Below are 57671 nucleotides of genomic sequence, written 5' to 3'. Positions count from 1 at the left end.
ACTGGTAACCAAATTGGTTTCAACATTAATACCTCGCGCGGTTCTGAGCGTATTAGTGTGTCATACACTGACCCTTACTTTACGCCAGACGGTGTATCGCAAGGTAGCAGTATCTTCTACAGTAACTATGATGCGAGTAAATTCAGCCTAATCGACTATAAATCGAAGAGTTATGGTATTGGTACTAACATCGGTTTCCCAATCGATGCAGTAAACCGTATTAACTTTGGTGTTCGTTGGGTGCAAGAAGAGTTATCTGATATTGCAGAATACGAGCAAACACGTGTAATTCGTGAAACTTTCTTAGATCCAGATAACCCAGATGCGGGCTTCGACTTTACTAAGTACGAGTTAAGTGCAGGTTGGTCGCGTGTAACTGTTAACCGTGGTTTATTCCCAACAGCAGGTTCACGTCAGTCGCTTAACTTAACAGCGACAACGCCGAACTCAGATTTACAGTACTTTAAGCTAAATTATGACTCGCGTTTTTACTGGCCAATCAGTAATGACCACCGCTGGGTATTCTCAACGCGTGCAGCACTTGGTTATGGTAATGGTTATGGTACAACCAATGGTTATGACCAAACACTGCCGTTCCAAGAGTTCTTCAGAATTACTGAAATGGAACTACGTGGCTTTGACCGAAATACGATTCTTCCACGAGCTGTATCACGTTATCCGCAAAGTATTCCTGGTACACCATTACCTGATGGTACTACAACAGGTAGTATTGGTGGTGCGTCAGAGTTTGACCAACTTCAAACAGCAGGCCGAATTGGTGGTAACGCCAAAGCGGTAGCAGGGATGGAGCTTATTGTTCCAACACCTTTCTTAGATGAAGAAAACACCAGCTCTGTACGTACTAGCTTCTTCGTAGATGCTGCAAACGTATGGGATACAGAGTTTAATATTGACCGTTATCAAAACCTTTCAACAGACGAGCGTGCAAAATTGGATGATTACTCAGATCCGATGCGTTTTAGGGTTTCAACTGGTCTTTCTCTACAATGGATCTCTCCGATGGGTCCAATGCTGATCAGTTTTGCGTATCCATTGCAAAAAGAAGAAGATGACGATACGAAGACCATCAGCTTTAACATTAGTAATACATTCTAAAGGAGTTTTTTCGTGAATAAATCAATTAAATCAACAGCTTTTGCACTACTTGCTACTTTATCTATGGGTCTATCTACTAACGCATTCGCGCACAAAGTAGGTATCGTTGATATGCAAGAAATCTACAAGCAAATCCCACAAATGGCGAAAGTAGAGCAAACTTTAGAAGCTGAATTCTCAGAGCGTCGTCAAGAACTAGAAAAACTTCAAGGTGATATCCGTTTTGAAGCTGAAAAGTTCAAGCGTGAAGCGACAACAATGAGCGACAAGCAAAAAGAAGAATTACGTACTAAGATTCAAGGCATGCAGCAGCAACTTGCTGAAAAAGGTCGTCCTTTAGAGCAAGAAATCAAAATGCGTCAAAACCAAGAACTAGCTAAAGTTCAAAAGCTAATCTTAGATGCAATCGAAGAAGTAGCGAAAGCTGGCAAATTCGATGAAGTTAAAGTTAAAGAAACAACGATTTATGTTAACCCTAAAACTGTCGATGACTTATCAAGCAAAGTTGTTGAAAAAGTAAGTAAGCAATAGAAATCATATATGCAAAACTACACGCTTTCGCAGATAGCGGATCTTCTGGGCGCTGACCTTCAAGGTGACGGCGCCACAGAGATTAAAAAAATATCTACACTTGCAAATGCCCAACATGGGCATATTGCATTTTTGGCGAACAAGAAATATCGCTCGCAATTAGAAGATACTCAAGCAAGTGCGGTGATTTTATCACCGGCAGATGCTGAGTTTTTTTCGGGTAATAAACTCATTGTTGCTAACCCTTATGTTTGTTACGCCAAGCTTGCCCAGCTAATGGATACCACACCGCGTGCAGCTGTGACAGGGATTCACCCAAGTGCAGTCATTCACGATTCAGCCTCTATTGGCGATAATGTCGCGATCGCTGCCAATGTGGTGATTGAAGCGGGCGCTGTTATAGCAAACGATGTGCAGATTGGCCCAGGCTGTTTTATTGGTGAGCACGCAAAAATTGGTCAAGGCACTAAGCTTTGGGCAAATGTAAGCGTTTACCATAAAGTAGAAATTGGTAGCGATTGTTTATTCCAAGCGAACACGGTTGTGGGCAGTGATGGTTTTGGCTATGCCAACGAGCGTGGCGAATGGGTGAAAATACCACAACTTGGCCGAGTAATCATCGGTGATAAGGTTGAGGTAGGGGCGTCTACTACGATTGACCGTGGTGCACTAGACGATACTATCATCCACAGCAATGTAATTATCGATAATCAATGTCAAATAGCGCATAATGTCGAGATCGGTTCGGGTACAGCGGTTGCTGGCTGTTCTGTGTTTGCAGGTAGCACTGTGATCGGTAGGAATTGTCAGATTGGCGGCATGGTAGCAATTAATGGTCACATTAGCGTATGCGATGGTGCTATAATCACCGGCATGAGTATGGTGACTAAGGCAATCACAGAACCTGGAATTTATTCTTCAGGCTTGCCACATCTAACCAACAAAGAATGGCGACGTAGTATTGCCCATATCCGTAACCTTGGCGATATGAAAGACCGCATTAAAGCACTTGAGTCACTGACTAAGTCACTCAATATTGAAGACAAATAAGGATGCTATTTTGGCAAATGAATTAAATAGTCTTGATATCCAGGATATCTTGAGTTTACTTCCGCATCGTTACCCGATGCTACTTGTTGACCGTGTACTTGATTACACGCCAGGCGAGTCGTTACATGCGATTAAAAATGTAACAGTGAACGAACCTATTTTTACGGGTCATTTTCCTAATCAACCTATCTTTCCAGGTGTGTTGATTTTAGAAGCAATGGCTCAAGCAACTGGCTTACTTGGCTTTAAGACAGTTGAAAATCGTAGCGATAACGAACTATATTTATTCGCAGCGATCGACAATGCGCGATTCAAACAGCCGGTATTACCTGGCGATACCATGCATTTGCATGTAGAGTTTGTAAAAGAGCGCCGCAATATATGGAAATTTGCAGCAGAAGCAAAAGTTGACGGCAAAGTAGTGTGTACTGCCGAAATCATGTGTGCGAGAAGAGAGTTTTAATAGTGATCCATCCTACGGCGATAATCGAACCAGGTGCAAAACTTGGAAATAACGTATCAGTTGGCCCTTACAGCTATATCGGTAACGATGTAACTATTGGTGATAACTGTATCATCGAATCTCATGTGGTTGTAAAAGGCCCATCGACGATTGGTTCTGGTAACCATATTTTCCAATTTGCTTCGGTCGGTGAAGCTTGCCAAGACAAAAAGTACGCGAATGAGCCAACGACTCTGATCATTGGTGACAACAACGTGATCCGTGAGTGTGCGACAATTCACCGTGGTACGATTCAAGACCAAGGTGTAACAAAAATTGGTAGCAACAACTTATTTATGGCTTACACACACGTTGCACATGATGCAGTTGTGGGCGATAACGTTATTTTTGCTAACAATGCCTCTGTTGCTGGCCACGTACACGTAGGTGACTGGGTGATCCTTGCAGGTAACTCAGGTGTTCACCAGTTCTGTAAAATTGGTTCACATGCCTTTGTAGGTATGTACTCAGGCGTTAATAAAGATGTACCGCCATTTGTAACTACTATTGGTACGCCGGCTGGCCCTGTAGCAATCAATACTGAAGGCATGAAACGCCGTGGCTTTGAGAGCGATGAAATCATGGCAACACGCCGTGCATATAAAACGCTTTATCGTAAGAGCTTAGGTGTTGAAGAAGCAATCGCTGAGCTACGTGAAGATGCTGCGAAGTACCCAGCTGTTCAGCTGATGATAGACTTCGTGAAAAGCTCTGAGCGCGGAATTATTCGCTAATCATAAGCGAACTTCTATAAAAGCCACCGTAAGGTGGCTTTTTTGTTTTTATACTCATTCGCTTAATTAGGTAAGTTGGTATAGTTCAGGTTTTGCTAAGTCAGTGCTTGTTATCTTCATGGCAAAAAGGAACTAGTAATATGAATAAACTCATCGTCTTTGCATTGTTAAGCTTAATTTTAAGTGGTTGTAGTAGTGCGCCTTCGGTATCTAAAGGAGCAATAGAAAAAGGCAAAGCCAGTTATTACGCTGATAAATATCACGGCCGAACGACAGCAAGTGGTGAAGTGTTTAATCAACAGGCATTGAGCGCGGCTCATCAAACGCTTGGCTTTGGTAGCAGAGTAAAAGTTACTAATATTGCTAACAATAAAAGTGTGATTGTGACTATTAATGACCGCGGCCCATTTATCCGCGGTCGAATTATCGATTTATCAAAAATGGCGTTTTCACAAATTGCCTCAGTAAAGCAAGGTGTGATTGACGTCACCGTTGAGCGGCTCGATTAAAAGCGGGTAATAAGCTCTACGTAGTCGGCTTCATTCGCCACTAATTCAGCATGACTCGCAAAGGCTCTTACTTGTCCTTGCTCTAACCAAATAACCTTATCAACACGACTTAGCATTGCTGGGTCGTGGGTAATGGTCAGCATGGTTTTATCTGCCCATATTCTCTCAACTGTAGTCAGCAAGTTTTGCTTAGTGTGATTATCTAAGCTCTCTGTTGGCTCATCAAGAATGATTAAATTACCTTGCCTTAATAGAGCTTGGGCAATGGCAATACGGCGTGACTGACCATGAGAAAGTTTTCTGCCTGCGGTGCCTAAACGAGTGTTTAGCCCATCTTTTAAGTTACTAAGCCAAGAGCCAAGTTCAGCGTGTTCACAGGCTTCAATAAGCATCTCATCTGTCGCATCAAAAGCTGCATAGCGAAGATTTTCACGTAGCGTGCCATCAAAAATATGATGCTGCTGGGCAACTATCGTTAGCTGCTTAAAGCGTGTTGCAGTGCTTAAGGTTTCAAGTTCAAAGGTGCCTTCTTGCTTGGTGGCGAGCTTTAATGATCCTGATTGCAGCGGCCAAAGACCTGTGAGTAAATTCACAAGGGTGGTTTTGCCACTACCACTGGCACCGACTAGAGCAACTTTACTGCCGGGCGCAATAGCAAAATTGATATTGCTAAGGGCTTTGCTTTTTGCACCCGCGTATTGGTAATTGACCTCGCTTATCTCAAGGCCAAGTCCAGATTGATCCGCTAATTGGTTTGCTAACTGATCGTCTAAGTTGTTTGGTTTTTCGGCTAAGCTGTTGTGTTTATCTTCAAGATCGAACAGTCGCTTTGCGACACTTAAAGTAAGCGGCAATTCAATAAATGCAGTAGGCAGGGTAAGCACGGTTTCAAAGCTTGCTAATACAAATAAAGCGAGCATGGCCAGTTCAACGTTTTTCATGGTCCCCATTGCAACCAGCGGGATTATCATAAATACACTGGCCAGCATGGTGAGTTGGATCACCAAAGTGCTTAAACCATTACTGTTTGCCACGGCTTTGTGGCGATTATAGAGCTGGCTGTTGTATTGTTTACTGAGTGAATCACAATGCGCTAATTGCGCCGCGTGTGCTTGATAGACTGCAAGCTCTCTGGCACCTGATAGTGTATCGGCAAGTTCAGCTCTTAGCTCTGCGGAGAGCTGAGTTTCGGTATCCGCTTGTTGGTGAAGCTTATGGCTTAACAATGCGGGAAGCAGCACGCCAATAATCATCAGCGAAGTAAAGCACACTAATGCAACCTCAACATTATACATAGCCATGAAGGCCATCACGATAGGAATGCTGATCAGAGCGACAATAATCGGCAGCAGTACATTGAGGTAAAACTTATCCAGCGCATCGACATCGTTCTGTAGGCGGTTAAATAAATCGCTACTACGCGTCATTGCTAAGTCAACGTTGTTTAGCTGGCTTAGAGTCCTGAACATGTTTACGCGAATTTCGCTCAGCAATAAGAAGGTGGCGTTATGAGTTATCATCCGCTCACCGTAACGAGATGCTGTGCGCACGATAGCTAAAAAGCGGATCACCCCAGCAGGGGTAAAGTAATTCATTTGCACACCAGCGATTCCCGCCGCTGCCATGGCTGCTAGAAACCAGCCCGAAATTGCAAGCAAGCCCACATTAGCAAGTACCGTTAAGCTTGCTAAAAAAGCCCCTAAAAGCAGCATGCCAGTATGAGGTTTGCACAGTTTTAATAGACGTATAAAGTTATTCATTGGCGTCACCTTGGCTCACCAGTTTAGCAAATAGGCCAGCTTGCTTAGTGAGTTGCTGGTACTGACCAGCTTCAACAATGTGACCTTGTTGCATAACGTAAATATTGTCGGCGTGTTTAACCGTATTTAGTCGGTGAGCAATAACCAGCACTAAATGGTCTTTTGCATAATCGCGGATCGCTTGGTTGATTAAATGCTCGGTTTGGCTGTCTAAGTGAGCGGTAGGCTCATCTAGCATTAGCACAGGGGCATTCTTTAAAAATGCACGGGCAAGGGCTATGCGCTGCTTTTGCCCACCAGAGAGGCCTTCTCCTTGTTCACCTAGCAAGGTATCAAAGCCATCAGGTAAGGCAGTAATAAACTCAAGTGCTCCAGCTTTACTCGCTGCTTCATCGAGTTCTGCTTGGCTTGCATCAGGTTTAGCTAAACGCAGGTTCTCTGCAACGGTCCGATAAAATAACGTGGCGTGTTGTGGGATCCACGCCAGCTTTGCTTGCCAATCAGCTAATGCAGTATCACTCAGTGGTTGCCCGTTAATGCTAATGGCATTGTTGGCTTGATGATGAAAACCCAATAGGCAATCAAACAAGGTACTTTTACCCGAGCCACTTTCACCCACAAAGGCAATTAAGCCTGTGCTTGGCAGGCTTAAGTTGATATCAGTCACCCCTTCGTTTGTTTCTGGGTAGTGAAAGGTAAGTGCATTCAGCTGTATGTCTTTTAGCGGTAACTCAAGTTTAGATGACCCTAAATGTTCATCAGCATCGCTTTGATTGATTATGTCGATCATATCAGCAGCGGCGCTGATCCCTTCGAGTTTTGCATGATAATGAGTGCCCATTTGTCGAAGTGGTAAGTAAAACTCAGGGGCCAGTAGTAACACCACAAATCCAGTGGCAAAATCGAGCGTACCAAAAAACAATCTAAAGCCAATGATCACGGCAACAAGTGCTACACTAATGGTGGCTAAAAACTCAAGGGCGAAAGACGATAAAAAGGCGACTTTCAATACCCCCATAGTAGCACCACGGTAATCATCAGAAATCTGACTGATGCTATTTAGCTCACGCTTGGTTGCATTAAAGAGCTTGAGTTGAGTCAAGCCTTGTAATCGGTCAAAAAAGTAATTGCCAAGTACCGCTAGCTGTTGCCAGCGGTCTTGGTTTAACTGCTCCGCTTTATGGCCCACTAAAATCATAAAAAAGGGGATCAGCGGGGCAGTTAAAAGGAATATGAGGCTTGCTTTGTAATCGGTTGGAAAAATCACCACTAATATCGCTAATGGAATAAGCGCACTGTAAGCCACACTTGGAATGTAGTTGGCGTAATATTGATGCAGTGCTTCAACCCCATTATGTAAGGTGTTAAGTGTTGCGCCATGACCTTTTTGTTCACTGTAGGCTGGCCCAAGTTTGCTGAGCTTTTCTAGCAGTGTATTACGCATCACGTTCTTTATTTTTAACGCGGCGAGGTTACTCACCCGTTCACTTAGCGCAACCAACAACGCGCGAACTATAATTAGCCCTGCCAACGGCCATAATAATGGGCTTACGGCTTGCAAGTTTGCTTGTTCAAACATGACTTGATGAGCCGCGTTTGCAAGAAGGTAACAAGAGGCAATCATTAAAAGGGCGTTGAGTGTGCCCAGACTAATGCTTAATTTAAGAAGTCCTGAAGCGGACTGGCTATACTGCTTTAAAAAAGCGCGCAGCGTTTGCTGCTGCGCGCGATTTGGTCGGGGTTTAGTTGTCATCGGTGTTTTTGAGTCTCGCGTACAGCTCTAGCTCATCATCAGCAATCGAATCTTTATGTTGGTGAAATTCGTACCACATTACGTTGATCACCCCAAGTGTACAGGCTAATAGAACACCTAAAATCCAGGCAAAATACCACATATTTAAATCTCCTTAATAGCTACCGTGCGTGTTGTTTTCAATTTCACTGATGGTTACTTTGCGCCACATCTTCACATAACACCATGTTGTGTAGATAAGAATAAGTGGTACAAAAATAACCGCAGCGATAAACATCACGTTAAGTGTCATATGGCTCGAAACCGCATCCCACATAGTTAAACTAATATTAGGGTTGTTGCTCGAAGGCATTACAAACGGGAACATTGACATACCAGCGGTTAAAATAACGCCTGCAAGCATTAAGCTTGACGCAGCCAATGCCATTGCTGGTTTTTGTAATTTAGATAACACAACTGCCAGTGCCGCCATTACGAATGCTAGGGCAGGGAACAGTATGGTTAATGGCATTTTTGTATAGTTATCAAGCCATGCGCCCGGTGCCTGCGTGACTGTTTTACCAAGCGGGTTTGCAAAGCCTTGAGTATCACCCATGCTAACGATTTTATAACCGTCAATTTGCGATACCCACACACCGGCTAAGGCAAACAACACAATAAACGCCATCAGTGCATATTGACCATATTGTGCTGAGCGTTTAGCGACTTCTGCATCAGTACGAAGTTGTAACCACATACCTGCGTGACCAACCAGCATCAGTACACTTACTAGGCCAACAACAATGGCAAACGGGTTTAATAACGCAAAGAATGAACCTTGATAACTAACACGCAATAGGTCGTCGATATGATAAGGTACACCTAATAATAGGTTACCGAATGCCACACCAAATACCAGAGCCGGAATAAAGCTGCCTGCAAATAGGCCCCAATCCCAGTTATTACGCCAGCGTGGTGATTCTATTTTTGAGCGATAATCAAAACCTAGTGGTCTGAAAAATAACGCAAATAACACTAGCATCATAGCAAAGTAGAAGCCAGAGAAGGCAGCTGCGTATACCATAGGCCAAGCTGCAAACAGTGCGCCCCCAGCGGTAATGAACCAAACTTGGTTACCATCCCAGTGAGCACCAATGGTGTTAATAACAGTACGGCGTTCAACATCGGTTTTACCAACTAAGCGAAGCAAAATTGCCACACCCATGTCCATGCCATCGGTCACAGCAAAGCCAATCAGTAAGACACCAATTAACAGCCACCAAATTAGTTTAAGTGTTTCGTAATCAAAAATCATGACTGAGCTCCTTGGCTTGCAAGTGAATCTGCTTTAGCAAGTTCATGATGATATTTACCAGTATGAAGCGAGCTTGGGCCTTGTTTAATAAAGCGCAGCATCAGCCAACCTTCAACCGCAGCAAGACCTGTATAGAAAACTAAGAAACCAGTAATACTAATTAATAAGTCATTCACCGTGAGTGACGAGGTTGCCAAGAAGGTCGGTAGAATTTCCGAAATTGCCCAAGGTTGACGGCCGTATTCCGCAACAATCCAGCCAAACTCAATAGCAATCCAAGGCAGAGGAATACTCCATACCGCAGCCCATAATAACCAGCGCTTTTGCTCAATAATGCGGTGTGCGTTGTAATAAAACGCGAGAACAAATACGCCAAGCATAATCACACCACAGCCAACCATGATTCTAAATGACCAGAACATAGGGCCGACTTGAGGAAATGAGTCTTTCACTGCTTTTTGAATGTCTTCTTCTGTTGCATCTACCACGTTAGGGGTATAGCGCTTAAGCAGCAAACCGTAGCCAAGGTCTGCTTTTAAAGTATCAAATTTTGCAATGTTTTCTGGGGTGTCTTCACCACCACGAAGTTTTTCTAAATATTCGTATGCAATTATGCCATTACGAATACGCACTTCGTGTTGTTCTTCAAGATCTTTAATGCCCGTTACTTGCTCGTCAATAGAGCGAGTCGCAATGATACCCAGTGCATAGGGGATTTTTACAGCGGCGTGAGTAACTTGCTCTTCAGAGTCAGGAATACCGACTAGCGTAAATGCAGCTGGGGCCTCTTCGGTGTGCCACTCAGCTTCAATGGTTGCGAGTTTTACTTTTTGTACCTCGCCAACTTCGTAGCCAGATTCATCACCAAGTAAAATCACACACAGAATAGACGCTAAACCAAAGCCTGAAGCGACCGAGAATGAGCGCTTAGCAAAAGCAAGGTCGCGACCTTTTAAGATGTACCAGCTACTAATACCAAGTACAAACATAGATGCTGCAACATAACCTGCTGATACGGTGTGAATAAACTTAACTTGTGCAACTGGGTTAAATACCAGTTCAGCAAAGCTAGTCATTTCCATACGCATGGTTTGGTAATTAAATTCAGCACCTACCGGATTTTGCATCCAACCATTGGCAACTAAAATCCATAACGCAGATAAGTTAGTACCTAATGCCATTAAGAAGGTTGCAGCTAGGTGTTGGCGTCGTGTCAGTCGTTCCCAGCCTAAAAAGAACATACCCACAAAGGTTGATTCTAAGAAGAAAGCCATTAAGCCTTCAATCGCCAGTGGTGCGCCAAAAATATCGCCCACATAGTGAGAGTAATAAGACCAGTTAGTACCAAACTCAAACTCCATGGTTAGACCCGTGGCCACACCAATCGCAAAGTTAATACCAAACAACTTACCCCAGAACTTAGTCATATCACGATAAATTTCGCGACCTGTCATCACGTAAACGGATTCCATGATCACCAAAATCCACGTCATACCTAAGGTTAGGGGAACAAATAGGAAGTGAAATAGGGCAGTGATTGCAAATTGCAATCGCGATAGATCCACAAATGTTTCATCTATCATCGTTTAGCTCCTTGTTAGCGGGTGCGGTAGACACGACAAATTATTGGTTATGAAGTTTCAGTAATTATTGAAACTTTGTGAATATTAAACTTGTATTCATTTTAGTCAATAGGAAAATACGAAATAAAGATGAATTAATCCTGTTCATCTTTTCTACAGATTAGAGATAAAGCTCTAAAGTTTCAAATATTTAATCGTTATAAAAAGCCGTTTTGCTATGGCTTATTTTATTCTCTTTTAAGCTCTTTTTAGATAGTAGCTAGTAAACCTGCAGGCTATCCGCGCAAATAGATGCTCAACCAATGAGCAAGTAGGCAGGCTAATTTCGATTTCTAGTATTTATTAACTCTGTGACATTTATCCGACTGCTAAAACACGGTAAACTCGTTTTTATTAGTGCCAAAAGTTGCGAATTATCAACGAATGAAAGAACAAACAAAGCCGTTACGTATTGCCTTGGTGGCAGGTGAGTTATCAGGTGATATTTTAGGTGAAGGGCTAATAAAAGCACTTAAACGCCGTTTTCCAGATGCCATTTTTGAGGGCATTGCTGGCCCGCGTATGCAAGCGGCTGGTTGCAATACATTATTCGATATGGACGAATTATCAGTAATGGGCTTGGTTGAAGTACTTGGTCGATTACCGCGCCTACTTAAAATACGCAAACAACTGGTGCAGCATTTTATCGACAACCCACCAGATGTATTTATTGGCATTGATGCGCCTGACTTTAACTTACGTGTTGAAAAACCGTTAAAAGACGCAGGAATCAAAACGATTCAATATGTTAGCCCGTCAGTGTGGGCGTGGCGTGAAAAACGTATACATAAAATCAGTGCTGCCACTAATTTAGTGCTGGCACTTTTACCGTTCGAGAAAGCCTTTTACGATAAGCACGATGTACCTTGTACGTTTGTGGGCCACACACTGGCTGATGATATTGCTCTTGAGCATGACCAAACCTGAGGCCCGTAATCAGCTTGGCTTAGCACAAACTGACAAAGTGCTTGCATTACTTCCAGGTAGCCGTGGTTCTGAAGTGGGGCTTTTAAGCGAAACCTATATTCAAACGGCGGCGAAATTACAAGCGCAAAATCCTGACCTTAAAATTGTGGTGCCGTTAGTCAATGAAAAACGAAAAGCACAATTTTGTGAGATTTTAGAAAAAACAGCCCCAGATCTAAGACTGCAATTATTGGACGGCCAGTCAAATCTTGCAATGCAAGCTGCTGATGCCATTTTACTTGCCTCAGGTACCGCAACACTTGAAGGTATGCTGTATAAAAAGCCGATGGTTGTGGGCTACAAAATTAAGCCACTCAGTTACTGGATTTTCAAAACGTTATTCACTTTTAATATTAAGTATTTCTCGTTGCCTAATTTATTAGCCGACGAAGAGCTCGTTCCAGAATACTTACAAACTGAGTGTAGTGTTGAAAACTTATCTGCAGCGCTAACACCTATGTTAAATACCGATAACAGCGAACTAAAAGCGCGCTTTTTAGCTATACATAAAGACATTAGATTAAATGCCAATGAACAAGCTGCAGCAGCAGTCGCGGAGTTACTAAATGCAAATTGAACGACCGAATGTTAATTATATTGCTGGTGTAGATGAAGTTGGCCGAGGCCCATTAGTAGGTGATGTTGTTACCGCTGCGGTAATACTTGACCCGAATAACCCCATTGACGGGTTAGCTGATTCTAAAAAGTTATCAGATAAAAAACGCCAATTATTAGCCGCAGAAATAAAAGAAAAAGCCCTGTGCTATGCCATTGGTCGCTGTAGCCCAACTGAGATTGACGAGTTAAACATTTTACACGCTACTATGCTCGCGATGAGCCGCGCAGTTGAAGGCTTAAGTGTAAAACCTGAGTTTGTTTTTATTGATGGTAATCGAGTGCCTAGCCAGTTAACTGTGCCAGCACAGGCGGTTGTAAAAGGCGATAGCCTCGTCGAAGAGATTTCGGCGGCATCTATTTTAGCGAAAGTTGCCCGCGACGAAGAAATGATTGAGCTTGATAAGCGTTATCCTGACTATGGCTTTGCAGGCCATAAAGGCTATCCGACTAAAGCACATTTTGCAGCACTTGAACAATACGGGGCAATTGCAGAGCATCGTAAAAGTTTTAAACCTGTTCAGCGCATTTTGGCGTTAAAAGGAGAGCAACTGTAATGCCTGCGCCGCAATTTGTTCACTTACGTGTTCACTCAGATTTCTCTATGGTGGATGGCCTAGCTAAAACTAAGCCAATTGTCGCTAAAGCAGAAGAGCTGCAAATGCCAGCGCTGGCTATCACCGATCAAATGAACTTGTGTGGTTTAGTACGTTTTTATGGCGCTGCCCATGGTGCCGGTATTAAGCCTATTGTTGGTGCTGATTTTTGGCTAAGAAGCCCTGAATTTGAAGATGAACCTAGCCGAATTACTATTTTAGCGAAAGATAACGAAGGCTATAAAAACCTCACTTTATTGATCTCTAAAGCATACCAACGAGGGCATTTATTTCATCGCCCAGTGGTTGACCGTGAATGGCTGGTGGAGCACAAAAGCGGGTTGATTTTATTATCAGGCGCAAAAGATGGCGATTTAGGTAAAGCATTATTAAAAGGCAACCCAGCTCTTATCGAGTCTGTGGTAAGCTTTTATAAACAACATTTTAGCGATCATTACTACATTGAGCTTATTCGTACCGAACGTGCTTTAGAAGAAGACTATTTGCACTTAGCTGTTGAGCTTGCTGCAAAAGAGCAGTTGCCTGTGGTGGCAACGAACGAAGTGGTGTTTTTAAAACCAGAGAACTTTGAAGCTCATGAAATCCGAGTGGCAATCCATGATGGTTACACCTTGGATGACAAACGTAGACCAAAACGGTTTTCTGAGCAGCAATACCTTAAAACAGCTGATCAAATGGCTGAGCTATTCAGCGATATTCCCGAAGCTTTAGAAAACACCGTTGAAATTGCTAAGCGCTGTAATGTGACCGTGCAGCTCGGAACTTACTTCTTACCAGATTACCCAACCGGTTCGCTGAAAATTGAAGACTTCTTGGTGAAGGTCTCTGAAGATGGTCTTGAAGAGCGTTTACAGTTTTTATTCCCCGATGAGCAAGAGCGTAAAGAAAAACGTGGTGAGTATGATGAGCGTCTGAAAATAGAGCTCGACGTAATCAACCAAATGGGTTTCCCGGGTTACTTCTTGATCGTAATGGAGTTCATTCAGTGGAGTAAGGATAACAATATTCCGGTAGGTCCAGGGCGTGGTTCGGGTGCGGGTTCATTGGTTGCTTACGCACTAAAAATTACCGACCTCGATCCACTCGAATTTGACTTACTATTCGAACGTTTCTTGAACCCTGAACGTATTTCAATGCCCGATTTCGACGTCGATTTCTGTATGGATAGGCGTGATGAGGTAATTGATCACGTAGCAGCGCTTTATGGCCGTGACGCGGTATCTCAGATCATCACCTTTGGTACCATGGCTGCAAAAGCGGTTATCCGTGACGTAGGCCGTGTACTTGGTCACCCTTACGGCTTTGTTGATCGTATTTCTAAACTAGTACCGGGCGATCCGGGCATGACCTTGGCTAAAGCGTTTGATGTTGAGCCGCGTTTACAAGAAGCCTACGACGGTGATGAAGAGGTCAAAGAGCTTATTGATATGTGTCGCATCCTTGAAGGCTGTACACGTAACGCCGGTAAGCATGCTGGTGGTGTTGTAATATCACCCACCACAATCACTGACTTTGCCGCTCTTTATTGTGATGATGAAGGTAAATTCCCGGTTACTCAATTTGATAAAAACGACGTTGAGACGGCAGGCTTAGTTAAGTTCGACTTCTTAGGGCTAAGAACACTCACCATCTTACAGTGGGCGCTTGATATGACCAATGAGCGCTTAGCCCGAGAGGGTAAAGAGCCGGTTGATATCAACGCTATTCCACTTGATGATAAGCCAAGTATTGAGTTACTACTTCGCGCCGAAACCACCGCGGTATTCCAGCTCGAATCCCGTGGTATGAAAGATCTTATTCGTCGTCTAAAACCCGACTGCTTCGAAGATATGATCGCACTAGTGGCGCTGTTCCGACCTGGTCCATTGCAATCAGGCATGGTAGATAACTTTATCGACCGTAAGCACGGCCGCGAAGAGTTATCTTACCCAGATGCGCAGTGGCAACACGATAGCTTGCAACCAATCCTTGAACCGACCTACGGTATTATTCTTTATCAAGAACAGGTAATGCAGATTGCCCAAGTACTGGCGGGTTATACCCTAGGTGGCGCTGACATGCTGCGTCGTGCGATGGGTAAGAAAAAGCCAGAGGAGATGGCTAAGCAACGTTCAACCTTCGAAGATGGGGCTGTTAATAACGGAGTTGACGGCGAACTTGCAATGAAAATCTTCGACTTGGTAGAGAAGTTCGCAGGTTATGGTTTCAATAAATCTCACTCAGCTGCTTATGCCCTAGTATCGTATCAAACACTGTGGATGAAAACTCACTACCCAGCAGAGTTTATGGCTGCGGTAATGTCGGCGGATATGGATAACACCGATAAAATCGTTACCTTGGTAGATGAATGTGAAAACATGAAACTGACCTTGTTGCCACCGGATGTAAATGCCGGTGAGTACAAGTTCACGGTTAATCTACAAGGTGAGATTGTTTACGGTATCGGTGCGATTAAAGGGGTAGGTGAAGGTCCGGTTGATGCCATTTTAGAAGCCCGAAGCCAAGGTGGTCCGTTCAAAGACTTATTCGATTTTTGTGCTCGTGTTGACTTAAAACGTTTAAACAAACGGGTTGTTGAAAAGCTGATATACGCCGGCGCCTTAGATCAGTTAGGCCCTGAAAAAACACAGCCTGCACGTGCTACTTTATTAGCAAGTTTGCCAGATGCGATGAAATCAGCTGAGCAACATCATAAGGCTGAAGCAATTGGTCAAAGTGACTTATTTGGCTTACTGGCTGTTGAGCCTGACGAAGTTGAACAAGCGTTTAAAAAAGCAACGCCATTAACCGACAATGAGTGGTTAGATGGTGAAAAAGAAACTTTAGGTCTGTATTTAACGGGTCACCCAATTAATCAGTATCGTAAAGAGTTAAAGTATTATACGTCGGGAAAACTCGTCGATTTACAGCCAACTAATCGCGATGTGCAGTCAACGGCTGCGGGCTTAGTGATTGCAGCGCGTACACTGATTAACAAAAAGGGAAATCGTTGGGGTCTTATAACTTTAGATGACAAGAGTGCCCGTATTGATGTACGCTTATTCCCAGAACAGTTTGAAATGTACCAAGATTTGCTGCAAGTAAACAATATCTTGGTAATATCTGGACAGGTCAGCTTTGATAACTTCTCCGGTGGCATTACAATGACCGCTAGAGACATATGCACCATCGCTGAGGCACGTGAAAAACGTATAAAAGCGATTAAAATGACCTTGAACATGGTGCAAATCGAGGCGAACTTCTTCGATAATTTACAAAAAGTACTGGAACCTTATAAGTTTGGTACTTGTCCTATTAAAGTATTCTATCAACGTCCGGATGCGTTGGCTGAGATTACCTTAGGAACCGAATGGTGTGTTACGCCGAGTGATGACTTAATTCATAAGTTATCGCTGATGGCGGCGCAAGATGTAGAACTAGAATTTAATTAATTAGGTAGTTTAGAGCATGAGCCTCAATTATCTTGATTTTGAGCTTCCAATCGCAGAATTAGAAGCAAAAATTGAAGAATTACAAAATGTAAGCCGCGCTGGCGAATTAGACCTTGGATTAGAAGAGGAAGTCAGTCGATTAAAAGAAAAAAGTGCTGAAATGAAAGAGAAAATTTTCTCTGAATTAGGTGCTTGGCAGGTTTCTCAGTTAGCCCGTCATCCGTTGCGTCCTTATACTCGTGATTACATCGAGCGCATTTTCACGGAATTTGACGAACTAGCAGGCGACCGTACTTTTGCTAACGACCCAGCTATTTTAGGTGGTGTTGCACGTTTTGAAGGTCAACCAGTGATGGTTATTGGCCAGCAAAAAGGGCGTGACACAGCTGAAAAAATTAAACGCAACTTTGGTATGCCAAAGCCAGAAGGTTACCGTAAAGCATTACGCCTAATGGAAATGGCTGAGCGTTTCAAAATGCCTATCATGACATTTATCGACACCCCAGGTGCATACCCAGGTGTTGGCGCTGAAGAGCGTGGTCAAAGTGAAGCAATTGCACGTAACCTTAAAGTGATGGCAGCGTTAAAAGTACCAACTATCTGTACTGTTATTGGTGAAGGTGGTTCTGGTGGTGCATTGGCTATTGGTGTGGGTGACCGCGTTAACATGTTGCAATACAGCACTTACTCTGTAATTTCGCCAGAAGGTTGTGCATCAATCTTATGGAAAAGTGCAGATAAAGCACCATTAGCTGCAGAAGCAATGGGTGTAACAGCTGCACGTGTTAAAGAGCTTGATTTAATCAACAACGTCATTGATGAGCCGCTAGGTGGCGCACATCGTAATTACGATGCGATGGCGCGTAACCTTAAAAACCAACTTAAGCGTGACCTTGCTGACTTACAAAGCCTTTCAACTGATGAAATGCTTGATCAGCGTTATAAACGTTTAATGTCGTTTGGTTATTGCTAAACACAGCTTATAAATGAAAAAAGCCGCTTTTGCGGCTTTTTTTGTTTTATAATGCCGATAACACAGACGCTTGTATACCCATTGGTTTTTAATGCAAACATCAGATTTATTTCACCATTTTTTAGCACAACTACAGTCTTTGCTGACCGCTCAGCACAGCCGCTTTAGTGTTGCCTTATCGGGTGGTGTTGACTCGGTAGTGTTATTACATTTGATGAAGCAAGCTCAACAGCAGTACTCTGAGCTTAAGCTTGAAGCTGTGTATGTTAATCATGGTTTGAGTAAGCATGCCTCTGAATGGCAAGGATTTTGCCAATCGCTGTGTGAAGAGCTCGATGTCGCATTTAAAGCCGTGCAGGTTGAAATTCATCAGTGCTCGCGTACTTCACTCGAAGCACAAGCGCGAGAGGCTCGATACCAAGCCCTCGACGAAAACTGTATGTCAGGTAGCGTATTATTACTTGGCCAGCACTTGAATGATCAACTTGAAACCTTCTTACTTCGCCTAAAACGCGGTTCAGGCTTACAGGGGTTAGCGTCAATGCAACAACAGCGCTTATTAGCATCTGGGCGAGTATGTTTTAGACCGCTGATTAATATTACTCGTGAGCAAATTGAACAGTTTGCTGATGAATTTGCTATTACCCATATCACCGATGACTCAAATATTGATGAGCGCTTTGACCGCAATTTTTTACGTCATCAGGTTCTGCCCATTTTAACTAAGCGTTTTCAAGGGTTTGAAAAAAGTGCGGCGCGCAGTATTCGGCTGTTACAAAAGCAGCAATCACTGCTCGATGAATATACGCAAAGCGACCTTACACAGTGTCAAAATGCGCAGGGTGGTTTAAGCTGCGAGGCAATTGCGGGTTTTAGTAAGCCCAGACAAGCAAACCTTGTGCGTGCGTGGCTGAATCAGTTTACCCATCAACTGCCTTCAGAAAATCAGCTACAGCAAATTATTGAGCAAGGTTTAACGGCCAAAGCCGATGCCCAGCTAAAAATTTGTCTGCAAAGCGGTGATGTTCGTCGTCATCAGCAGCATTGGTACTTTGTGAAAGAGCAGGCAATACCTGAGGCGATGGATATAACTTTGCAGAGCATTGTACTGACAGATGGCCGAACGCTAGCCGTGAAACAGGGCAAGGGTATTAGAAAACCACGGCAGGATGAGCAGGTACGGGTTGAATTTAATAGGCCGCAAGCGCGTATCAAACCATTGCATAAACCAGGCTCAAACACCTTAAAGCATTGGTTTAAAGATGCCAAAGTAGCTCCTTGGTTACGTGCGCAGACACCACTTATTTTTTATAACGATCAACTTGTGCAAGTTGTTGGCTACTTTGTTAGTGAGCAGCACAGTGTTGATGATGGAATTCTTTGGGAGACACTTTATGAGTGAACAACCACATGTTGGTTTATCACTAGTTAATAAAGCACCACTTGGCTTTTTGCTGTCGGTGTTAGTGGCTGTTATTGCTGGTTTTGCTTATACAGAACTGACAATAAACACACTTTTTTATGCGCTTGCTGGCGGCCTTGTTTGCTCGTTATTGCTACTCGGTTACTGGTCAGGTAAAGGCGGTATTTTCTTTATATTGGGCGTGCTAACGCCTTTGGCATTAGTGATGGTATCACCCCTTACCACCATGGCTGCCTTACTTTACTTACTAAGTGGCTTTTTCTGTGGTTTTTGGTTGGTATTACTTGGTTATAAATTTATGAATAAAAAAGCCTAGCGGGGGATGCTAGGCTTTCTTTTTATTAAAATGCTCTTGCGCAATTTCTTCCAGCTGCTTTTGCCTTATAAAGACCTTTGTCAGCACGGGCAAACACTTCGTTTTCGCAGTCTTGGTTATTGGCGAGTGTATAACCAATACTTGATGTAACATCATACTGTGTCATCAAACCAGATTGAGAAACCAAGCTCATAATACGATCGGCAATCACTTTATTAGTGGTAAATTCAGGATCGTCAATTAACAATGCAAACTCATCTCCACCAAAGCGGAAAATTGAGTCGGTACCGCGCACACTACTGCGTAATACATTGGCAAATTCTTGCAGCACATCATCGCCAATTTTATGACCAAAGTTATCGTTTACTTGTTTAAAGTTATCTAAATCAAGCAGCATTAAACTAAATGGGCGATGTTGACGGCGGCAACGTTCTAGCTTTTGTGCCAAGCTGTCATTAAATTGACTACGATTATTTAAGCCGGTTAAAGCATCTTTAGTCGCTAAACGTAAAACACGGTTATACATAAGTGCATTACGCAGTGGGTAAACTAAACTGTATGTAGCTGCTTTAATTTTGCTTCAATCGCTTTACCCATAGGGAATTGGCTAAAATAAATTAGCTGCCCTAGTCGTTCACTTTCGATATCTAAATCAAAAGAATACGGCGTTTGACTGGTATCGCTACCAACGCTTTGTGACACTCCGAGTGCAGATTGGAATTGTAATCCAGATAAATTGATCAATTGCTTTGCGTGCTCTGCAAAAATCGTCAAAATACCTTCGATTGATAACGTGGTTTGTAACCTCGCGACCAAGTCATGTGGACTATTCGGTTCACTTATTCGGTAATGCTCTGCCGAAAACGGCAGAAACTCGCCTCGCGCAGACACCCGCTGCGTCAAAATATGGACATTTTCCATGATAATTCTCCCCCCGGAGTGTTTAGATACTCCTACATAGCGAGATTTGTGCCACATTTTTAAACTGGCTGAAAAACAGAAGGTTGCTATATTTAAAGGAGGGTACAGCTTTATCATCAAGTAGAAGGGAGTTTATTGCTTGCAAAATGTGCTGATTCAAGTGTTTGGCTTGCTCGTCGCTGCCGTATTATTTGTTTGGTTCTTCAAACGAATTGGTTTACCACCTATTCTTGCTTATCTTGCCACCGGTGTGCTGGCGGGGAGTCATGGTATTGGCTGGATGGCACAAAGTCATGAAATGCACTTTGTTGCCGAGCTTGGCATTGTATTTTTACTGTTTAGCTTAGGGCTTGAGTTTTCATTGCCGCGTTTAATGGCAATGCGCAATATTGTATTTGGTCTTGGCTCTTTGCAGGTGGTGGTAACCAGCATTGTGTTTATGCTTATTTTACTGCTGCTAGAGCACAGCCTTTTAAATAGTTTTACCATTGCCAGTTTAATGGCGTTGTCTTCAACGGCAGTGGTGGTTAAGTTACTTAAAGAATCAGGAGACTTAAACCAGCGCCGCGGCCAATTGGCAATAGGGGTGTTGCTGTTTCAAGATATTGCCGTTGTCCCTTTACTCATTGTCTATCCTTTACTGGCTCAAAGTGGCTCTGAAGAAATTGTCGGCGCACTGGCTTTTGCACTCACCAAAGGCGCTTTAGTGTGTATTTTATTGTTTGGTATAGGTAAATGGATTTTGCCTAAAGTATTTAGTGAAATAGCGCTGGTAAGAACCGATGAACTATTTATGCTAACGACTTTATTGGTCGCCTTGTTTGCCGCAGGATTGACTTACCTATTTGGCTTATCAATGGCGTTAGGCGCCTTTTTAGCCGGCATGATGTTAGGCGAAAGTCATTATCGTCACCAACTAGAAGCCGATATTAGACCGTTTCGCGACATATTAATGGGGCTATTCTTTGTGACCGTCGGTATGCAGCTAGATGTGCTTTATGTGCTCAATAGCTGGTATTGGATCATCATCGTATTAATTGGCTTATTGCTATTTAAAATTGCGGTGCTCGCGATTGCGGCTCAAGTGATGGGGGAGCGTAAGCAAGATGCCGTATCGGCGGGCATTATGCTTTGGCAAATGGGGGAATTCGGCTTTGTATTAATTGCACTTGCTTCGCAGCACTTGTTGATAAGCTCAGAGCAAGCTTCGTTTTTAATTGCAGTTGGCGTACTTTCAATGGCGCTAACGCCTTATCTTATCGAAAAAACACCGCTCATCCTTAAAAAACTCGGCCTTTTAAGTCATGCCGGGCAGTATTGGCAACAGCCTGCTACTAGTAGTCCCTTGTATCAAAATCATGTCGTTATTTGTGGTTTCTCACGGGTTGGGCAAACCGTTGCGCGCTTTTTAAAGCCAGAAGCAATTGAATACGTCGCCGTTGAAAGTAACCCCATCTTATTACAAGAAGCAAAAGCGGCCGGTGAGCCAGTGATATTTGGCCATGTAAATCAAAAAGATATTTTAAAATCAGCGGGCGTAGAGCGGGCAAGGCTAGTCATTATTACCTTTACTGATTTTGAACAAACGCAAATAGTCGTTGATGCGATTAAACAAATTGCGCCCAAGGTAAAAATACTGGTACGAATGCGTGATGATACTGAACTTGAAACCCTCAAAGAACTCGGCGTTACTGAGGTGGTGCCAGAAACCCTTGAAGCAAGTTTAATGTTGGTTTCGCATGTGCTGTATATGTCTGGCGTGCCGATGACACGGATCATTCGCCGTGTAAGTAAAGAGCGGCGCAACCGTTATAAGTTTTTAAATGGCTTTTTCACCGGCGATAAACTTGATGGCGAAGAGGCAAGTTCAGACAGGCTTGAGTATTTACATGTTATAGCACTGCCTGAGCATGCTTATGCGGTAAATCAGAAAATTAGTGAGCTTAAGCTTGAGCAGCGCCGTGTGTCGGTAAGAGCGCTGCGCCGACAAGACCGCGAAATTGACGCTCCTTCATCACAAACCATTTTATTGGCAGGCGACATTTTAGTGCTGCAAGGTAAACCCCGGCGAGTAGAGCGGGTCGAGCGGTTTTTACTCGATGGTATGGAGTAACAATAAGTTACTCCAGCTCTAAAAACTTACGAATTTCAGGTAATTTTTTGAGACCGTCTTGGTAACCAATTTCTATTAGCTTTTGGGTATAACGTTTTTCGAACAGTAAGTAGCTCGTTAAACTTGATTGTGAACGTTTTTTCACACCGATCATGCGCAATAACAGTTTGATTGCCATGGGCATATCGTCATAAAACTGAGCAGCAATTGCATTAAAGTTTTGCGATGGGTTGATCACGCAAGTTTCGATTTGTTTTAACTCTTGGTGTTTGTCGCGGGCAGGTAAAAGGCTCAGTGTGCGATTGATACGCTGTAAGCGCTCTAAATCAGACTGTAGCGTGTCGGTAAAGACGCTATCGAGTAAGTGACCAGCAATATTAGAAAGACCCGGGTAATGAGGCTGATAACCCGGTGGGTGCAATTCTTTTGGTTCATCAACACCAATAATAAAGATTTTTTCAGCACCTAAGTGTACCGACGGGCTCAGTGGTGAAAGTTGGTGAATAGAGCCGTCGCCAAAATAGTGGTTATAAACATTCACACTTGGAAACACCATCGGAATAGCGCTGGATGCCATTAGGTGATCAACATTAATGCGAGTTGCTTGCCCCTCACGTTTTGCTCTGCGCCAGGGCTTTTGTGTAAGTGACTGAAAAAAGGCCACAGAGTCACCCGTGGTATAGCTCGAAGCAGTAATCGATACTGCATCTAGGTAGTTTTTATGTAAATTCCGTTCGATACGCGATAAATCGAGTATTTCGTGCAGTAGTTTTCGCAGCGGTTTATTGTTCAGCAAACTCGCTGGTGGGTGATTAATATGTTCAGATTGAAAGCTCGTGAGCATGTTGCGAGTAATATGCAAAAACACACTTAAAAAGTCGCTTTTATAAACCTGAGAAGTCGAAAAGTTTTTCCACACCCATTCAAGTTTTTTGCATGCTAAATGTGCACACGATGCATAACATGCTAACGCAGCGGAATTAATTGCGCCAGCTGATGTCCCATTAATAATAGTAAAGGGCAGCGGTGCTGTGCGAGGCATGCTTTGCGTTATCGCTTTAAGTACACCAACTTGATAAGCCGCTCGCGCGCCACCACCTGTTAGTAATAAAGCGATTTTAGAGTGCTGTGTTTTTTTTAACTTACTGCTCATGGTTGCATTTAAATACTTGTGCGTCTTTACTTTATTTATCAACTGTAAGTCTTTAAGCTAGAAGAAGCAAAGATTAGCTCAAGGCTAAATGTTTTTTTCGTATTTTTTATCTGTTTTATTTTAAGGGAGTGTCTATGTCAGAGCATTCGTCAGAACCTGAAGTACAAAAGGGTTCATCAAATAACAACCTGATTTTTGCGGTGGTTATTCTTCTCCTTGTAGCTGGTGTAGCAGCGTTTATTTTATTGAAACCCGAAGATAAACCAGTTCAAGTTGTAGAAGACATTGTTAGCGAACAAGCGCCAGTTGTTGAGTATCAAGAGCCAGAGCCTGAACCAGAACCTGAAGTGACAGAGCCTGAGCCAGAGCCCGTTGTTGTAGATACAGCACCAGAGCGTACTCCAGAGCCAGTTCCAGACGTTGAGCCACTACCAACGTTAAATGAAAGCGATGATGTGGTGATTGCGCGTATGGATGAAGTACTGAGTGACCAAGTGATGAGCTTAATGGTGACCGATGATCTTATTCGTCGTGGTGTTGTGTATGTTGATAACATTGCAAAAGGTAAAGTAGCATTAAGCCATGCGCCTGTTGAGCGCCCTAAAGAATCGTTTAAAGTTATTGAGGGCGATATCTTAACAATCGACCCAAATAGCTATGAGCGTTACACGCCATACGTAAAACTATTTACTAGCCTAAGCGCTGCTCAAGTTATTCGTATGTACGATGAATACAAACCACTTATCAACGAAGCTTATGCAGAAATTGGCTACGAAGGTGATGCATTCACAGGCACGCTAGAAGAGGCGATTGACGTACTGCTTGATACACCTGAGCCAAAAGGTGATATGCCGCTTATTCGTAACTCAGTTACGTATCAATATGCTTACTCAGAGTGGGAAAGTCTACCTGATGCGCAAAAACAATTGCTGCGTATGGGTCCAGAAAATATGAAAAAAGTGAAAGCTGCGCTGCGCAACATTAAAGCTGAACTTGAAAAGTAAGCAATAACCCCCTTAATGACAGTGCGATTGTATACCAAGTATGCAATCGCACTTTCTTTTTCGAATACCCCTTGAATAACAGGCTAAAAGTAGAGATAATCCCTCCCGCGCCAAACAAGGCCCTCAATGGTAGTCTTATTGGTCCTCTCGCAACACTAGCAGGTGAACCTGGTCAGGCCCGGAAGGGAGCAGCCACAGCGTGTGACGTGTGTGCCGAGATGCGGCTGGTAAGACTGCCACCCAAAATCTTCTTTGGGTGACTTTCTTCATATCTATCTCTTTTTAAAACACGCTTTCGATACCGTCTTTTATGTTCTAGTTAAATTACGCAGATTTATTACCCTGTCTGAATAATGTCTTTGTAATTACAATTAACTATAGCTCCTTGGCTTCTAACATTATTTTACAAACACTCTAAATCCCCATGCAGGAATTGTGAGTTCTGTTGTTTGAGTCAATTCCATTGCCTGTTTTGAAAAAGCATCCGTGTATTTACCTAAAAACAATGGTTCTTTAAAGCTAACTGTTTGTGGCGCTTTTGATAGGTTGAATACGGCAAATACTTTATCGTTGCCATTTGTACGAACAAAGCTTAGCACTTGTTTTGGTGCGGTGTTTGGTACATGCACCATGCGGCCGCCAAATTGGCCATTCCACAGTGCTTCATTATTATGTTTGAGTGAAAATAGTGATTGATATAAGTCACCGATAGGGTGCTTTTGCCATTTGATTGGGTCACGTTCGAAAAAGGCGAGGCGTTTATCGTTACCTGCTTCTTGACCGTTATAAATCATCGGGAAGCCTTCACCAACGACAGATAATGCAATAACGGCTTCAAGTGCATCGCCATAGTTTTCGAACATGGTGCCTTCCCATGCATTAGTGTCATGGTTGGCAACACCTACAAGGCGGTAAGCCTCGGCTGGGAATGCACTTTCGTTCCATGAGTAATAAACGAAGAGGGCGCTGACATCAGCATGACCATTTACGATTTTATGCATGTGCTCAGACCATGACCACGCGTAAGTCATATCAAAGGCTTCGGCATGTAAATCGCGAGACTCCCACTCAGCCAGCATTAAAACAGGCTTTATGTTATCAAGCTCACGGCGGACATTATTCCAAAAATCTACCGGCACAAAGCCAGCTACATCACAGCGATAGCCATCAATACCGACTTCTTTTACCCAGTATTTCATCGATTCTGTCATGTATTCACGTAGAGCAGGTTTCGAATAATCAAAGTCAATAATGTCAGACCAATCCCACCACGGTGTTGGCCTAAATTGGCCTTTGTAGTCTCGGTCGTACCAATCGGGGTGTTCATATCGAAGCCAGTTATCCCAAGCACTGTGGTTTGCTACCCAATCTAAAATGACGTACATCCCCATATCATGGGCTTTGTTCACAAAGGCTTTGAGGTCTTCAAGTGTGCCAAACTCAGAGTTTACTTTACGGTAATCTTTTACAGAATAAGGGCTACCTAAACTGCCTTTGCGATTTTCTTCACCAATCGGGTTTATTGGCATAAGCCAAATAATATCAACGCCTAACTCTTTCAAGCGTGGCAACTGCTGCTGTGCAGCATTGAAGGTGCCTTCTTTAGTGAATTGGCGCGTATTTAATTGATAAAGCACCGCATTTTTTGACCACTCAGGATGAATTAGTTTTACGTAAGGCTTGGGCTCATAGACAGTGTTTGAAGTTTTAGTGTGTGTACATGCAGTAATGAGGCTTAGCAATAAAATAAGCAAACTTTTGGTTAGCAATGAATTCATATCAGGCCTTGTTTTCGGTTTTAGTTGTCGTGTAAAAAACACGCAGTCTGATAAATATATACCCTGATAATGAATGTAACAAATATGTGCATACGTATTCACAATGCAGTTACATAATCGATTAAGGTCTTATTTAATGGCTTAATTACAGGGGGTGGCGGATAAATACTTAAATGATTAAATAGGGTGGGGAAATATGTAAAAACGACAGCCAGGTGTAGCCAAGCTGTCGTTTAAATATGCTGAGCTAGGCTGAAATCATAAAAGCCGATTTACTGGCATCCCAGCTGATCAGTTTTTTAATTTCCAGCTCTTTTATAATGGTTAGTAATTCAGAGTCACTTAGGCAGCAGCCTTGTTTTAGTTTATCGAGTGATATCTCTTTATTACGGCTATGAAGCTTAGAGGCCAACATAATACGGTAGATTAATTTTGACTTACGGTTCATAACGCATCTCCTCCACATTTTTGTTGATAGCATTTTAGTTGCTACTTGGTTTTATAATTAGGTCTAATGTGTACTGATGATTTTTTCGACTATGAGGGATCTTTTTAGCCAAGTCAATCAATATAGGATAAAAATCATACAATATTGAATCAGCAGGAGAAACGTAGAGGTAAACTTGTAAGGCATTGAAAGTAAATAAAAATAAAAATTTCTGCTTGGGAAGCCTAGTCTATGAACTCGTCACGGCTAATTGCAATGACATCATGCAGCGCTTTAAATAGTAAATGCTTTTCAATGGGTTTGCCTACGTGGCCATTAAAACCACAATTCATGTATTCGATGATATTTTCTTTCATCACGTTGGCAGTCAAGGCAATAACAGGCACCTCTTTATCAATGCTACGAATATGTGAGCAGGCTTCGATCCCCCCCATTGTGGGCATTTGTATATCCATTAAAACTAAAATGGGATTGAGTTGTTTAAATAGCTCGACTGCTTCAGCGCCATCTTTTGCAAAATGAAGATCTGCGTTGGTTTCTGCAAGCATCGATTTGATGATCATGGTATTGAGTGGGTTATCTTCAGCAATTAGTACAGTTTTAGCCGATAAGTCAGGTGCGGTTACATCGGTAAAGCTATCATGTAAGTGCTGCTTTTCAGATACTTTGAGCGGTAAATAAACGGTGAAATGGGTGCCTTTACCGAGCGCGCTGTCTACATCAATACTGCCATTCATACGGTTAATAAGATTCGCGGTGATCGACATCCCTAATCCAGTCCCGCCAAAACGTCGTGTTATACTGTTATCGGCTTGCTGAAAACGGTTAAACAGATGCATTAAACCTTCTTTATTCATACCAATGCCGGTATCAATTACTTCTATCTCAACACCTTGTTTTTGGCTTTGCGAAGATTTATTAATTTTTACTTGCACGCCACCTTGCTCGGTAAATTTAACGGCGTTAGAAACCAGGTTTAAAATAATTTGTCGAACCCGAACTGGGTCTCCTATCCATAAATCTTCAACGTCATCGTCTATATCTATGTTTAGTTCGATTGCTTTTTCGTTACAAAGCGGCAGAAAATCAGAATTGATTGATTCAACGACCTTCGACATCGAAAAGTCCACCTGTTCAATTGAAAGCTCGTTCGCCTCCATTTTCGAAAAATCTAAAATATCGTTGATGATAGTAAGGAGTGATCGACAAGAAAACAGTGCCTTAGACACAACTTCTATATTTTTCGGTTTTTGAATATTTGGCTGCAAAATTTGTAAAAGCCCCATAATGCCATTAAGTGGGGTACGTATTTCATGACTCATATTAGCTAAAAATTCTGATTTTATTCTCGCGCCTTCTAAAGCGCGCTCAGTAAGCTCAATCTGTTGTTTATAAGAGTTTGAAAGCTTTCTAAAGTAAATAAGCAATATGCTAGTGAGCAATATAATTGTTAACACATGCACGATGTAAGCAATTTGGAAGTTTTCATCAATGGCGATGCTTTTATCTTTAAGCATTAAGTTTACATGTCGCTCGAATGTAGCAAGTGCCTTCAATGCATCTGTATCATCTACTTTTACAGTGGTATCTATCTGCTCGCTAGTCGCGCCATTAGCTATCATTCTTAAAACAATATCGAGTTTATCTTCATATTCAATAACCGTTTTTTTAACGTCAGTAAGCGCAGTCTGATCGTACTCTTTTATTGCGCTAAGTTTGGCAAGGATCTCTTTTATTTCGATGAGTTCCTTTTCAATGGGCGGAAGATACAGTTCTGTATTTTTTCTGAGCACTAGGTTTTTAAAATGGTGAATAAAGCCACCATACCCGAGTTTTTGAATTAGCTTGTCGTGGAGTACATAAACGTTAGCGGCGGTTTTTGAATAGTCATGCCATTGTGAGTCGACATTTTTGTAAAAGAATAATGAGGTAACAGTGAGCGACGTTACTAATGCAATCACGATAATTGCATTCACTTTCAACTTGTTTTTAGTTTGCTGCAACGCTTTTGTCATCAGTTTACCGCACCTATCTTGCTGTTAATTTAAGCATAGCAGTATTTTTTTCGTTCACATAAGAAAGGCCTATGTCAGAATGACTTTTTGTGAGGATAATAAAAAACCTTAACAACTAAGCTAAAAATAACTTAAAGCGAATAATTAAGTTTTTTTAAAAAAGTTTGAAATCAATTTCACTGTACTTTTTTTGTACGTGGTGTATCTTAAGTTGGTACGAAATTTTAAGGTTTCATTGAGTGTAAGTTAACACTCATCTGTTAATTGGAGTAAAGGATATGCACGCACACACAGTCAAAGAATCAACAGCGACTATTCAATCGGGTGTCGCAAAAGCGGATGGTAAGCTTTTAGTGACTGAACAAGAGATTGTTTTTGAACCGTTTAATAAAGAGTTAGGCTTAGGTCCATATACACTTTCACGAGCGCACATCAATAACGTTGATAAGTGTTCGGGTAAAGGTGCGGGTATTCTACCAATTACAGCAGATGGAATTCGCATTACTCTAAATAACAACGATGTATTTGAGTTCATCCTAGCAAACCCTGATGAGTGGCTAAGCGTACTTGCCCACTAAGCAAATCTTCAAAAAGTCGGCATATTATAGCAAGTTGTCATAATGTGCCGTGTTAGCCTTTCATTAATTATTTTCCTTTCTTCGCAACACATTGATCTCAAACAATACTAAGGCGAACTTCTTAGGTTATTTTACACATCTAAACCATTAAATTGCTCGTTGCTTATTAACGGAGGCTCTTGGGCAAATGATCAACTTAGATGAACAACGCCTAGTTTCGCTTGAACGCGGTTTTCATATTCCACCAAAACCTGAGCTATTGAGCCAAATTGCCGATGAAATGCAAAAGTCGGATGCAAGCTTAGATAAAATAGCCAATTTGATCTCTCGAGACATTAGCCTGTCGGCCTTATTATTAAAAACTATAAATAGCCCGGTGTTTGGCTTACAACGCACCATTAGTGATATACGCCAAGCGGCGATGTTTTTAGGGTTAGATCAGCTTAATCGGCTAGTCACCTTAGCCTTGCTTAAGCAAAATTTTAAAGGTAATGCCTGTATTAGCTTAGAGCGCTTTTGGGATGAGTCGGTTGAAGTTGCAAATGCCTGTGTACTGCTAGGAAACAGTTATAAGTCATTAATGCCAGTGGACGAGCTTTATTCATTAGGGCTTTTCCATAATGTCGGTATTGCTGCTATGGCATTAAAGTTCAGAGGTTATGTTGATGTTCTTAAACAAGCAAATCTAGCTAAAGAGCTGGCTATCACCGACCTAGAACAGGCTCGTTATCAGTGCGATCATGCGGTGATTGGTTATTTTATCTCGGTATCATGGCACCTTCCAAAGCCACTTTGTCATGTTATTTTAAATCATCACAACACGCACTTTTTAGAGCAAAACAATGATGAGCAACAACGTATGGCGTATGCCATCTTAAAATGCGCGGAGAGTGCTGTGGACTATGCCCGTCACCAACAGTATTCGAGCGAGTGGTTTAAAATTAAAGAGCAGTGCTTTGCAGAGCTGGGTATTGTTGATCAAGATTTTGCCGATATGGTCGAAGATTACGTCGACAATGCGATGGCTAGTTAAAGCCAATTAGCGTTTATTTCCTATCATCTTAACTTCGATGAGTTTGCGAGTGGTGAGTTATCATCACTCGCTTTTTTTATATCGAAAGAAAGTATGCATTACTATACTTTCCTGCTGTAGCAAGGCATCATAACTTTTTTCTAAGGAGAGGTTATGATGCTTAAATCTTTGTTGTTACTGGTTTTATGTAGCAGTTCTGCGATGGCTGCTACAAGTCTGCCGGATAATCGTCATATTGTTGTTAAAGGTGAGGCTGTTGTACGTACTGCCCCCGATAGGGCTGATATCACGTTAGAGTTTGAAGCTGTAAAAGCTGAAAGCGTGCAGGCTAAGCAGCAAGTAGATGCGCAAGTCAATGAACTCCTTGCGGGCTTAAATAATTTCTTTATAGACGAAAAAAGTATCTCTGCGGGTCGAATTTTCGTAGAGCCGAACATGCGTTATGACGAAAATGATAATCAAGTTAAAGATGGTTTTCGAGCCACGCGAAAGGTCAAAGTCAGCCTTAAAAAACTCTCCCTTTTGGACGGATTTTTAAATTTTGCGCTTAAAGTGGGTGTCAATCAAATCGAGCAAATTCAACTTTTATCAACCAAAGCCTCAGATTACGAGCAAGCCGCTCTTGATAAAGCAGTAGCGAATGCCAAACAGCAGGGAAGTAGCCTCGCTAGCGCATTCGAAGCGAAACTTGGTCGGGTGTATAGTATTCAATCGCAAGAGGTAGGTAGTCACTTTGGCTATGGTAGCAATACAAATATTGAACGAATTATGGTTACGGGCTCACGTATTAATACAGTCCCAGAAGGTAAGTATCTACAAGAGTCGATTACCTTCAGAGCAAGTGTCAATGTTGTGTTTGATTTGGTGGTTGAGTAATTAATGAGATTTTTTAAGTACAGCGTTTATCTATTCCTTTTGTTGATGGCATTCAGTGGTCTTGCCGCAACAAAGCACCTAAATATCGTCAAACCTGTGGTTGCGGTATTTAAGGCGGGTGACAAAGCTGCCATTGCCAAGCGAGTGCATTATCCTTTGCAGCGTAAAGCGCCGCTGCAAGCAATAGAAAATGAGCAAATGCTCATAGAAAAGTTTGAGCAAATTTTTGATAAAGAGTTTGTCGAAAAAATCGTGAACTCAAGTATTCGCCATGATTGGGAAATGATGGGGTGGCGTGGCATTATGTTTGATTCAGGCAAATTGTGGTTAGACTTTGATGGCTCCATTTGGGCTGTGCCTTATGAATCAGAGGCAGAAAAAGCACGACGCGAAGCATTGATTGACGAGCAAAAACAAGCATTACACAAAAGCCTCCGTGAATTCACAAAGCCGATACTAACGTGGCAAACTAAACAGCATTTAATTCGTATCGATGAACTGGCTGATAATCAATACCGCTATGCAGCATGGGAGGTTGATCAATCAATGCAAGATGAGCCAAGCCTAGTGATAACAGGGGGCACATTAAGTTTTGATGGCAGTGGGGGGAATCATTTTTACACCTTTACTAACAACGGTTATCGTTATGTCTGTCATGTTACCGTGCTTGGTACTGAGCACTCACCGCCGGGGCTTTTAGAGGTATTTAAAAATAATGTACAGATATTGTCTGAGCCTGCTTCAAGTTTTTAGGCTGTTTTTCTTATTTTGTACTACACTGATTCTTTCAAAGGAGTCTCGTTCTAAGGAGTCTCATTTAAAGGAGTAAGTTGTGGGTACAAAGTTCTGGATACTAAGAGCCGCTAAAGTTTTTACGCTGGTGGCTATTTTGTTATTTATGGTGGAAATTCTAAAAGGTCACGAGACGCTCAGCGCGTTAGGTTTTGCGCTGCTTTGGTCTTTTATTGCCACGGCCATTTTTATCGCAACCCGTTTATATCATTCATCAAAAGGGCGCCACTGTGCACTTTGTAATGACACCCCTGATGATAAAAAAGCGAGTTAGCTTAGGTTATTAACAAACACGCCGCCCCATACCAACGCACAAATCGTTAAAGCAATCAGTACGGCTGCGGATCCTAAGTCTTTAGCTAGGCCTGATAATGGATGAATTTCAAGGCCTATTCGGTCTATGGCGGCTTCAATTGCCGTATTGACGACTTCAGCAAACATCACAAATAGCACTGATACAAGCAGCATAATTTTCTCATACAGGCTAATCTGCCAAACAAAAACCACTGCTATGGCAAGCACCAACAGAATCAGCTCTTGTTTAAAAGCAGACTCATGCTTTGCTAACCACGTGAATGCACGTTGGGAGTTTTTGAATGCGAGGCGAATACGTTTAATGCCAATGGGTTTGTTAGTGCTATCAAATTGCATAGTATGAAATCTCTATTTCGTTAGCTTTGTGTTGAGCAAGCATTAAAGATATCTTGCTCTGGGTGATATTCAGTGCTTTGTACATGGGTTAAGCCAAGTAAGGTGTCAAAAATGTTATCGTGCGAAAAAGCATGGTTACGCTGCTGTTCGATACATTGATTAAAGCGGGTATCGGCGAGTTTATTACTCCAAAACAGCATAGGCACTTGGGTTTGCTCTTTAGGCGCTAACGCATACGGGAAGCCATGTAAGTACAAGCCTTTTTCACCTAGTGATTCACCGTGATCAGAAACATACAGCAGGGCTTTGTCATCCGCCTGACTGTTTTGCAGTAAATTAATAAGTTTACTGAGCACTAGGTCGGTATAAGCAATGGTATTATCATAGGTGTTTGTGAGTTGCTCACTGCTACAATTTTGGATATCGCTACGTGGGCAATCAGGCAAAAATTTACTGTCTTTTTCTGGATAGCGGCGATAGTAGGTTGGCCCATGTGAACCAATCATATGTAACACCACTAGTTGGTGTTTCGCATCACTTTTGGCAAGCTTTGCAGCTAACTCTTCAACCAGTACTTCATCAAAACAATAGCGTCCGTCACAAAGTGGGTTGCTCTTTGTAGGTTCTACAGTTTGTGAGTTTACCCGTACGCAAACCCCTTTACAGCTGCTATTGTTATCAATCCACGTTACTTCGACACCACTTCGTTGAATGATATCTAGGGCATTTTCTTGGCTTTGCGCGATGCGAGAATCATAGTGATTGCGGTCTAAGCGCGAGAACATGCAAGGTACAGAAATGGCCGTTGCGGTGCCACATGAACTAACATCACTGAAATATTTAACGCCAAGTTTAGGGGTATATTGATTAGTTGGCTTGTCGTAACCTTGCAGTGAAAAGTTTGCTGCACGGGCTGTTTCACCTACCACCATAATCGTCAGTGAACTTTGTTGCTTAGCTAATAGGTGCGGAGTTTTATCTAAGACTTTAAATGGTAAAGGTGGATAAAAATAATTATCGCGCAGGTACTTATAGCCCGCAGTATAAAATGCAAAAGGGGTAATGTAGCTGGTTAATTGGCGATTATTTCGCCCTACAGATGCGTAATCTTTATAAAAAGGAACGGCAATAACAGCTACAGCAATAAACGCTGTAACGTTAAGAAGCGCAAAGCTTTTAAGACGAACACGAAAGTTTCCGACAATTTTAAAGCGAGAAAACAAGTAAGCAGGCAGTACGCCTAGCACAGCAATAAAAGCGATAACTTGTACATTAAGGTATGAAAATGCCTCGCCTGAATTTGTTTCTAAGATATTTTGCAGCATGCTTTTATCAAAGATAACACCGTAATTTAAGGTTGCATAAAACAACAACGATGAAACCACGATGCTTGTTAAAAGTACCGGTTTAACAAAGGTGATTAGCGATAACCAACTTAACACCATTGCCGTCAGTGCTAATAAGAAAAACGGTACGCTTGCTATAAATAACCAATTGACATGTTCAGGTTTGCTGGCTGCTTCAAGCATGTTAAATAAAAACAGGCCATTAAATGCAACAACCAAGTACAACGACACCAGCCAGACAAATTGGCTGTAGCTAACGTGCCATTTTTTAGTAAGGAGTTGTTTAATTTGCATGCTCATAATCATTCCTCATCGCTACGATTTATTTGGTAAGCGATACAACTGTTCGGTATAAGCTAAATTGCTAAATAAGACGTGCGCTAATGCTTTTTTGGCAAGCTCAACGCTGCTATCTGTGTTATCAATGGCTACTTGCGTTTTACTTGCAGGGTCATAGCGCCAATAGCTCACTTTTTGGTTTGGCATCAGGATCACGGCTTCACCATTTTCTACGTAAGCAAAGTTGTCGTAGTACTGCATCATGGCGCGCTCAACAGGGTATTGTTTCGTTAAATCATAACCAAGCATAGGGGTTGCTTGCTCAACGCCTAATAACGACAACAAAGTAACAGGTAAATCAATTTGGCTGACCAAGCGAGTATCGCGCTTTGCATCCATATCACTATTTAGGATCACAGCAGGGATGTGGAATGATTTAAGCGGCACAGGCTCTGAACCAAACACGCGCACATCATGATCTGCAACCACTAAAAAGACGGTGTCTTGCCAGTAATCTTGCGTTTTTGCCTTCGCGATGAATTTACCAAGAGCATAATCAGCATATTTGATTGCTAGATCACGTTTGTAGTTTTCTGGGTCGTGGCCTTCAGGCAGTGTTACTTTACCTTCTGGAATATCGAATGGATCGTGGTTACTTGAGGTAAACACAAGGCTGAAAAATGGTTTGCCTGATTTATTTAGCTCACTTAGCTCTTTATCAGCTTGATTGAACAAGTCTTCGTCGCTTGCTCCCCATGACGAAATAAACTCAGGGTTTTGCATGTCATTAATATCTACAATATCGCTAAAACCATTGCCTAAGAAAAAGCTTTTCATATTATCGAAATGACTTTCACCGCCATAAATAAACTGGGTGGTATAGCCTGTGCGGCTTAATACGTCAGCAAGTGAGAAAAAGTTACGCTGAGATTTAGAAAGTTTGACCACCGAGCGCGAAGGTGATGGGGTAAACCCAGTTGTTACCGCTTCGATACCGCGCACTGAGCGTGTGCCAGTGGCATATAAGTTATCAAATCCCCAGCCTTGTTGATAAAGCTTATCTAGTTCAGGAGTCACACCAATGCCACCTAGTTCACCAACAAAGCGTGCGCCTAAGCTTTCTTCTAAAATGATCACTAAATTCTTTTGTTTGCCTGTGTTAAAAGGTGTGTTGTTGGCAAGGGTAGGAATACTCTCAGTGATAAACTGTTGTTTATAGGCTGCATGCTTTACTGTTTGTAAAATCTCATCACGTGGCATGGTACCGTATAAACTACTGGCATTTTTTTCATTACTCATATTCTTAATAGCAAATGCAACACTGTAAGTTGAATTAAGGGCTAAGGAGTTAATCAGTGAGTCACTTGAAAAGTACACTAATGCAGGGTTTAACGGGCGATGGCTGACAGTGCCTCTTGCGCTAATTAAGCAAACTAATAAAGTCGTAACGAGTATCACCACTTGGCTAACCGTTTTAGCATTTTGCTGCTTGCTAAATGCTGCACTTATAAAACGATACGCAAACACACAACTAAGCGTTGCAATAATTAAGGTGCTGATCATGGCAAATAGGTGGCCATGTAATAGCATAGAAAAGACTTCTTGAGGGTAGTCTAGGTATTCGACAAATAAACGATTTGGTCGTACATCGTACTGGGTAATAAACGCGGGAGTCGAAGCCTCAACAACCACGATTAAAGTCACAACTATGCTGCTATAAAGAGTAAAAACATGCTGAAAAAAAGCAGTTTTGCTGCGCAAAAGCACATGAGCGAGTAACATTAAAACAGCCAAGGCTGACAAGTAGCCTAAGCTGCTTAAGTCAACTCTTAAGCCGCCAAATAAAACGGCTAGGCTATCGCCATCAGCTAACCTTTGGTGTTGCCATACTAGCAAGGCTATTCTCGACAGTATAAATACTGACATTAATATTAATGAAAAACGGAACAAAGGTTTTAAAATAGAGAGTTTTGCTGTCATAGTCGTACTTACTTAATCGAAACTACGGCAATACTAGGAGTCGAAACTTAAGAAATCCTTATGGTAATCTTAATATTTTCTAAACTAGAAAAACTTCAGTAAATCTTAAGTGAATCTTAAGATTCAAAGCGTAACCTGATGACGCTAAAGCGGTTTTTACCTAAATGAGTAACATATGAAATTGTTGATTATAGAAGATTCGGTGTCATTAAGACGTAGTCTACGAATTGGCCTTGAGAATCTAGGTTTTACTATTGATGAAACCGGCGATGGCGCTGAAGGGTTGAGTATGGCAATGACAGGTGAGTACGAATTAATCATACTCGACATTATGTTACCCAGTATTGATGGCATAACGTTATTACAAACCATAAGAACAAAGCAGCTCGACGTGCGAGTGCTTATTTTATCTGCCAAGCAAGAACCAGAAGATAGAGTGAAAGGGCTACTCACCGGGGCCGATGATTACCTGACCAAACCATTTTCGTTTGATGAGCTGCATGCAAGGTTATTAAATTTAATGCGTCGCGGCGGCTTGAAAACAATCAGTGATGTGATCCGCATTGATAACTTGGCTTTAAACTTACAATTAAAACTTTTGCAAGTTAACGAGACCGTTATCGATTTAACCCCTAATGAATATAAAATAGTCGAGTGCTTGTTTAGTAATCAAAACAAAGTGATCACAGCTGAAAAGTTAAGTACCTATATTGCTGGGCAATATGACTTAGTTTCAAAAAACTCCATTGAAGCACATTTATCATCGGCGCGTAAAAAGGTGAGGGCAGCAGGTGGCGAGTTACCTATTCAAACTAAGCGTGGTTTTGGTTATATCATTCAAGGAAAATAATGAAATCAATTCGCAGTAAGTTGGTTGTTACTCTTTCGATAGCAATAACAGGGCTTGTATTAAGTATATTATTAGCAACGGACATCGCTGTTGATAGCTGGGTTGATAATGAATTTAATCGAGGCTTACATTCTAAAGCTGGCATGCTGATGACGCTGGTTCATGAAGATGAAGAAGGGTTGGCTTTTAATTTCTCGAGTGAATTTATGCCAGAGTTTGATGGGCAGCTTGAGCCTGAGTATTTTCAGATGTGGACTGAGGAGGGGGTGTTTACACGCTCACAAAGTCTTAATTTATTTGCGTTGAAGAACCTTAAGTTTGAAGAGTTAAAATTGGGTGAAACGAAAATAATGAGCACCCAGCTACCGGATGGTCGTGATGGACGAGTCATTTATACTCGTTTTCAGCCGCAACTTGACTCGCACTCACATAGGAATTTTTATGATGGAGTGAGTAGACCACATCACAGCACGCTTACTTTGGCCTATGCCGCGTCTTCTGAAGAAGTTGATTTTATTTTGTGGTTAATTGACGTTATTTTTATTGTTACCACAGTGACCGTCATTGTGTTTATTCGGCTTTTTGTTCGCAAATCAGTCGACAGTTCTTTAGCGCCGCTGAATAAACTAAATCGGGATATTAGTAGGCTTAGTATCGCGGATAAAAGTGCCGTGATAACAATAAAAGAGCCTGTTAAAGAGCTGCAACCTATTGTTGATAGCTTAAATGCTTTTATCCAAGAAAACCGCCAGCTTTATTTTCGTGAAAAACGCTTAACCTCAGATATTGCTCATGAGTTAAAAACGCCGATTGCTGAGCTTATTAATATGGCTGAAGTGGCCATTCTTTTTCCAAATGAAAAGGAGTTTGAGGCAGACTTTAAACCCGAAGTGCTAAAAATTAGCCAGCGCTTAAAGAGCATTGTGTCGAACTTATTATTGCTGCATAAGTACAGTGATGAAGCACTCCCAAAGCAAGATGCATGTGATTTAAACCAGGTTATTTTACGTATCTTAGAAAAATATGATTTAGAGCGAATTAAGTTTGAGTTTCAAGATGATATTCCTGCCATTGTCAGTAACTTATTTGCCCTTGAATCAATCATCACCAACCTTGTAAATAACGCCAAGCAATATAGCCCTGATAAGAGCGTTGTGACTGTATGCACACTATTGAATAAAGAGGATAAGCTGCAATTCACTGTTACAAATGAATTAAAAGTGCCTTTAACAGAAGACGATTTGAGCCAGTTATTTGATCCACTCTGGCAAAAAGACAGTGCCAGAACCTCTAATGATAACTTTGGGTTAGGCTTATCTATTGCCAAAGCGTTAAGTAAAGCAATTGATGCTGAACTTCAGGTGTCGTTAAGTGGGCAAAACATAACCTTTAGTTTGATTATTTCTTAAGGCTTTGCAGGCGTTTAATATGTGTGCAACACTGAGGTTATCAAAAAGAAATTAATAACAATAAGGAACAACACGATGGGAAAAATTATAGGTATTGCTTTAATCGTTATTGGTGTGGCGCTAGCCGTATGGGGGTATAACGTGTATGACTCTGCAAGTGCGCAAATCAGCCGCACGTTTAGTGGTGATACACCAATTGAAGCTTGGCTCGGTATGGTCGGGGGCGCAATTTGCGCAATTGTGGGTATTTTAAAAGTTAAATAACCGCAAACATTGAAATCAATTAGCTAATACCTGATACTGTATTTATATACAGTGTCGGGTTTGGCTATGAAAACACAATTACCAGCAAAATATTATTTAAGTCACTTCTTTGAGCTTGCTGAATTTATACAATCTCATTGCAAGCATCTGCTTTTAGAAGAGCAGCAGTTATTTCTTGAAAAACTCCTTCAGCTGGATGAGCAGAGCTTATGTACTTTACTGCGTATTTATTCTCGAAAGCCAAAAATCGTTGCGTTGTCATCATTAAATTATGAAGAGATCCCTAATCTGCACGGTGCTATTTTTAAGCTAAAACAGCAAGGGCTGGTGGCACATCCCAGCAGCGACGAATTAGATCTATTACTTGAGCATTTAACAAAACCAACCCTGTTAACCTTATTGGCAAACGATGAGTTAATGGCGACTCAACCTGATTACAAAAAGTCAGCCAGTAAACAGCGCTTAACCCAACTGTGTAAAGAACATATTGATCGCACCCACAGTGAATTAGAGGCGTTGTTTAGTCAGTTCGTGGTCAATAGCCGAAGTCAGTTTTATGAATATTTTGAGTTTTTACATAGCGGCCGACTAAGTGGCGGTGATATCAATCATCAAAATCGTTTTGTGATGCGTGATTTAGGAATTGCAAAAGTACGTGGGGATGTTAATGAGAGCATATCGCGTTTTCAAACACTAGCCGAAGCACAAACGCATTATCAATTAAATAAGCTGCGAATGCAGTTCAAAGAAAGCGAGTCACACACAGAGTATCAGAACTTAGCCCAAGCACTTTTAGCCATTAGCTCAGAAGATGAATTAGCCCAGAGTATCAAAAACAAATTACTGATCCGCTTATATAAGCAGCTTAAAGAGCATGACTTAGCATTTGCATTTGAGTTACTTGAGCACTGTGAAGGCAGCAGTGAAGCGCAAGAGCTGGCAATTCGCCAGCGTTACAAACAAGGTGATAAAAGCTGGGTAGAACAAAAGCTTGAGCAAGTTATTCAAGACCCACTTGATGATGGCATTTTGTATTTTGCGGAGGACTTTTTACAGCGTAAATATAACAAGCAACAACGCTCACGCTTAACACAAATGCTCATTAATACAGAGCATCAATTGGAGGTTGATGACATTTACCGAGGCGATGTTGAGCAAGGAGTGTGCGAGCACTATCAACAGCTTGGCAATACAGTATTTTTTACTGAAAATAATCTTTGGTTGAGTCTTTTTACCTTAACGTTTTGGCAAGAACTCTTTATAGAGACGCCGCATCCGCCGTGTAATGAATTTGATCTATATCCAAAGGTGTTGCTTGCTGATTGTTTTTACACAGTGCAACAAACACAAATTGAACAAAAGCTTGCAAAATTCACTAGCAATGAAGCCTTGTATAAATATATCTGCAAAAACGCAGGGCAGTTTTACGAAGCCCCCAATAGCGTGTTTATGTGGCACAGCGATATGTTAGAGCCGCTAGAGGTATTAATAAAACACAGCCCGCTGACAAATTTAAAAGCGCATTTACTACAAATGACAAAAACCTTTAAGCAGCTTAAAGATGGCTACCCAGATTTGATGGTGCTTAAAGAGGATAAGCTCACCTTTGAAGAAGTGAAAGCCCCTGGCGACAAACTAAGACGTAACCAACTTGTCAGTATTGAGGTGTTAAAACAACATGGCTTTGCAGTGAATATCGTTGCGGTAAATTGGTTTAATGATCCGAATCGAATTTACAGTGTGGTGGATATAGAAACCACAGGTGGTGTTCAAGGTAATAATAAAATTACCGAAATAGCGGTTGTGCAGTTACAAGCGGGCGAAGTAATCAACCAATGGGCGAGTTTAATCAATCCTGAGCGTAGTATTCCTGCTTTTATCACCAAGTTAACTGGGATAAATGCCGCTATGGTACGTGATGCGCCACGCTTTGAAGAGATTGCCGATACACTACGCTCACTATTAAAAGGCAGTGTATTTGTTGCCCATAATGTGAATTTTGATTACGGCTTTATTCGCAAAGAATACGCTGCAATCGGGCAAGGCTTTAAAATGCCAAAGCTCTGTACCGTAGTTGAATCTCGCAAAGTATTTCCAAAGCTTAAGTCATATTCGCTCGGTAACTTAGCAGCACATTTTGAATTGAATTTAACAAATCATCATAGAGCGTTAGCTGATGCAACTGCCACAGCAGAGCTGTTAAATCTGATTCAACAAACACAATCAAAAAAGGCGAGTTAAACTCGCCTTTTAAACTTAATCTGTCCCATGCTAAATAAGGTTATTCGTATTCGATAGGGTCGGTAACGTTATTTAATGCAAAGGCTTCTAAGCGCTCTTGGCAAGCACCACATTTGCCACAGGCTTTGTCACGACCGTTATAACAGGTCCACGTTTGGCTATAATCAAGACCCATTTTTAGACCGTCTGTTAAAATGTCGATTTTAGTATTGTTTAAATACGGGCTGAAAATCTCAACAGCATCGTAGTTGGCAATACGGCAAACATCATCCATCTTTTGTACGAACTCAGGACGACAGTCTGGATAAATTGCATGATCGCCTGAATGGGCACCGTAATAAACTTTGCTGGCTTTTAAAGACACCGCATAACCCACAGCCAGTGATAGTAAAATCATGTTGCGGTTAGGCACAATTGTGCTCTTCATGCTTTCTTCTTCGTAGTGACCTTCTGGCACATCAATATCATCAGTCAGTGATGAACCACCAATGAGTTGGTTGATTGCTGAAATATCAACAATCTTATGAGAAACACCTAACTTTTCACATACTTGAGCGGCTACTTTAAGCTCTTTAACATGACGCTGGCCGTAGTCGAAAGACAGGGCATACACTTCGTGGCCTTGTTGCAGGGCTTTATTTAATACGGTAAATGAGTCCATACCGCCGGAATAAATCACAACTACTTTTTGCGTCATATCTGTTTTGCTCTTACTTTTGATAGAGGTTTACTTCAGGGCGCGATATACTACACGGCTCGGGCCTAAATAACAATTTTTGCGCGTGTTTTTGGTTTTTTTGATGGTATGTATTTTATACCGTTGCGTCGTAAGTGAGATGTCTTTTGTACAAAATTAACGAAGTGTTTGAAACAATTCAAGGTGAAGCGAGTTTTACGGGTACACCTTCAATCTTTTTACGTTTACAAGGCTGCCCTGTGGGTTGTGCTTGGTGTGATACAAAACAAACATGGGACGTTGATAATGTATATAAAGTGTCACTTGATGAGACGGTAGAGAAAAAAGCAGACTCAGATCATTGGGCGGAAGCAACTGCGGAGCAAGTGTTAGCGCTATTTAAAGAACGTGTCTACAACGCAAAGCATGTGGTGATCACCGGTGGTGAACCTTGCATGTACGACCTAAATCCAGTGTGCGAGCTACTACACGCAAATGGCTACTCAACTCAAATTGAAACCAGCGGCACATTTGAAATTTTAGTCCCAGAGCAGACATGGGTCACTGTATCACCAAAAATTAATATGCGTGGTGGCTACAACGTTTTACGCAGTGCTATGCAGCGTGCTGATGAAATTAAGCACCCAGTTGCAATGCAAAAGCATGTGGAAGAGCTCGAAGATTTATTCTTAAAAACAGGTGTGAATCCACGTTTAGTGTATCTGCAGCCAATTAGTCAAAAGACCTCAGCAACCAAACTTGCCATTGAAACCTGTATTGCAAAGAACTGGCGTTTATCGGTTCAAGTACATAAATATTTAGGAATTAGCTAGTTTATCTGGCTAGTTCTTAGTATCAATTTTTTACTTTTAACACTCTGATTGCTCGAGCGATGAAAGTGCCCGATAAGATGCCGTAAAAAGCGGCAAGTGATAACACGAGAGCGGCATTCGCAAAAAGCTCTGGCTTAATACTTGTTAAAACACCCACCGTATATTTGGTAAAGAAGATAGCCATGATGAATATCATTGGCCACCAACTGCCAGGTACTTTGAAAGACGCGCTTTGGGCTTGATAACTTGCTGATGAAGCAGAAAACAGCAATAAACCAATGATCGTACTGCTCAAAACGCCAGCTAGCCAGAGCAACATAATCGTTAAGCTATAACCAAAGCTTGAAGTCGCACCAAAAAATGATAAAGCAAGCATACCCAGCGGCAGTATCAATAATGTAGGCTGCTTTACATGGCGCTCGCGAGTTTGTTGCCAACCAACAAAAATAAGGCCAACAAACAGACCATAAACCCAAAGTGGTGTGTGAGTTAAAATTTCAATAATCATCTTACATCCTTGTTTTTATTATTTTTAGGAAGTTATTTAGTCGTGTCGTTTAAAGCGCAGCGCGTGTTCCTATTTTATCTGCTATTTATAAAAGTTTGTCAATTGAGTCATAGCCTTTAAAACAAAAAAGCGTTGCACTATGGCAACGCTTTTTTACTATGTTCTCGTAACTCGTAACTCGTAACTCGTAACTCGTAACTCGTAACTCGTAACTCGTAACTCGTAACTCGTAACTCGTAACTCGTAACTCGTAACTATCAATTCTGCGCTAAATAGTCCAACACCACCTGATGATGGTCTTTGGTTTTGAACTTATCAAACACATGTTTGATTTTACCGTCTTGGCCTACAAGGAAGCTAATACGATGAATTCCTTCGTATTCTTTGCCCATAAACTTCTTATAGCCCCAAATACCAAAGGCATCAGCAATCGCGTGATCTTCGTCGGCTAATAAATCAAAGTTAAGCTCTTTTTTAGTTTCAAAATTCTTTAAACGCTTGATTGGATCTGGGCTGATACCCACAACACGCGTATTTAATTTAGCAAGCTCAGCTTTTTCATCACGTAAGTTCTCTGCTTGCACAGTACAACCTGGTGTTGACGCTTTAGGGTAGAAATAAACCAGTACTTGCTGTTCTTTTAAAAGATCAGCGAGTACGATAGTTTCGTCATTTTGATTTTGTAAGCTAAAAGCAGGGGCTGTATCGCCTGCTTGTAATGGATTAATTGTTTTCATGCTTTGCTCCTTAGCGAATGCGTCTGAAAATATAATCTACGTTCAAACTACGAGAAAGATCTTCAAAGCTCACTTTAAAGTTATCGATATCGACTTCAACAGGAATATTAAACTCGAGTTCACAGCGCATTTTAAGCTCGTCATCTTCATCGTAGGTGTCTGACTTAAGAGAACAAATACTAATGTGGTTATCAGCAAAAAAGCGCGTAACTTTACTTAATGTTCCAGGTGTATCAATACCTGTGTATTCGAGGGTGTAACCGGCACAAAATTCACATGCAACATGACTTGCAGTGCGTTTCATCATGGTTAAAAGACCAAGTTCCATACCTTTAGTTGGCAATGTGTGTTCAATGCGGCTAATAGCCGACATGTCACCTGCTAATAGCATGATAAAGGTAAATTCGTTGCCCAAAATAGCAATGCGACTGTCAATTATATTGCAATGGCAATCACTCACTAACTGAGTCAATTCGCTAACGATACCGGGTCTATCTTCGCCAATCGCAGTGAGCACTATCTGATGATTTGTAAAAGCAGTCATGGAATTTTAAATACCTAGTAATTAACAATACCAATGGATATAAGCTTGAATAAGCTTTGATTTCACGTGAGTTTAATAACGCACGGCGGCGAAGTTTAACATAATTTGCACCGTTAACGATAGCGGCGATTAATTAAGCCGTGAATAAAGTACGCTCTTTCTTGTTTTTAGGGGCATCAGAAAGTACCATAGTTAAAATTTTGCAAGGCGATAAGCATTCAAACACGTTACGCTAGCCCAATCTATTCGGGTTTTTTGCATAAAAACAATAAATGTAAAGTTAAAAGTGATTTTACAGTGAACCAAATCGGCATTACCCACTCATACATTTGTTAAAAAAATTAAGGGTTTGCTAAGGAGAAATATCTGTGCAGTATTGGATCTCAAAGGCGCTTGCTGTAAGCGTAATGGTAAGTTTAACTGGGTGCGGTGTATTCACCGATGAAGCGCACCACAAACGTAATTATCGTGCTAATGATGCGGTGAAAGCACCAGCAGGGTTAGCGCAACCAGCTCAAGATCCAACTTATAAAATGGATGTTGCGCAATACGACAACAATCCTGAAGCTAAAAACTATCGTCCGCCAGCGCAAGTGATTACTATTGCTCAAGGTACTTGGGTTGAAGAAGGTGACACAGAAGCGCGTGTTTATTTTGATAAAAACGATGGTATAGAAGATTTAGATGTCTTTATCTGGGACTCTATCAAAGCCGTTTTAGCTGAAAAAAATACCGCCGCTTTAAAAGAAGACAAAGCTTCAAATTCAATTGAAACAGGTTGGTATGCCATTATTAAACCTGAAGAAGGTTGGTTCTGGGAAACCGAAACAGAAGTATCTCAACAGCGCTTCATCTTCACAATTGAAGAAAAGTCACATCAACGTACAGCCTCATTAACGTCTAAGCTTGCCGATTATAAGAGCGATTCTGTACCGCTAACGCCGTTACTTCAACAACAACTAGAAGTACGCGCATTAAATCAAGTGATTGCAGAGTTTGATTACCGTTATCGTCAGCTTGAAGTTGAAATGCGCAAACAACAAGGCATTATTTCTTTAGAAATGGGCTTTGATAACAAAGGTAATGCAGCACTGGTTACTGAGCAAGATTACAACATGGTGTTTGATCGTTTCTCTGGTTTCTTAGAGCGTCTATCTTTCACTATTGTAGAAATTGACCAAGAACGTGGTTTGATCACGGCTGATTACAAAAAGCCAGAGTCAAGCGTATGGGATTCAATTTGGGGCGAAGAGTTAGCTGAGCTGCCAATTGAAGATGGCCAATACCAAATTCTTGTTAGCCGCACCAATGATGGCGGTACAAGTTTAACGTGGATGGACTCTGAAGGTTCGACATTAGAGCCTGGTACAATGAATGACCTCCAGCAAGCATTAGAAAATGCACTGCGTCAGCGCGGTATCAATATTTAATAATTAAAAAAGTTAAAACCACCACAAAAAGAGCTTAGCCGCTCTTTTTGTGGTTTTTACAGGTTGAAAATATGTCTAACTTAAACACAGCAAATCGCAGTGACTTGCGAACCTTGTTTACCTTTTTCGTTCCTTCACTTATAGGTGTCTTCTTGTTTATGACGCCGGTACCCATAGGTGAAGCAATGACCATTCCGATTGCTGTTATGGCAAAAGCAGTACAGGAGTGGATTGCTCCATTCGCATTGGGTTTGATCACCAGTATTGTCTGTATCACCGGTATTTTATCTTTAGTGATAAAGCTATTTAAGCCACAACCATTACTTAAGTTCTTTATAATTAAGCATTTATTTGATGTTAGTTGGCTTTGGCTGAGTGTTCGATTACTGGGCATGGTATTTATCGTTTTGACCTACACAAAGCAAGGGCCAGAAATGATTATTTCCGGTAATACGGGGGCGTTGGTACTCAACGACTTACTGCCAGTATTATTCTCTGTATTTATTTTAGCGGGATTACTATTACCGTTATTACTAAATTTCGGCTTGTTAGAATTAGTCGGTACCTTATTAACTAAAGTGATGCGTCCGCTTTTTGGTGTGCCAGGCCGCAGTGCGGTTAACTGTGTGGCATCATGGTTAGGCGATGGCAGTGTGGGTATTTTGATGACCGCTCGCCAGTATGAAGATAAACATTATACGCAACGAGAAGCGGCTATTATTGGTACCACATTCTCTGCTGTATCAATCACTTTTTGTTTAGTTGTTATAGGCCAAGTAAAGCTTGAGCACCTTTTCGCACCTTTCTATTTAACTGTGTGTTTAGCGGGTTTAGCAGCCGCATTAATTGTGCCTCGTTTACCTCCACTGCGCTTCAAAAAAGACCTCTATGTAGATGGTACAGAGCCTGATAAAGATGCTGAGTCAGTGCCTGAGGGTAAAACATTGGTTGCCCATTCACTTGATGTTGCATTGGCAAAAGCGCGCACTGCACCTGGAGTAGGCGGCACACTAAAAGAAGGCTTACATAACGCATTTGATATGGTATTTGCAGTATTACCTGTGGTTATGGCTGTGGGCACATTTGCTTTGATCATTGCTGAATATACGCCAATTTTTGAGTACATGGGCAAGCCATTTGTACCATTCTTAGAGTTACTACAAGTACCAGAAGCTGAGGCTGCTGCGCAAACAATTATGGTCGGCTTTGCTGATATGTTTATTCCGTCAATTCTTGCAGCGGGTAGCATTGAAAGTGATGTGACGCGCTTTATTATTGCTGCAATGAGTGTGACTCAATTGATTTATATGTCAGAAGTAGGTGCATTGCTTTTAGGTAGCAAAATTCCGGTGAATATTGTTGAGTTGTTTTTAATCTTTATTTTAAGAACCTTAGTGACATTACCGGTGATTGTCTTAATGGCACATTGGTTAGTGTAAGATAAATTTTAACTTACAACGAAAAAGCCCTGATCATTCATCAGGGCTTTTTTTATCTTTTTCATCATCTGTTTTTGGTAGTTTGAAATCCATTTTCGCCGCATGTTTTAGCAGCAATAAATTGCCAATAACCACCCCAAATACAACGACAATGACCGCAATAATTTGCCATGTTTCCATTTTTAAATCCTGCAGTTATACATGGCTTTCATAGTAGCACTTAAAACCGTCTAGCATAAGACAAAGAAATGAAATCAAGGCCGGGGTTAGGGCTTTTAAAGCCTGCATTGGAGTAATGTAAATATCTTAGCGCTAACGTAGAGCCACTCCCTAAGTCAGCAACTAAACCCAACCTATCTTCAAACTGATAGTGAGTACTGACATTTTTGCCGGCAAAATGGGTGTCATCTAACAGGGAAACGCCAATGCCAAACTCCACATACACAGGCATGTTTTTCACGTTAAATACAGGGTATTGGATCACTGGAGACATGGCTAACACTACATTGGTTTGATGTTTGTTATGTTTACCATATTCCCAAATATTAAAGCTTGATTCGAAGTAAAGACGGGCGTGTTGCAAGGGCAACATTTCATTGGGTATATGATATTGATAAGCCAATTTTAAACCTTTTACATCACCTTCTCCTTGAATGTAATCAATGGCATAACCATGATTTGAAGCGGCATAAATGGGTGCTGCTAAGAGTGCTGCTGCACTTAACATAAGTGCTTTTAATGGGCGTTTTAGTTTCATCTCGGTACTTCTCATTATGACTGTGAGCAAGTAGATAAGGGCGAGGGGGAGGGCTTTTCAATGTGCGTAAATACACAGACGCTGTGTACATCCTCATATTTTTTAGCAATTAACTGAAAACTATGGGGAAAATTGATTGGTGCTTAATTGGCATTAAAACGGTGTCGGATTGTTTCTTTTTTTATGGATTTATTATCGGTATATTAGCGAAAATTTTCGTTAAGAGGTGAATACGATGACCAAACTAGTTAACTCATTTTTGCTAATTGCAGCTCTTTTTACTGCATCTACTTTTGCCAGCGAAGACAGTTCGCCAAAGCAATTATTAGAGTCAGTCACAGCAGATTTATTTGTTGATATTGCAAATGTGAATGCGAAAGGTGATGCAAGTTCAGAAGCGATGGCAAGCATTGTTGAAAAACGCTTATTGCCACACATGGACATTAAGTTTGTATCGTATAAGCTTTTAGGTAAGCACATTAAGGGCTTACGTCGTGAGCAAGCTGTTGATTTTATTGCTGCGGTTGAGCATTACTTAACAGTCACTTACGCTGGCGCGCTGATGAAATACACAGGCCAAAAAGTTATTTTTGATCAATCACAACTCATCGACGACGGTTATGCAACCGTTAAAACGCAAATTGTTGATGACAATGCGCCAGCCATTGATTTGCACTTTAAATTACGTCAAGGCAAAGATAAGCAGTGGAAAGTATACGATATCGTTGCTGAAGGCATCTCACTGTTAAGCGCGAAGCAAAAAGAAGTTTTACAGCGCATCAGCCAAGTTGGCATTGATGAAGTAACACACGAATTAGCAAGTAAGTAAGTTAGCCCAAATGCTCGATTAACTTCACCTCATCGGGCATTTTAGCTACTTTCAGTCTCCAACCAAGCAGTGAGTACCGTCCATGTGCCGCTGCTTTTCTATTTTCTTTAAAAATCACCTACTTTGCGCTAGCACCTGTAACCCTCTGTGGTAGAATCATGCTACTTTTCTTGTTTACCAAAGTATCTGTTCAGATACTGTGTTATTGGTCGCAATATTAAGCAAACTGTCAGTTAAATTTTGCTATAACTAATTGCTTAATAAGACATCGAATAATGTGCAGCGGAGTTGTGTTTTTTTAATGGAAAATGTACTGATTTGGCCAAAGGAATACCCGTTACTGATCAAAGGATTAGCTGAGCAAAACGGGGCCTATATTTTAGATGCTTTAGAAGCTTGGCCGGCATGTCGTTCTACTAATGAAGATGACGGTGTGTGTACGACGGTTCTTCCGCCGATTTATTATCTTACTTGGTTGACTCCTCTTGAACCGTTTGAAGAGTGCTATTTCCAACATATTTCTGAGTTTGATGAAGCGGCGTTGCATTATATTAATGCTATGAAAGCGCACTTTTTAGAAAATGACTACACACCAGAAAGTCTTGTTTTAATGTTGTGCCAGCGCTTAGAGAAATACGCCAGCGCATTCGCTCAATCAGCCGTTAAAACACCTATTACACTCATCCATCAGTTATTTAATCGTCGCTATTTTACTGTGATTGAACATGTTCTAAACCACGGTGCAAAAATGTCTGCGGACGATGTTTTAGAGCTGTGGACCGAGGTTGATTTTAGAGATCGTTTTAGTGGTTTTATCCCTGACTCTGTGGCTGATCTTGAACCACTAACAGTGCTAGCGGCCGAAAAAGTTGCCCATGGTGAAGATTACTTTACCTTGTTGAAACTGGTGTCTCCGGATGTTGATTCGGCCTCGTTACTTGAACAAGCTTTACTTGCTCATTTAAGTCATGAAAATGCTAAACAAACCATGGCAAAACGTTTTATTGAGCAAGGTGCAACCGGTGCATTAGCTGACGAAAACGGTAAAACAGCCTTTATGTGGGCGACCGAAAAAGGCTATGTGAATGTTGTTGAGACTATACTTGAGCATCAAGATAAAAAAGCCCGAGACAACAAAGGGAATACAGCATTACATTACGCTGTATTAGCCGAGAATGGACCTTTACTCGTGTTGCTTTTAAAAGCGGGTTATGACTTTAGAGTGCGTAACAACGACGGTTTAAGTTGCTACCGATTAGCAGTAAGCATTAAAGCAGATAACTTAGTGAAGTGCCTTGAGCATGACTTCGGCATTAAAGAGCTTTCGCCAAGAAGGGCAGTTTGATCGCGTTAAAAAAGTGCACTTACTACACGCGATTGTAACCTTGTTATTACCTGTGCAGTTGTTCTTCTTTTTTGATGACAGTATTGCCATTAAAAGCGAATTAACGCTGAGCTTTACGCTGATTTCGATCTTATGCTTTTTCTTTGCTACAAGCCTGAAACGCTGTGCACTTTACCCGCATATCCGTCATCCATGGGGGCTGTTTATATTAAGACTGTTCTCATTATTTAGCTTAATTGGCCAAGTGGGTCTAGCAAGTATTGTCGCGCTAGCCACCTTAGCTGAGTTGGTGTGATGACATAAAAGCTATATAAAGTGACATAAAAAAACGGCAACCTAGGTTGCCGTTTTTTGTTTCATTTTTGCAAAACAAACGTGTTTATTTGTTGTGCTCATGTGCCGCTTTTTCTTCAGCCAGCTCTTCTTTTAATTTACGTATCTTAAGGCCAAGTTCTTGTCCACGATGGCGTGCATAATAGGTGCAGCCAATAAACATCAGACTGGCAAAAGTTAACTCAAGTAATACCCAAATCAGCTGCTCTTGTGCGACCCATAGCAATGTAAAACCATGGATGAAATAGAACATCACGATAAAGTTCGCCCACGCATAGGTATAAGGTTTATCTTGAATGATGCCCTTAAGTGGTAACAGCAGAGGCAGTATATATACAACAAAGATAAAGGCGTTACTGTGGCCTTCTCTTGGGGCAATTAAAAACAGCCAAATTGGCATTAAAACTAATAAGCCGATATAGCCAATCAGCGCAAAACGTTGGAATCGTTTTGTAATTGGTTTTTTTGCAACAGGCTTATTTAGCTCAGGTTCCAAGCTCATTTTAATTTACTCGCAATTAGTGCCAAGCGTTTTCCAACGCTTTGGCAAATTTTAATTTCGTCTTTACTTAATACATTGCTGTTATTGCTACCTGCCACATGAGTTGCACCGTATGGCGTACCGCCGGTTTCAGTTGCAAGTAATTCAGGCACCTCATAAGGCACACCTAGCAACATCATGCCGTGATGTAACAGTGGTAATGATAGATTCAACAAGGTGGCTTCGTTACCACCATGCATACTGCTTGATGACGAAAAAACACAAGCTGGTTTATCTATCAGCTGACCTTTAAGCCACAGATCACTGGTGGTTTCCCAGAAGCTTTTTGCTTGTGAGGCCATCATGCCAAATCGCGTAGGGGTGCCAAAGGCCAAGCCATCACAATTAATAAGATCATCTTTGCTGATCACAATATCGTGTGGCTGTCGCTTTACAAATGTGCGCAGCAAGGCTGTAGCACCTTGTTGCTCAATCGACTCGGCTATCTCATGCGCCATAGCTTCTACAGAGCCATGGCTTGAGTGATATAGCACAACAATGTTTATAGCCATTAAAGTACGCTTAATACGTTTTCTGGCGGACGACCAAGGGCTGCTTTACCATTGTGCTCAACAATAGGGCGCTCGATGAGTTTAGGGTTTGCAACCATCGCTGCAATTAACTTGTCTTCGTTTTGTTCGTTCTTAAGTTCAAGTTCTTTGTAGATGTCTTCTTTCGTGCGCATTAATTCACGGGCAGAGGTAAAGCCAAGTTGGTTAATTAAAGTCGCAATTTGCTGTTCACTAAGCGGAGTTTTTAGGTATTCAACAACACTTGGTTGTACGTTATTGCTTTCTAATAGCGCAAGTGTTTCACGCGATTTTGAACAACGCGGATTATGATAAATAGTCACAGACATGGTGTGTTCTCACATTTAATAATTTGGCTTATTTTAGGGCAAGCGCTGCGAGACTTAAAGTCTCGCAAGCTCTTTTTGTAATTGACGGTATTGCGTGAGTAGAGCTTTTAAACGTTGTTGTTTTACTAATTCTTCTGGCTCAACAAAGTTGAGTGCTTTTTGAATTTCATCCGCTGCTTTTAAATAAGCGCCATATTGGGCAAGCACATCAGCATGGGCTTCGTGATAAGAAGCCATGTTTTCTTGCTTTTTATAGACATCAGCAATGAGCTCTTTTGCAAGATTGTTTTCAGGTTTCGCTAATAAGTAAGATTTTAAAATACGCTCAGCAAGGTCAAATTGTTTTGCTTCCATCGCGGCATTTGCATAGTTTAAGGCAATCACCTGATTGTTTGGTCTATCGATATCTAGTTTAGCTAAAAACTCTACCGCTTCATTCGCTTTGCCTTGTGCAATCAATAAGTCGGTGTGGGTATCGATATAAAATAAGTTCTTTGGATCTTGCTCAAGTAATGGATTCAAAATGCTGGCTGCTTCATCAAGCTTTTTCTGATCTAATAAACTAATCCCTAAACCGTACTTGAGTGCCGTATCATTATGTACGGTGTTTTCACGCATTAATTTACGAAACAGATCTTCAGCTGCTTTGGCTTTTTGATGATAACGGGCAATAACACGGCTCTTAGCTAAGTTAAATTCTAAGCTATCAGCATAGTGTTTTTTTGGGTATTGCTCGGCACGCAAGCGCACACAGAAACCCGGCTTTCAGGTAATGGGTGAGTCAGCAAGAATGCCGGCGGCTTATATTTATAACGGATTTGTGCAGCAAGTTTAGTTAAAAACTCACTCGATTGGCGAGGATCAAATCCGGCATTATTTAAGGTCTGCATACCAATGCGGTCTGCCTCTTGCTCTGCTGCACGGCTGTGAGTTAATTGACTAAATGCCGCTTGGGTTTGGTTTGCAGAGATAATTGCAATACCGGCATCAGGTGCCACAACGGTAGCTAAAATACCTGCAATCATACCTGCGATGGTTAACGCACTGTTATCTTGCTGTTGTTGAATACGACGGGCTAAATGGCGCTGCGTTACGTGAGCTATCTCATGTCCAAGTACTGAAGCAAATTGGCTTTCGTTATCCGCTTGAGCGATAAGACCCGTATGCACACCTACATGGCCACCGTAAAAGGCAAAGGCGTTAATCTCAGGATTGTTTAGCCAAAAAAAGGAGAATGGAAAACGTACATCGTTGGCATTCGCCACTAAACGTCTACCTAGGGTAGTCAGGTATTCATCAAGAACAGGGTCATTCACAACCGGTGATGAGCCACGAATTTGCATCATCATCACTTCACCAATTGCTTGTTCTTTTTCAATCGGCAAAGCTTGTAAAGCTGAGGTCCCTAAATCGGGCAGCTTAAAGTTAGTTTGTGCCTTCAACGGCTCACTATGCAGTATCGAAAATGTGAGTAATGCACTACATAGTGTAATAAAGGCTGATTTTAGTCGCATCTTATTCCTTGTTGATTTGCTCACCTAACATGACTTTTGCTATGTCTATTTCGTCGCTGCATGCTCGGCTGTCTTTTTCGCACAATTGATAGAAATCTTTTATTGTGACTCCATCTAGCTTAACAACGTTCAACTCTCGTTGTAAAAAAGTTATGATTTTATGCACTACTTTATGGGCATGAAGGATTAATGCTTTGTCAGCTTTATCGCCTCTTTCAAAGTAAAAAGCGATGAATTTATGAAGCTGGTTAAAGCGAATTAGGTTTTTCATGGTGTGTGGATCCCACACCTTAAATTCCATAAAGCGATTGTCTTTAATGTACTGATCTACTGTAACATCTTTTGCATAAGGATAGGCCCATAATTCGAAGCCTCGGTCGGTAAAACTTTGATGTAATGCGATACGTGGTTTTTTCTCACAGACAATTTCGCCCATGTCGGTTTCATAGCCGTCTAATAAATCGAGGTTCCAGTTGCGTGGATCAATTAATCGTTTCACCGCATTATCAAAGCCGTGATCCAAAATCCCTTCAGATTCGCTAACAGAAGATGCCACCATATGATAAAAAGGCGGCAGCTCGCCCCAATTTATTTGTTTTTTATACCAGTTAATCTCTTTAAGAGTTGGATTCGCAGGTAATTGCGCTTTATTATGCGAGGCAGGCATCTCGTTTCCTTTACTACCAGTTATTGATTAAGGATAAACTATTGTTTTGCGTGTTTTAAGAAAAAAATGAGTTGTTTCTCATTATAAAGACTTATTTTTGCAAGATGCTGACATCTTATACTTATTATTCATATTAATAACGCAGTTGATTCGCTATGTTAACGGTTGATTTAAGGGACTATAAGTGTCCTCAACAATTTATTCAGTTTAAATTAGGGTTGAATAAGGCAATATCGGCTCAACAAGCCGTGACTTTTACATTCAATGCTGCAGAGGCAACGGACGATATGCAGCGATTTTTAGAAAAACATCATTACCATTTTAAAATTGACCTAGAATTAGGTGTGCTAACCGTGGAGCCCATTCGTGTTTGAGTATGTAAAAGCCTGGTACGAAAATAAATTTTCAGATCCCCATTCAGTAACTTTGTTGTTACTGCTTATTGCAACCTTTGCATTTTTCTATTTTTTTGGTTCGTTAATCGTACCTGTGTTAGTCGCCTTGGTGATTGCTTATTTACTTGATTGGCCCGTTGCCCATTTAGAAAAGCTAGGTTTAAAACGGTTTACCGCGACGATTATAGTGATGTTGGTATTCAGTGGATTAATGATCACAATTATTGTTGGTATGGGGCCGGTGCTTTGGCAGCAAACCAGTAACCTAGTTCAAGAAACGCCTTATATGATTGAAAAGGGCAAAGCACTGCTATTACACCTTCCAGAAGATTACCCGAGTTTGATCACGGAAGATCAGGTTAAATCAATTGTTGCCAGTGTTGAAACCAAAGCCATTGAATTTGGCCAGTTAGTGCTTTCAGTGTCGTTAACCTCGATAAAAGACGTGGCGGCATGGTTGATTTACCTGATTTTAGTGCCGCTCTTAGTGTTTTTTATGCTTAAAGATAAGTTAGAGCTCACGCAAAGTGCTGAGCGTTTACTGCCTAAACAGCGCCGCTTGATCATTCAAGTTTGGCAAGAAATGAATCAGCAAATCATGAATTATATTCGCGGTAAGGTGTTTGAAATATTAATTGTTGGTACTGCATCTTTTATTGCCTTTGCAGTACTTGATCTTCGCTATGCAGCTTTACTCGGTGTGTTGGTTGGCTTGTCGGTGCTTATTCCATTTGTAGGGGCGGCATTGGTGACCATTCCTGTAGCCGCCGTGGCGTTATTTCAGTTTGGTTTAGAAACACAATTTTGGACCATTTTAATCATCTATGGCGTGATCCAAGCACTTGATGGCAACGTGTTAGTGCCGTTACTGTTCTCTGAAGCGGTCGATTTAAACCCAGTGTTTATTATCGTTGCAGTACTGTTTTTTGGCGGTTTGTGGGGTTTTTGGGGGGTGTTCTTTGCAATACCGCTGGCTTCATTAGTAAAAGCGCTTATAAATGCTTGGTCTTCTAAGAAGGTTGAGCTAATAGAAAGTTAGCTTAGTCTTAAAAAGTATAGAAAGCGCACTTTACTGACTAATTGATTATTATAATTTAGCCGTGAAAAATGTAAAATAGGTTATAAGATATATCTTTTAGTAATATGGTGCGTTTTACATGGCAAATTTTTACCTTCCTGACGATGCTAATCAGCAAATTTATTTAGATGCGAATGCAACGACTCCTGTACTTCCTGAAATTGCCGATGTGGTTTCGCACACGATGCGTGTGTGTTTTGGTAATCCATCAAGCTCTCATATTACGGGTATTCAAGCAAAACACTTATTAGAGCAAACACGTAATAAAGCGCGTGAAGTTATTGGCGCGACTGATGGTGATATTTTATTTACCTCAGGTGCAACCGAAGGTATTCAAACAGCGGTTGTTTCAACACTGATTGCAGCTAAAAATCATCAAGTTGAAAACCCGGTATTACTGTATGGTGCAACAGAGCACAAAGCGGTGCCAAATACGCTCAAGCATTGGAACAGTGTGCTTGATATCAACGCTCAGGTGCTAGCAATCCCTGTTGATAAAAATGGTATTTTAGATCATGAGTTTATTCGTAAACATGCTGCGAATGCACTGATGATTTGCACTATGGCAGTCAACAACGAAACCGGTGTATTCCAAGACTTAACCGCAATTGAGCAAGTTATTCGCAGTGAAAACAATAATGTGGCTTGGATGGTTGACTGTGTACAAGCATTAGGCAAAACCAACTTGGCGCTAAGCCAAACAACCATTGATTATGCCCCATTCTCTGGTCATAAATTGTATGCGCCTAAAGGCATTGGTGTACTTTATATTCGTAAAGGCAGTGCGTATACGCCATTTATTGCCGGTGGCGGCCAAGAAAGCGGAATGCGTTCAGGCACAGAGAACTTACCCGGTATTGCTGGTTTAAATAAGCTGTTTTCTTTATTACTTGATAAACAAAATCAAACATTTAAGCCGCTTGAGCAGTTACATGCTTATCGCGAGCAATTACTGGGTGCGCTATTAGATACATTTGGCAGTATTACCTTTAACCACAGTTTTGAGCATTCAGTGCCAACAACGTTGAACTTTGCGGTGAACGAATTAACCAGTAAAGAAGTAATGGATTTATTTGATGCTGCGGGTATCCGTGTGAGTGGCGGCTCTGCGTGTAGCTCAGGTGCAAATCGTAGTTTTGTTTTAGATGCGATGGGAGCCAGTGATTGGCAAAGTGAAAATGCGATTCGCATGTCATTCGGCCCGGCTGCAAGCCAGCAAGAAATTGACTTTGCTTGTGAAAAAATTCGTTCTTTAAAACCAATTCTAGAAGCAAACTGTTTGGTTGTGTCTGATAGTACATCGCCTCAGCAAGAAGTCTGTGCGATTGGCTTAACACAACTGCGCCATCAAGCTGCGTGCTGTTGGCTTTATGTCGACAGCGATAAAAATGCAGTGGTAATTGATCCTATTATTGAGCTTATTCCGCGTATGGCGAAAATTGTCGCAACACAAGGTTTAACAGTAAAAGCAATTATCGATACGCATAATCACCAAGAGCGTTTATCGGCTCGCTGTCTATTAACCAAAGAGCTAGCAGAGCGCTATGTTGTTAATGAAATAGATGAACTTGGCTGGCCTAAAGATTCAGCAGCTATCGAATTAAGCGGTGCACATTTAAGCAAAGTAGCGACACCGGGTCACAGTGATGATAGTGTTAGCTATTTATTGAAAGATACGCTAAGTGGTAATGTTAGCTATTGTTTCTGTGGTGATTTAATTTTACCAGGTGGCTTGGGAAATACGGCAATTAGCGGCGGCGATGCAGCAAAAATGGCCTTGTCATTAAAACAGCTTGCACTGGAAGTACAAGATTCAACGGTGATTTGTTCAGGTCATGATTATCAGCAATGTTTTGCAATGGATTGGCATGCACAAAAAGCAACGACACCGTTATTAGCAAAATTATTAAACGAGCAAGTATCAGATGCTCAGTTTGTTGAATTAAAGCAACAAGCAGATGAGCAAAAGCATTCAATGAGTCACTCTTTATGTGGCTATGTTGAAACACTTGAAAGTACGCCAATGAAACAGCTTGCTGCAACCGATGCTAAAGCAATGTTAGACGATAAGGGGACTTACCTAATCGATACTCGCGAGCCGTATGAGCATGGTGCGAATAATTTGGCCGAGTTATTTACTGTTGCTGAGAGCAAAGTGATCAACATTCCACTGAGCCGTATGGCAAACGCCATCGTTCAAGGACAGCTAGATAAAGACCATAGCTACATTTTGGTTTGTCGAA

General features: G+C 41.5%; 51 protein-coding genes, 1 other RNA gene and 4 pseudogenes (2 of these 56 only partly in view). 32 read left to right on the top strand and 24 right to left on the bottom strand.

The genetic code is table 11. The annotated features are described in order from the left end of the window. From bamA to C2M33_RS19085, 6 genes are all read left to right on the top strand, one after another. Positions 1 to 1116, top strand: the end of a protein-coding gene (gene bamA, locus C2M33_RS19110; protein ID WP_063706856.1) for an outer membrane protein assembly factor BamA. It extends 1356 nt beyond the left edge of the window; 1116 of the gene's 2472 nt are visible here — the last part of the coding sequence; its start codon lies beyond the left edge, outside the window; the stop codon is at positions 1114 to 1116. Positions 1117 to 1128: 12 nt separating this feature from the next. After that, complete coding sequence (locus C2M33_RS19105) at positions 1129 to 1647, top strand: OmpH family outer membrane protein (RefSeq protein ID WP_054553115.1); 519 nt, start codon at positions 1129 to 1131, stop codon at positions 1645 to 1647. A gap of 9 nt (positions 1648 to 1656) precedes the next feature. After that, positions 1657 to 2697, top strand: coding sequence for a UDP-3-O-(3-hydroxymyristoyl)glucosamine N-acyltransferase (gene lpxD / locus C2M33_RS19100; protein WP_105175194.1), 1041 nt, complete (start codon positions 1657 to 1659; stop codon positions 2695 to 2697). A gap of 10 nt (positions 2698 to 2707) precedes the next feature. Further along, on the top strand, positions 2708 to 3160 hold the full coding sequence (gene fabZ, locus C2M33_RS19095; protein WP_054562040.1) for a 3-hydroxyacyl-ACP dehydratase FabZ: 453 nt from the start codon (positions 2708 to 2710) through the stop codon (positions 3158 to 3160). Between the two features lie 2 nt (positions 3161 to 3162). Then, positions 3163 to 3933, top strand: coding sequence for an acyl-ACP--UDP-N-acetylglucosamine O-acyltransferase (lpxA, locus tag C2M33_RS19090; RefSeq protein ID WP_063706859.1), 771 nt, complete (start codon positions 3163 to 3165; stop codon positions 3931 to 3933). 140 nt (positions 3934 to 4073) lie between these two features. Continuing rightward, positions 4074 to 4442, top strand: coding sequence for a septal ring lytic transglycosylase RlpA family protein (locus C2M33_RS19085; protein ID WP_063706861.1), 369 nt, complete (start codon positions 4074 to 4076; stop codon positions 4440 to 4442). Here C2M33_RS19085 and cydC read toward each other — a convergent pair. From cydC to C2M33_RS19060, 5 genes are read right to left on the bottom strand one after another with little or no spacing between them, the layout of a single operon-like run. After that, the gene (cydC, locus tag C2M33_RS19080; RefSeq protein ID WP_105175193.1) at positions 4439 to 6202 is read right to left on the bottom strand and encodes a thiol reductant ABC exporter subunit CydC; all 1764 of its coding nucleotides are present in this window, start codon (positions 6200 to 6202) and stop codon (positions 4439 to 4441) included. The genes C2M33_RS19085 and cydC overlap by 4 nt on opposite strands. Beyond that, complete coding sequence (gene cydD, locus C2M33_RS19075) at positions 6195 to 7955, bottom strand: thiol reductant ABC exporter subunit CydD (protein ID WP_105175192.1); 1761 nt, start codon at positions 7953 to 7955, stop codon at positions 6195 to 6197. Before cydD ends, cydC begins: the two co-directional genes overlap by 8 nt. Continuing rightward, on the bottom strand, positions 7945 to 8097 hold the full coding sequence (gene cydX / locus C2M33_RS19070; RefSeq protein ID WP_054553108.1) for a cytochrome bd-I oxidase subunit CydX: 153 nt from the start codon (positions 8095 to 8097) through the stop codon (positions 7945 to 7947). Before cydX ends, cydD begins: the two co-directional genes overlap by 11 nt. Before the next feature lie 12 nt (positions 8098 to 8109). Beyond that, the gene (cydB, locus tag C2M33_RS19065) at positions 8110 to 9249 is read right to left on the bottom strand and encodes a cytochrome d ubiquinol oxidase subunit II (protein WP_105175191.1); all 1140 of its coding nucleotides are present in this window, start codon (positions 9247 to 9249) and stop codon (positions 8110 to 8112) included. Next, positions 9246 to 10832, bottom strand: a complete 1587-nt coding sequence (locus C2M33_RS19060; protein ID WP_063706869.1) for a cytochrome ubiquinol oxidase subunit I — start codon at positions 10830 to 10832, stop codon at positions 9246 to 9248. Before C2M33_RS19060 ends, cydB begins: the two co-directional genes overlap by 4 nt. A gap of 423 nt (positions 10833 to 11255) precedes the next feature. Between C2M33_RS19060 and lpxB the strand changes: the two are divergent. The 6 genes and pseudogenes from lpxB (at position 11256) to C2M33_RS19030 (ending at position 19212) form a co-directional block, all read left to right on the top strand. After that, positions 11256 to 12414 (top strand): annotated as a pseudogene (lpxB, locus tag C2M33_RS19055) (lipid-A-disaccharide synthase). Continuing rightward, positions 12404 to 13009 carry a ribonuclease HII gene (rnhB, locus tag C2M33_RS19050; protein ID WP_105175190.1) on the top strand — a complete coding sequence of 202 codons (606 nt, stop codon included), beginning with the start codon at positions 12404 to 12406 and terminating at the stop codon, positions 13007 to 13009. The pseudogene lpxB and the gene rnhB overlap by 11 nt, the downstream one beginning before the upstream one ends. Next, complete coding sequence (gene dnaE, locus C2M33_RS19045; protein WP_105175189.1) at positions 13009 to 16500, top strand: DNA polymerase III subunit alpha; 3492 nt, start codon at positions 13009 to 13011, stop codon at positions 16498 to 16500. The genes rnhB and dnaE overlap by 1 nt, the downstream gene beginning before the upstream one ends. Before the next feature lie 16 nt (positions 16501 to 16516). Then, complete coding sequence (gene accA / locus C2M33_RS19040; protein WP_063706877.1) at positions 16517 to 17473, top strand: acetyl-CoA carboxylase carboxyl transferase subunit alpha; 957 nt, start codon at positions 16517 to 16519, stop codon at positions 17471 to 17473. Between the two features lie 91 nt (positions 17474 to 17564). Continuing rightward, complete coding sequence (gene tilS, locus C2M33_RS19035) at positions 17565 to 18875, top strand: tRNA lysidine(34) synthetase TilS (protein WP_105175188.1); 1311 nt, start codon at positions 17565 to 17567, stop codon at positions 18873 to 18875. Next, on the top strand, positions 18868 to 19212 hold the full coding sequence (locus C2M33_RS19030) for a hypothetical protein (RefSeq protein ID WP_105175187.1): 345 nt from the start codon (positions 18868 to 18870) through the stop codon (positions 19210 to 19212). Before tilS ends, C2M33_RS19030 begins: the two co-directional genes overlap by 8 nt. A gap of 25 nt (positions 19213 to 19237) precedes the next feature. Here the strand turns inward: C2M33_RS19030 and C2M33_RS19025 are convergent. Next, a pseudogene (locus C2M33_RS19025) lies at positions 19238 to 20133 on the bottom strand (GGDEF domain-containing protein). 139 nt (positions 20134 to 20272) lie between these two features. On the opposite strand from C2M33_RS19025, the gene C2M33_RS19020 reads away from it, so the two are divergent. Next, positions 20273 to 22246, top strand: coding sequence for a monovalent cation:proton antiporter-2 (CPA2) family protein (locus C2M33_RS19020; protein WP_063706886.1), 1974 nt, complete (start codon positions 20273 to 20275; stop codon positions 22244 to 22246). Positions 22247 to 22253: 7 nt separating this feature from the next. Here the strand turns inward: C2M33_RS19020 and C2M33_RS19015 are convergent, their stop codons facing one another. Then, a complete protein-coding gene (locus C2M33_RS19015) occupies positions 22254 to 23399 on the bottom strand; it encodes a patatin-like phospholipase family protein (RefSeq protein ID WP_063706888.1) in 1146 nt (381 codons plus the stop codon). Positions 23400 to 23533: 134 nt separating this feature from the next. Here C2M33_RS19015 and C2M33_RS19010 point away from each other — a divergent pair, with 134 nt between their 5' ends. Together C2M33_RS19010 and ffs are read left to right on the top strand one after the other, a co-directional pair. Further along, on the top strand, positions 23534 to 24403 hold the full coding sequence (locus C2M33_RS19010; protein ID WP_105175186.1) for a DUF3014 domain-containing protein: 870 nt from the start codon (positions 23534 to 23536) through the stop codon (positions 24401 to 24403). Positions 24404 to 24539: 136 nt separating this feature from the next. Beyond that, positions 24540 to 24636: signal recognition particle sRNA small type (gene ffs, locus C2M33_RS19005), an RNA gene on the top strand. 165 nt (positions 24637 to 24801) lie between these two features. Here the strand turns inward: ffs and C2M33_RS19000 are convergent. From C2M33_RS19000 to C2M33_RS18990, 3 genes are all read right to left on the bottom strand, one after another. Next, entirely contained in the window at positions 24802 to 26181 is a 1380-nt protein-coding gene (locus C2M33_RS19000; RefSeq protein WP_105175185.1) for an alpha-amylase family glycosyl hydrolase, read from the bottom strand. A 247-nt stretch (positions 26182 to 26428) separates the two neighbouring features. Then, the gene (locus C2M33_RS18995) at positions 26429 to 26629 is read right to left on the bottom strand and encodes a hypothetical protein (protein WP_063706895.1); all 201 of its coding nucleotides are present in this window, start codon (positions 26627 to 26629) and stop codon (positions 26429 to 26431) included. A gap of 224 nt (positions 26630 to 26853) precedes the next feature. Next, the gene (locus tag C2M33_RS18990) at positions 26854 to 28644 is read right to left on the bottom strand and encodes an ATP-binding protein (protein WP_105175184.1); all 1791 of its coding nucleotides are present in this window, start codon (positions 28642 to 28644) and stop codon (positions 26854 to 26856) included. Positions 28645 to 28922: 278 nt separating this feature from the next. Here C2M33_RS18990 and C2M33_RS18985 point away from each other — a divergent pair, with 278 nt between their 5' ends. The 5 genes from C2M33_RS18985 to C2M33_RS18965 all read left to right on the top strand — a co-directional run bounded on the left by C2M33_RS18985 (position 28923) and on the right by C2M33_RS18965 (position 32197). After that, positions 28923 to 29222 carry a hypothetical protein gene (locus tag C2M33_RS18985; RefSeq protein ID WP_063528276.1) on the top strand — a complete coding sequence of 100 codons (300 nt, stop codon included), beginning with the start codon at positions 28923 to 28925 and terminating at the stop codon, positions 29220 to 29222. A 187-nt stretch (positions 29223 to 29409) separates the two neighbouring features. Further along, positions 29410 to 30255: an HDOD domain-containing protein gene (locus C2M33_RS18980; protein ID WP_105175183.1), complete on the top strand. Its 846-nt coding sequence runs from the start codon at positions 29410 to 29412 to the stop codon at positions 30253 to 30255. A gap of 153 nt (positions 30256 to 30408) precedes the next feature. Further along, positions 30409 to 31131: an SIMPL domain-containing protein gene (locus C2M33_RS18975; RefSeq protein WP_105175182.1), complete on the top strand. Its 723-nt coding sequence runs from the start codon at positions 30409 to 30411 to the stop codon at positions 31129 to 31131. Between the two features lie 3 nt (positions 31132 to 31134). Beyond that, positions 31135 to 31884 (top strand): hypothetical protein, encoded by a 750-nt coding sequence (locus C2M33_RS18970; RefSeq protein WP_063706901.1) that lies wholly within the window; start codon positions 31135 to 31137, stop codon positions 31882 to 31884. A gap of 79 nt (positions 31885 to 31963) precedes the next feature. After that, a complete protein-coding gene (locus tag C2M33_RS18965) occupies positions 31964 to 32197 on the top strand; it encodes a hypothetical protein (RefSeq protein ID WP_063706903.1) in 234 nt (77 codons plus the stop codon). Here the strand turns inward: C2M33_RS18965 and C2M33_RS18960 are convergent. The 3 genes from C2M33_RS18960 to C2M33_RS18950 are packed head-to-tail and all read right to left on the bottom strand — an operon-like array spanning position 32194 to position 36179. Beyond that, positions 32194 to 32574, bottom strand: coding sequence for a diacylglycerol kinase (locus C2M33_RS18960; protein ID WP_058586251.1), 381 nt, complete (start codon positions 32572 to 32574; stop codon positions 32194 to 32196). The genes C2M33_RS18965 and C2M33_RS18960 overlap by 4 nt on opposite strands. 20 nt (positions 32575 to 32594) lie before the next feature. Further along, on the bottom strand, positions 32595 to 34220 hold the full coding sequence (locus C2M33_RS18955; protein ID WP_233999274.1) for a phosphoethanolamine transferase: 1626 nt from the start codon (positions 34218 to 34220) through the stop codon (positions 32595 to 32597). A gap of 15 nt (positions 34221 to 34235) precedes the next feature. After that, positions 34236 to 36179 (bottom strand): LTA synthase family protein, encoded by a 1944-nt coding sequence (locus C2M33_RS18950; RefSeq protein ID WP_082874111.1) that lies wholly within the window; start codon positions 36177 to 36179, stop codon positions 34236 to 34238. A 175-nt stretch (positions 36180 to 36354) separates the two neighbouring features. Here C2M33_RS18950 and C2M33_RS18945 point away from each other — a divergent pair, with 175 nt between their 5' ends. From C2M33_RS18945 to C2M33_RS18930, 4 genes are all read left to right on the top strand, one after another. Next, positions 36355 to 37029: a response regulator transcription factor gene (locus C2M33_RS18945; RefSeq protein ID WP_063706907.1), complete on the top strand. Its 675-nt coding sequence runs from the start codon at positions 36355 to 36357 to the stop codon at positions 37027 to 37029. Continuing rightward, on the top strand, positions 37029 to 38438 hold the full coding sequence (locus tag C2M33_RS18940) for a sensor histidine kinase (RefSeq protein WP_105175181.1): 1410 nt from the start codon (positions 37029 to 37031) through the stop codon (positions 38436 to 38438). Before C2M33_RS18945 ends, C2M33_RS18940 begins: the two co-directional genes overlap by 1 nt. A 75-nt stretch (positions 38439 to 38513) precedes the next feature. Continuing rightward, positions 38514 to 38702 carry a DUF3185 family protein gene (locus C2M33_RS18935; protein WP_054553751.1) on the top strand — a complete coding sequence of 63 codons (189 nt, stop codon included), beginning with the start codon at positions 38514 to 38516 and terminating at the stop codon, positions 38700 to 38702. Between the two features lie 66 nt (positions 38703 to 38768). After that, positions 38769 to 40943, top strand: coding sequence for an exonuclease domain-containing protein (locus C2M33_RS18930; protein WP_105175180.1), 2175 nt, complete (start codon positions 38769 to 38771; stop codon positions 40941 to 40943). Between the two features lie 40 nt (positions 40944 to 40983). Here C2M33_RS18930 and queC read toward each other — a convergent pair whose 3' ends face one another. Further along, on the bottom strand, positions 40984 to 41664 hold the full coding sequence (gene queC, locus C2M33_RS18925) for a 7-cyano-7-deazaguanine synthase QueC (protein WP_267894589.1): 681 nt from the start codon (positions 41662 to 41664) through the stop codon (positions 40984 to 40986). Between the two features lie 122 nt (positions 41665 to 41786). On the opposite strand from queC, the gene queE reads away from it, so the two are divergent. Continuing rightward, positions 41787 to 42452, top strand: coding sequence for a 7-carboxy-7-deazaguanine synthase QueE (queE, locus tag C2M33_RS18920; RefSeq protein ID WP_105175179.1), 666 nt, complete (start codon positions 41787 to 41789; stop codon positions 42450 to 42452). A gap of 22 nt (positions 42453 to 42474) precedes the next feature. On the opposite strand, the gene C2M33_RS18915 is transcribed toward queE, so the two are convergent. From C2M33_RS18915 to C2M33_RS18905, 3 genes are all read right to left on the bottom strand, one after another. Further along, positions 42475 to 42960, bottom strand: a complete 486-nt coding sequence (locus C2M33_RS18915) for a DUF6622 family protein (RefSeq protein WP_105175178.1) — start codon at positions 42958 to 42960, stop codon at positions 42475 to 42477. Positions 42961 to 43217: 257 nt separating this feature from the next. Further along, on the bottom strand, positions 43218 to 43697 hold the full coding sequence (bcp, locus tag C2M33_RS18910) for a thioredoxin-dependent thiol peroxidase (protein ID WP_055199277.1): 480 nt from the start codon (positions 43695 to 43697) through the stop codon (positions 43218 to 43220). A gap of 10 nt (positions 43698 to 43707) precedes the next feature. Beyond that, positions 43708 to 44241, bottom strand: coding sequence for a glycine cleavage system protein R (locus C2M33_RS18905; protein WP_063706926.1), 534 nt, complete (start codon positions 44239 to 44241; stop codon positions 43708 to 43710). Between the two features lie 368 nt (positions 44242 to 44609). On the opposite strand from C2M33_RS18905, the gene bamC reads away from it, so the two are divergent. Next, on the top strand, positions 44610 to 45671 hold the full coding sequence (bamC, locus tag C2M33_RS18895; protein ID WP_063706928.1) for an outer membrane protein assembly factor BamC: 1062 nt from the start codon (positions 44610 to 44612) through the stop codon (positions 45669 to 45671). A 71-nt stretch (positions 45672 to 45742) separates the two neighbouring features. Further along, positions 45743 to 47110 carry a YjiH family protein gene (locus C2M33_RS18890; protein ID WP_105175177.1) on the top strand — a complete coding sequence of 456 codons (1368 nt, stop codon included), beginning with the start codon at positions 45743 to 45745 and terminating at the stop codon, positions 47108 to 47110. A gap of 33 nt (positions 47111 to 47143) precedes the next feature. Here C2M33_RS18890 and C2M33_RS18885 read toward each other — a convergent pair whose 3' ends face one another. Together C2M33_RS18885 and C2M33_RS18880 are read right to left on the bottom strand one after the other, a co-directional pair. After that, on the bottom strand, positions 47144 to 47290 hold the full coding sequence (locus tag C2M33_RS18885; protein WP_105175176.1) for a DUF2897 family protein: 147 nt from the start codon (positions 47288 to 47290) through the stop codon (positions 47144 to 47146). 40 nt (positions 47291 to 47330) lie between these two features. Next, on the bottom strand, positions 47331 to 47867 hold the full coding sequence (locus tag C2M33_RS18880; protein WP_105175175.1) for an acyloxyacyl hydrolase: 537 nt from the start codon (positions 47865 to 47867) through the stop codon (positions 47331 to 47333). A gap of 235 nt (positions 47868 to 48102) precedes the next feature. Between C2M33_RS18880 and C2M33_RS18875 the strand changes: the two genes are divergently transcribed. Together C2M33_RS18875 and C2M33_RS18870 are read left to right on the top strand one after the other, a co-directional pair. Next, positions 48103 to 48696, top strand: coding sequence for an MlaC/ttg2D family ABC transporter substrate-binding protein (locus C2M33_RS18875; protein WP_063706935.1), 594 nt, complete (start codon positions 48103 to 48105; stop codon positions 48694 to 48696). A 301-nt stretch (positions 48697 to 48997) separates the two neighbouring features. Next, positions 48998 to 50336, top strand: a pseudogene (locus C2M33_RS18870) (ankyrin repeat domain-containing protein). Positions 50337 to 50420: 84 nt separating this feature from the next. On the opposite strand, the gene C2M33_RS18865 reads toward C2M33_RS18870, so the two are convergent. The 5 genes and pseudogenes from C2M33_RS18865 to C2M33_RS18845 all read right to left on the bottom strand — a co-directional run bounded on the left by C2M33_RS18865 (position 50421) and on the right by C2M33_RS18845 (position 53955). Next, entirely contained in the window at positions 50421 to 50876 is a 456-nt protein-coding gene (locus C2M33_RS18865; protein WP_105175174.1) for a DUF2069 domain-containing protein, read from the bottom strand. Continuing rightward, positions 50873 to 51427, bottom strand: coding sequence for an NAD(P)H:quinone oxidoreductase (wrbA, locus tag C2M33_RS18860; protein ID WP_063706939.1), 555 nt, complete (start codon positions 51425 to 51427; stop codon positions 50873 to 50875). The genes C2M33_RS18865 and wrbA overlap by 4 nt, the downstream gene beginning before the upstream one ends. Beyond that, positions 51427 to 51774 (bottom strand): arsenate reductase (glutaredoxin), encoded by a 348-nt coding sequence (gene arsC, locus C2M33_RS18855; RefSeq protein ID WP_063706941.1) that lies wholly within the window; start codon positions 51772 to 51774, stop codon positions 51427 to 51429. The genes wrbA and arsC overlap by 1 nt, the downstream gene beginning before the upstream one ends. A gap of 54 nt (positions 51775 to 51828) precedes the next feature. After that, a pseudogene (locus tag C2M33_RS18850) lies at positions 51829 to 53288 on the bottom strand (M48 family metalloprotease). Position 53289: 1 nt separating this feature from the next. Next, entirely contained in the window at positions 53290 to 53955 is a 666-nt protein-coding gene (locus tag C2M33_RS18845) for a hypothetical protein (RefSeq protein WP_105175173.1), read from the bottom strand. Between the two features lie 155 nt (positions 53956 to 54110). Between C2M33_RS18845 and C2M33_RS18840 the strand changes: the two genes are divergently transcribed. The 3 genes from C2M33_RS18840 to C2M33_RS18830 all read left to right on the top strand — a co-directional run. Next, positions 54111 to 54329 carry a hypothetical protein gene (locus C2M33_RS18840; protein WP_063706947.1) on the top strand — a complete coding sequence of 73 codons (219 nt, stop codon included), beginning with the start codon at positions 54111 to 54113 and terminating at the stop codon, positions 54327 to 54329. Further along, entirely contained in the window at positions 54322 to 55389 is a 1068-nt protein-coding gene (locus tag C2M33_RS18835) for an AI-2E family transporter (protein WP_105175172.1), read from the top strand. The genes C2M33_RS18840 and C2M33_RS18835 overlap by 8 nt, the downstream gene beginning before the upstream one ends. A gap of 118 nt (positions 55390 to 55507) precedes the next feature. Further along, positions 55508 to 57671, top strand: the 5' portion of a protein-coding gene (locus tag C2M33_RS18830; protein WP_105175171.1) for an aminotransferase class V-fold PLP-dependent enzyme. It continues 92 nt past the right edge of the window; 2164 of the gene's 2256 nt are visible here — the first part of the coding sequence; the start codon lies at positions 55508 to 55510; its stop codon lies off the right edge, out of view.

It is taken from the genome of Pseudoalteromonas sp. T1lg122, from assembly GCF_002964825.1.
Lineage (GTDB): Bacteria > Pseudomonadota > Gammaproteobacteria > Enterobacterales > Alteromonadaceae > Pseudoalteromonas > Pseudoalteromonas gelatinilytica.
The sequence above is the reverse complement of the archived record's forward strand: the minus strand, read 5'-3'. Positions and strand labels throughout refer to the sequence as shown.

Coding starts and splice junctions, on each gene's coding strand:
- lpxD (WP_105175194.1), top strand. CDS start 1,657: ATGCAAAACTACACGCTTTCGCAGATAGCGGATCTTCTGGGCGCTGAC.
- C2M33_RS19085 (WP_063706861.1), top strand. CDS start 4,074: ATGAATAAACTCATCGTCTTTGCATTGTTAAGCTTAATTTTAAGTGGT.
- cydC (WP_105175193.1), bottom strand. CDS start 6,202: ATGAATAACTTTATACGTCTATTAAAACTGTGCAAACCTCATACTGGC.
- cydD (WP_105175192.1), bottom strand. CDS start 7,955: ATGACAACTAAACCCCGACCAAATCGCGCGCAGCAGCAAACGCTGCGC.
- cydX (WP_054553108.1), bottom strand. CDS start 8,097: ATGTGGTATTTTGCCTGGATTTTAGGTGTTCTATTAGCCTGTACACTT.
- cydB (WP_105175191.1), bottom strand. CDS start 9,249: ATGATTTTTGATTACGAAACACTTAAACTAATTTGGTGGCTGTTAATT.
- C2M33_RS19060 (WP_063706869.1), bottom strand. CDS start 10,832: ATGATAGATGAAACATTTGTGGATCTATCGCGATTGCAATTTGCAATC.
- rnhB (WP_105175190.1), top strand. CDS start 12,404: ATGCAAATTGAACGACCGAATGTTAATTATATTGCTGGTGTAGATGAA.
- dnaE (WP_105175189.1), top strand. CDS start 13,009: ATGCCTGCGCCGCAATTTGTTCACTTACGTGTTCACTCAGATTTCTCT.
- accA (WP_063706877.1), top strand. CDS start 16,517: ATGAGCCTCAATTATCTTGATTTTGAGCTTCCAATCGCAGAATTAGAA.
- tilS (WP_105175188.1), top strand. CDS start 17,565: ATGCAAACATCAGATTTATTTCACCATTTTTTAGCACAACTACAGTCT.
- C2M33_RS19030 (WP_105175187.1), top strand. CDS start 18,868: ATGAGTGAACAACCACATGTTGGTTTATCACTAGTTAATAAAGCACCA.
- C2M33_RS19015 (WP_063706888.1), bottom strand. CDS start 23,399: ATGAGCAGTAAGTTAAAAAAAACACAGCACTCTAAAATCGCTTTATTA.
- C2M33_RS19010 (WP_105175186.1), top strand. CDS start 23,534: ATGTCAGAGCATTCGTCAGAACCTGAAGTACAAAAGGGTTCATCAAAT.
- C2M33_RS19000 (WP_105175185.1), bottom strand. CDS start 26,181: ATGAATTCATTGCTAACCAAAAGTTTGCTTATTTTATTGCTAAGCCTC.
- C2M33_RS18995 (WP_063706895.1), bottom strand. CDS start 26,629: ATGAACCGTAAGTCAAAATTAATCTACCGTATTATGTTGGCCTCTAAG.
- C2M33_RS18990 (WP_105175184.1), bottom strand. CDS start 28,644: ATGACAAAAGCGTTGCAGCAAACTAAAAACAAGTTGAAAGTGAATGCA.
- C2M33_RS18985 (WP_063528276.1), top strand. CDS start 28,923: ATGCACGCACACACAGTCAAAGAATCAACAGCGACTATTCAATCGGGT.
- C2M33_RS18980 (WP_105175183.1), top strand. CDS start 29,410: ATGATCAACTTAGATGAACAACGCCTAGTTTCGCTTGAACGCGGTTTT.
- C2M33_RS18975 (WP_105175182.1), top strand. CDS start 30,409: ATGATGCTTAAATCTTTGTTGTTACTGGTTTTATGTAGCAGTTCTGCG.
- C2M33_RS18970 (WP_063706901.1), top strand. CDS start 31,135: ATGAGATTTTTTAAGTACAGCGTTTATCTATTCCTTTTGTTGATGGCA.
- C2M33_RS18960 (WP_058586251.1), bottom strand. CDS start 32,574: ATGCAATTTGATAGCACTAACAAACCCATTGGCATTAAACGTATTCGC.
- C2M33_RS18955 (WP_233999274.1), bottom strand. CDS start 34,220: ATGAGCATGCAAATTAAACAACTCCTTACTAAAAAATGGCACGTTAGC.
- C2M33_RS18950 (WP_082874111.1), bottom strand. CDS start 36,179: ATGACAGCAAAACTCTCTATTTTAAAACCTTTGTTCCGTTTTTCATTA.
- C2M33_RS18945 (WP_063706907.1), top strand. CDS start 36,355: ATGAAATTGTTGATTATAGAAGATTCGGTGTCATTAAGACGTAGTCTA.
- C2M33_RS18940 (WP_105175181.1), top strand. CDS start 37,029: ATGAAATCAATTCGCAGTAAGTTGGTTGTTACTCTTTCGATAGCAATA.
- C2M33_RS18935 (WP_054553751.1), top strand. CDS start 38,514: ATGGGAAAAATTATAGGTATTGCTTTAATCGTTATTGGTGTGGCGCTA.
- C2M33_RS18930 (WP_105175180.1), top strand. CDS start 38,769: ATGAAAACACAATTACCAGCAAAATATTATTTAAGTCACTTCTTTGAG.
- C2M33_RS18915 (WP_105175178.1), bottom strand. CDS start 42,960: ATGATTATTGAAATTTTAACTCACACACCACTTTGGGTTTATGGTCTG.
- bcp (WP_055199277.1), bottom strand. CDS start 43,697: ATGAAAACAATTAATCCATTACAAGCAGGCGATACAGCCCCTGCTTTT.
- C2M33_RS18905 (WP_063706926.1), bottom strand. CDS start 44,241: ATGACTGCTTTTACAAATCATCAGATAGTGCTCACTGCGATTGGCGAA.
- C2M33_RS18890 (WP_105175177.1), top strand. CDS start 45,743: ATGTCTAACTTAAACACAGCAAATCGCAGTGACTTGCGAACCTTGTTT.
- C2M33_RS18885 (WP_105175176.1), bottom strand. CDS start 47,290: ATGGAAACATGGCAAATTATTGCGGTCATTGTCGTTGTATTTGGGGTG.
- C2M33_RS18880 (WP_105175175.1), bottom strand. CDS start 47,867: ATGAAACTAAAACGCCCATTAAAAGCACTTATGTTAAGTGCAGCAGCA.
- C2M33_RS18875 (WP_063706935.1), top strand. CDS start 48,103: ATGACCAAACTAGTTAACTCATTTTTGCTAATTGCAGCTCTTTTTACT.
- C2M33_RS18865 (WP_105175174.1), bottom strand. CDS start 50,876: ATGAGCTTGGAACCTGAGCTAAATAAGCCTGTTGCAAAAAAACCAATT.
- wrbA (WP_063706939.1), bottom strand. CDS start 51,427: ATGGCTATAAACATTGTTGTGCTATATCACTCAAGCCATGGCTCTGTA.
- arsC (WP_063706941.1), bottom strand. CDS start 51,774: ATGTCTGTGACTATTTATCATAATCCGCGTTGTTCAAAATCGCGTGAA.
- C2M33_RS18845 (WP_105175173.1), bottom strand. CDS start 53,955: ATGCCTGCCTCGCATAATAAAGCGCAATTACCTGCGAATCCAACTCTT.
- C2M33_RS18840 (WP_063706947.1), top strand. CDS start 54,111: ATGTTAACGGTTGATTTAAGGGACTATAAGTGTCCTCAACAATTTATT.